At 66.8% G+C, this 56,574-nt stretch carries 49 protein-coding genes (2 of these 49 running past the window's edge); 18 read left to right on the forward strand and 31 right to left on the reverse strand.

The window, feature by feature from the left end; genetic code table 11:
- From ACSE4D_RS04310 to ACSE4D_RS04320, 3 genes are all read left to right on the forward strand, one after another.
- Positions 1-481 carry the 3' portion of an endonuclease gene (locus tag ACSE4D_RS04310; RefSeq protein WP_135537322.1) on the forward strand. 158 nt of this gene lie to the left of the window's left edge, so the window shows 481 of its 639 coding nt (coding positions 159-639); its start codon lies off the left edge, out of view; it ends in the stop codon at positions 479-481.
- A gap of 52 nt (positions 482-533) precedes the next feature.
- Positions 534-839 (forward strand): hypothetical protein, encoded by a 306-nt coding sequence (locus ACSE4D_RS04315; RefSeq protein ID WP_135537323.1) that lies wholly within the window; start codon positions 534-536, stop codon positions 837-839.
- 243 nt (positions 840-1,082) lie between these two features.
- Positions 1,083-1,880, forward strand: coding sequence for a YidC/Oxa1 family membrane protein insertase (locus ACSE4D_RS04320; RefSeq protein ID WP_135537324.1), 798 nt, complete (start codon positions 1,083-1,085; stop codon positions 1,878-1,880).
- A 164-nt stretch (positions 1,881-2,044) separates the two neighbouring features.
- On the opposite strand, the gene ACSE4D_RS04325 is transcribed toward ACSE4D_RS04320, so the two are convergent.
- From ACSE4D_RS04325 to ACSE4D_RS04335, 3 genes are all read right to left on the reverse strand, one after another.
- A complete protein-coding gene (locus ACSE4D_RS04325) occupies positions 2,045-4,594 on the reverse strand; it encodes an ATP-dependent Clp protease ATP-binding subunit (protein WP_425119313.1) in 2,550 nt (849 codons plus the stop codon).
- A 216-nt stretch (positions 4,595-4,810) separates the two neighbouring features.
- On the reverse strand, positions 4,811-5,608 hold the full coding sequence (locus ACSE4D_RS04330) for a DUF3152 domain-containing protein (RefSeq protein ID WP_135537326.1): 798 nt from the start codon (positions 5,606-5,608) through the stop codon (positions 4,811-4,813).
- Between the two features lie 157 nt (positions 5,609-5,765).
- Complete coding sequence (locus ACSE4D_RS04335; RefSeq protein ID WP_425119312.1) at positions 5,766-6,434, reverse strand: VOC family protein; 669 nt, start codon at positions 6,432-6,434, stop codon at positions 5,766-5,768.
- 482 nt (positions 6,435-6,916) lie between these two features.
- On the opposite strand from ACSE4D_RS04335, the gene ACSE4D_RS04340 reads away from it, so the two are divergent.
- From ACSE4D_RS04340 to ACSE4D_RS04365, 6 genes are read left to right on the forward strand one after another with little or no spacing between them, the layout of a single operon-like run.
- Complete coding sequence (locus ACSE4D_RS04340; RefSeq protein WP_135810894.1) at positions 6,917-8,626, forward strand: TIGR04028 family ABC transporter substrate-binding protein; 1,710 nt, start codon at positions 6,917-6,919, stop codon at positions 8,624-8,626.
- Complete coding sequence (locus tag ACSE4D_RS04345; RefSeq protein WP_135810895.1) at positions 8,623-9,720, forward strand: ABC transporter permease; 1,098 nt, start codon at positions 8,623-8,625, stop codon at positions 9,718-9,720. Before ACSE4D_RS04340 ends, ACSE4D_RS04345 begins: the two co-directional genes overlap by 4 nt.
- Positions 9,717-10,589 carry an ABC transporter permease gene (locus ACSE4D_RS04350; RefSeq protein ID WP_425119311.1) on the forward strand — a complete coding sequence of 291 codons (873 nt, stop codon included), beginning with the start codon at positions 9,717-9,719 and terminating at the stop codon, positions 10,587-10,589. The genes ACSE4D_RS04345 and ACSE4D_RS04350 overlap by 4 nt, the downstream gene beginning before the upstream one ends.
- Positions 10,586-12,280, forward strand: a complete 1,695-nt coding sequence (locus ACSE4D_RS04355) for a dipeptide ABC transporter ATP-binding protein (RefSeq protein ID WP_436326691.1) — start codon at positions 10,586-10,588, stop codon at positions 12,278-12,280. The genes ACSE4D_RS04350 and ACSE4D_RS04355 overlap by 4 nt, the downstream gene beginning before the upstream one ends.
- A 5-nt stretch (positions 12,281-12,285) precedes the next feature.
- Positions 12,286-13,338, forward strand: a complete 1,053-nt coding sequence (locus ACSE4D_RS04360; RefSeq protein ID WP_436326692.1) for a putative FMN-dependent luciferase-like monooxygenase — start codon at positions 12,286-12,288, stop codon at positions 13,336-13,338.
- A gap of 1 nt (position 13,339) precedes the next feature.
- A complete protein-coding gene (locus ACSE4D_RS04365; RefSeq protein ID WP_436326693.1) occupies positions 13,340-14,695 on the forward strand; it encodes an alkylhydroperoxidase domain protein in 1,356 nt (451 codons plus the stop codon).
- Here ACSE4D_RS04365 and ACSE4D_RS04370 read toward each other — a convergent pair.
- Positions 14,649-15,332: a class I SAM-dependent methyltransferase gene (locus ACSE4D_RS04370; RefSeq protein ID WP_426936577.1), complete on the reverse strand. Its 684-nt coding sequence runs from the start codon at positions 15,330-15,332 to the stop codon at positions 14,649-14,651. The two genes, ACSE4D_RS04365 and ACSE4D_RS04370, sit on opposite strands and share 47 nt — an antisense overlap.
- Positions 15,332-16,297, reverse strand: a complete 966-nt coding sequence (locus ACSE4D_RS04375; protein WP_426936578.1) for an NAD(P)/FAD-dependent oxidoreductase — start codon at positions 16,295-16,297, stop codon at positions 15,332-15,334. Before ACSE4D_RS04375 ends, ACSE4D_RS04370 begins: the two co-directional genes overlap by 1 nt.
- A 113-nt stretch (positions 16,298-16,410) precedes the next feature.
- Between ACSE4D_RS04375 and ACSE4D_RS04380 the strand changes: the two genes are divergently transcribed.
- Positions 16,411-17,007 carry a helix-turn-helix domain-containing protein gene (locus tag ACSE4D_RS04380; protein WP_426936579.1) on the forward strand — a complete coding sequence of 199 codons (597 nt, stop codon included), beginning with the start codon at positions 16,411-16,413 and terminating at the stop codon, positions 17,005-17,007.
- A 35-nt stretch (positions 17,008-17,042) separates the two neighbouring features.
- Here the strand turns inward: ACSE4D_RS04380 and ACSE4D_RS04385 are convergent, their stop codons facing one another.
- The 6 genes from ACSE4D_RS04385 to ACSE4D_RS04410 form a co-directional block, all read right to left on the reverse strand.
- Complete coding sequence (locus ACSE4D_RS04385) at positions 17,043-17,462, reverse strand: DUF779 domain-containing protein (RefSeq protein ID WP_135537334.1); 420 nt, start codon at positions 17,460-17,462, stop codon at positions 17,043-17,045.
- Complete coding sequence (gene exaC, locus ACSE4D_RS04390) at positions 17,462-18,985, reverse strand: acetaldehyde dehydrogenase ExaC (protein WP_436326694.1); 1,524 nt, start codon at positions 18,983-18,985, stop codon at positions 17,462-17,464. Before exaC ends, ACSE4D_RS04385 begins: the two co-directional genes overlap by 1 nt.
- Positions 18,986-19,177: 192 nt before the next feature.
- Positions 19,178-19,804 (reverse strand): M23 family metallopeptidase, encoded by a 627-nt coding sequence (locus ACSE4D_RS04395; protein ID WP_436326695.1) that lies wholly within the window; start codon positions 19,802-19,804, stop codon positions 19,178-19,180.
- Positions 19,801-20,370 carry a GNAT family N-acetyltransferase gene (locus ACSE4D_RS04400; RefSeq protein WP_135537336.1) on the reverse strand — a complete coding sequence of 190 codons (570 nt, stop codon included), beginning with the start codon at positions 20,368-20,370 and terminating at the stop codon, positions 19,801-19,803. Before ACSE4D_RS04400 ends, ACSE4D_RS04395 begins: the two co-directional genes overlap by 4 nt.
- Positions 20,367-20,594 (reverse strand): GNAT family N-acetyltransferase, encoded by a 228-nt coding sequence (locus tag ACSE4D_RS04405; RefSeq protein ID WP_240689533.1) that lies wholly within the window; start codon positions 20,592-20,594, stop codon positions 20,367-20,369. The genes ACSE4D_RS04400 and ACSE4D_RS04405 overlap by 4 nt, the downstream gene beginning before the upstream one ends.
- A complete protein-coding gene (locus ACSE4D_RS04410) occupies positions 20,564-20,734 on the reverse strand; it encodes a hypothetical protein (protein WP_240689534.1) in 171 nt (56 codons plus the stop codon). Before ACSE4D_RS04410 ends, ACSE4D_RS04405 begins: the two co-directional genes overlap by 31 nt.
- A 58-nt stretch (positions 20,735-20,792) precedes the next feature.
- Between ACSE4D_RS04410 and ACSE4D_RS04415 the strand changes: the two genes are divergently transcribed.
- The gene (locus tag ACSE4D_RS04415) at positions 20,793-21,002 is read left to right on the forward strand and encodes a hypothetical protein (RefSeq protein ID WP_135537337.1); all 210 of its coding nucleotides are present in this window, start codon (positions 20,793-20,795) and stop codon (positions 21,000-21,002) included.
- Positions 21,003-21,004: 2 nt separating this feature from the next.
- Here ACSE4D_RS04415 and ACSE4D_RS04420 read toward each other — a convergent pair whose 3' ends face one another.
- Complete coding sequence (locus ACSE4D_RS04420) at positions 21,005-22,075, reverse strand: AI-2E family transporter (protein ID WP_135537338.1); 1,071 nt, start codon at positions 22,073-22,075, stop codon at positions 21,005-21,007.
- A gap of 94 nt (positions 22,076-22,169) precedes the next feature.
- On the opposite strand from ACSE4D_RS04420, the gene ACSE4D_RS04425 reads away from it, so the two are divergent.
- Together ACSE4D_RS04425 and ACSE4D_RS04430 are read left to right on the forward strand one after the other, a co-directional pair.
- Positions 22,170-24,863, forward strand: coding sequence for a M3 family metallopeptidase (locus tag ACSE4D_RS04425; protein WP_135537339.1), 2,694 nt, complete (start codon positions 22,170-22,172; stop codon positions 24,861-24,863).
- Positions 24,844-25,638, forward strand: a complete 795-nt coding sequence (locus ACSE4D_RS04430; RefSeq protein ID WP_436326696.1) for a queuosine precursor transporter — start codon at positions 24,844-24,846, stop codon at positions 25,636-25,638. The genes ACSE4D_RS04425 and ACSE4D_RS04430 overlap by 20 nt, the downstream gene beginning before the upstream one ends.
- A 198-nt stretch (positions 25,639-25,836) precedes the next feature.
- Here ACSE4D_RS04430 and tgt read toward each other — a convergent pair whose 3' ends face one another.
- Positions 25,837-27,090, reverse strand: coding sequence for a tRNA guanosine(34) transglycosylase Tgt (gene tgt / locus ACSE4D_RS04435; RefSeq protein ID WP_436326697.1), 1,254 nt, complete (start codon positions 27,088-27,090; stop codon positions 25,837-25,839).
- Between the two features lie 21 nt (positions 27,091-27,111).
- Between tgt and mmuM the strand changes: the two genes are divergently transcribed.
- Entirely contained in the window at positions 27,112-28,215 is a 1,104-nt protein-coding gene (gene mmuM / locus ACSE4D_RS04440; protein ID WP_135537340.1) for a homocysteine S-methyltransferase, read from the forward strand.
- 131 nt (positions 28,216-28,346) lie between these two features.
- Here the strand turns inward: mmuM and ACSE4D_RS04445 are convergent, their stop codons facing one another.
- Entirely contained in the window at positions 28,347-29,741 is a 1,395-nt protein-coding gene (locus tag ACSE4D_RS04445; protein ID WP_240689536.1) for an FAD-binding oxidoreductase, read from the reverse strand.
- A gap of 74 nt (positions 29,742-29,815) precedes the next feature.
- A complete protein-coding gene (locus ACSE4D_RS04450) occupies positions 29,816-30,877 on the reverse strand; it encodes an aminotransferase class I/II-fold pyridoxal phosphate-dependent enzyme (protein WP_135537342.1) in 1,062 nt (353 codons plus the stop codon).
- 214 nt (positions 30,878-31,091) lie between these two features.
- Between ACSE4D_RS04450 and ACSE4D_RS04455 the strand changes: the two genes are divergently transcribed.
- On the forward strand, positions 31,092-32,567 hold the full coding sequence (locus tag ACSE4D_RS04455) for a malate:quinone oxidoreductase (protein ID WP_425119302.1): 1,476 nt from the start codon (positions 31,092-31,094) through the stop codon (positions 32,565-32,567).
- A gap of 103 nt (positions 32,568-32,670) precedes the next feature.
- Here the strand turns inward: ACSE4D_RS04455 and ACSE4D_RS04460 are convergent, their stop codons facing one another.
- From ACSE4D_RS04460 to ACSE4D_RS04470, 3 genes are all read right to left on the reverse strand, one after another.
- A complete protein-coding gene (locus ACSE4D_RS04460; RefSeq protein ID WP_135537344.1) occupies positions 32,671-33,495 on the reverse strand; it encodes a bifunctional allantoicase/(S)-ureidoglycine aminohydrolase in 825 nt (274 codons plus the stop codon).
- A gap of 29 nt (positions 33,496-33,524) precedes the next feature.
- The gene (locus tag ACSE4D_RS04465) at positions 33,525-34,832 is read right to left on the reverse strand and encodes a DUF6986 family protein (RefSeq protein WP_425119301.1); all 1,308 of its coding nucleotides are present in this window, start codon (positions 34,830-34,832) and stop codon (positions 33,525-33,527) included.
- 119 nt (positions 34,833-34,951) lie between these two features.
- Complete coding sequence (locus tag ACSE4D_RS04470) at positions 34,952-36,331, reverse strand: NAD-dependent malic enzyme (protein ID WP_425119300.1); 1,380 nt, start codon at positions 36,329-36,331, stop codon at positions 34,952-34,954.
- Positions 36,332-36,493: 162 nt separating this feature from the next.
- On the opposite strand from ACSE4D_RS04470, the gene ACSE4D_RS04475 reads away from it, so the two are divergent.
- Positions 36,494-37,276, forward strand: a complete 783-nt coding sequence (locus ACSE4D_RS04475; protein ID WP_425119299.1) for an IclR family transcriptional regulator — start codon at positions 36,494-36,496, stop codon at positions 37,274-37,276.
- A 148-nt stretch (positions 37,277-37,424) separates the two neighbouring features.
- On the opposite strand, the gene aceE is transcribed toward ACSE4D_RS04475, so the two are convergent.
- From aceE to uraD, 4 genes are all read right to left on the reverse strand, one after another.
- Positions 37,425-40,178: a pyruvate dehydrogenase (acetyl-transferring), homodimeric type gene (gene aceE / locus ACSE4D_RS04480; RefSeq protein ID WP_425119297.1), complete on the reverse strand. Its 2,754-nt coding sequence runs from the start codon at positions 40,176-40,178 to the stop codon at positions 37,425-37,427.
- Positions 40,179-40,293: 115 nt separating this feature from the next.
- Positions 40,294-41,178 (reverse strand): factor-independent urate hydroxylase, encoded by an 885-nt coding sequence (pucL, locus tag ACSE4D_RS04485; RefSeq protein WP_425119296.1) that lies wholly within the window; start codon positions 41,176-41,178, stop codon positions 40,294-40,296.
- A gap of 157 nt (positions 41,179-41,335) precedes the next feature.
- Positions 41,336-41,659, reverse strand: a complete 324-nt coding sequence (gene uraH, locus ACSE4D_RS04490; protein ID WP_425119295.1) for a hydroxyisourate hydrolase — start codon at positions 41,657-41,659, stop codon at positions 41,336-41,338.
- On the reverse strand, positions 41,656-42,150 hold the full coding sequence (gene uraD / locus ACSE4D_RS04495) for a 2-oxo-4-hydroxy-4-carboxy-5-ureidoimidazoline decarboxylase (RefSeq protein WP_135537351.1): 495 nt from the start codon (positions 42,148-42,150) through the stop codon (positions 41,656-41,658). The genes uraH and uraD overlap by 4 nt, the downstream gene beginning before the upstream one ends.
- Before the next feature lie 189 nt (positions 42,151-42,339).
- Between uraD and ACSE4D_RS04500 the strand changes: the two genes are divergently transcribed.
- Entirely contained in the window at positions 42,340-43,551 is a 1,212-nt protein-coding gene (locus tag ACSE4D_RS04500) for a glycerate kinase (protein WP_425119294.1), read from the forward strand.
- Positions 43,552-43,565: 14 nt separating this feature from the next.
- Positions 43,566-44,039 (forward strand): thioredoxin-dependent thiol peroxidase, encoded by a 474-nt coding sequence (gene bcp / locus ACSE4D_RS04505; RefSeq protein WP_135537353.1) that lies wholly within the window; start codon positions 43,566-43,568, stop codon positions 44,037-44,039.
- A 67-nt stretch (positions 44,040-44,106) separates the two neighbouring features.
- Here bcp and ACSE4D_RS04510 read toward each other — a convergent pair whose 3' ends face one another.
- The 9 genes from ACSE4D_RS04510 to ACSE4D_RS04550 all read right to left on the reverse strand — a co-directional run.
- On the reverse strand, positions 44,107-45,096 hold the full coding sequence (locus ACSE4D_RS04510) for a DUF559 domain-containing protein (protein WP_425119293.1): 990 nt from the start codon (positions 45,094-45,096) through the stop codon (positions 44,107-44,109).
- 150 nt (positions 45,097-45,246) lie between these two features.
- Positions 45,247-46,602, reverse strand: a complete 1,356-nt coding sequence (gene allB / locus ACSE4D_RS04515; RefSeq protein WP_426936589.1) for an allantoinase AllB — start codon at positions 46,600-46,602, stop codon at positions 45,247-45,249.
- A 91-nt stretch (positions 46,603-46,693) separates the two neighbouring features.
- Positions 46,694-48,487 (reverse strand): glyoxylate carboligase, encoded by a 1,794-nt coding sequence (gene gcl / locus ACSE4D_RS04520; RefSeq protein WP_426936590.1) that lies wholly within the window; start codon positions 48,485-48,487, stop codon positions 46,694-46,696.
- A 147-nt stretch (positions 48,488-48,634) separates the two neighbouring features.
- Positions 48,635-49,522 carry a 2-hydroxy-3-oxopropionate reductase gene (locus ACSE4D_RS04525; protein ID WP_135537356.1) on the reverse strand — a complete coding sequence of 296 codons (888 nt, stop codon included), beginning with the start codon at positions 49,520-49,522 and terminating at the stop codon, positions 48,635-48,637.
- Positions 49,523-49,552: 30 nt separating this feature from the next.
- A complete protein-coding gene (locus ACSE4D_RS04530; RefSeq protein WP_135537357.1) occupies positions 49,553-50,383 on the reverse strand; it encodes a hydroxypyruvate isomerase family protein in 831 nt (276 codons plus the stop codon).
- Positions 50,384-50,559: 176 nt separating this feature from the next.
- Positions 50,560-51,843: a guanine deaminase gene (gene guaD / locus ACSE4D_RS04535; protein ID WP_436326698.1), complete on the reverse strand. Its 1,284-nt coding sequence runs from the start codon at positions 51,841-51,843 to the stop codon at positions 50,560-50,562.
- A gap of 114 nt (positions 51,844-51,957) precedes the next feature.
- Positions 51,958-52,743, reverse strand: a complete 786-nt coding sequence (xdhC, locus tag ACSE4D_RS04540) for a xanthine dehydrogenase accessory protein XdhC (protein ID WP_426936591.1) — start codon at positions 52,741-52,743, stop codon at positions 51,958-51,960.
- Positions 52,740-55,118: a xanthine dehydrogenase molybdopterin binding subunit gene (gene xdhB / locus ACSE4D_RS04545; protein ID WP_436326699.1), complete on the reverse strand. Its 2,379-nt coding sequence runs from the start codon at positions 55,116-55,118 to the stop codon at positions 52,740-52,742. Before xdhB ends, xdhC begins: the two co-directional genes overlap by 4 nt.
- Positions 55,118-56,574: the 3' portion of a xanthine dehydrogenase small subunit gene (locus tag ACSE4D_RS04550; protein ID WP_426936593.1), read on the reverse strand. Its footprint extends 49 nt past the window's final position; only the last 1,457 of its 1,506 coding nucleotides appear in the window; the start codon falls outside the window, past its right edge; it ends in the stop codon at positions 55,118-55,120. The genes xdhB and ACSE4D_RS04550 overlap by 1 nt, the downstream gene beginning before the upstream one ends.

Raw genomic sequence — 56,574 nt, forward strand, 5'->3', positions numbered from 1 at the left:
CCTCGCGAGCGCGCGCGAACTGTTCTCGGCGAAGTGGAGAACTCCGCAGAGCCTGCACGCGAGCACGTGGCAACAGCGAGTCGATGCGCTCGGGCGCGGCGGTTATCGGCGGTACGACGAGAGCACCGCCACCCGTCTGTCCGAGGCCGCCGGTCTGCTCATCGACCGCTGGGACGGGGACCTGCGGAAGCTGCGCGATGAGGCCGAGGGGCAGCCTCGCCGGATTGCGAAGCTCCTGCAGGAATTCACCGGGATCGGTCCGACCGGGGCGTCCATCTTCCTCCGAGAGGTCCAGCAGGTCTGGCCCTCGGTCAGGCCCGCCTTCGACCCGCTCGTCCGCAAGGGCGCGAAGACGGCCGGTCTGCCTGAGCAGGACGAGAAGCTGGCCGCATTGGTCGACGAAGAGGACCTCGCCGGGTTCGCGGCCGCGCTCGTGCGTCTCGCCCGAGATCCGGACCTCGCCGCCGACGCGCAGGACTGAGACCGCCACGCGGGCTCGCGTGCTAGCATCGACGCACAGGAAAGGGGACGAGATGATGGCGAATATGTGGCTGACTCTGCAGCTGCTCGTCGTCGTGCTGTCTTCCGATCTCGACTCGGTCGTTCCCCAATCCCCCATTCATCTCATCGTTCTGGCTCTCCTCGGCGCGGCCCTGCTGACGCCGATCGCTGCCTGGGCGAGCATCGCTCTGCTGCGCGTGCTGTCGCTGTCGACGCGTCCACCGTCGCTGCCGGACATGCGCAGCAGTGTGCGCGAGTTCCGGATGCCCGAAGAACCCGGCACTCCGGGTACGGCTTTGGCCAGAGCACCGACCGGCGTCGTTCACGCCATCGCCTGAACGACGCTTCCCCCGCGCTGTCGCACGGGACCCGGGTGCCGTTTCGCACGGGGCCAGGGTGTCGTTTCGCACGGGACCCGGGTGCCCTTCGCACGGAACCCGCGTGCCGCCTCGGCGCGGGGAATCTCCCCGACCGACGGTGCATCCGTCCGCGAAGTGTCCTCCTGCCTCGTCACGGTGATGGCCTCATTCGGCCCAACTCACCCGCGCCGCAGTGCGCCCAGTCCCTAGGACACAGCCCAGATGAATATCTATGAATTCCTCCCCATCCGCCTGCTCGTCGAAGCCGCATACACCGTGGTCACCGGCATCAGCTCCTTCCTCGAACCCTTAGCCGGCGGCTTCAGCGCAGCACTGGCCGTCATCGTGCTCACCCTTCTGGTGCGGGCGGTGCTCATCCCCGTCGGAGTCTCCCAGGTCAAAGCCGGGATCACCCGCAAACGGCTCGCACCGAAGATCAGCGAGCTCCAGACGAAGTACAAGAAGCAGCCCGAGCTCAAGCAGCAGAAGCTCATGGAGCTGTACAAGGAGGAGAACGCCTCCCCCTTCGCCGGGTGCCTGCCGGTGCTCGCACAGATGCCCGTGCTCATGGCCGTCTACGGACTATTCATCAACGCGACGATCGGCGGGCACACCAATGAGCTGCTCGGACACACGTTCCTCGGACTGCCCCTGAGCACGAGCTTCGTCAAGCTGCTCGGCGCCGGAGACCTGACCGGTTCGGCGATCACCGTCTACCTCATCCTCGTCGTGCTCATCGGCGTCGTCGCCGGCTTCTCCCGCCACCTGCTCACCCCCGCCGCCCCGGAGACTCCCGCAGCTCCCCCGGCCCGATCAGGCCACGAGTCCCCGGCGATGCCGGACCTGTCGGGAGTGATGAAGACCCTGAGCTTCATGCCCTTCATCACCGCAGTGATCGCGCTCTTCGTCCCCTTGGCTGCCGCTCTCTACCTGGCGACGACGACCACGTGGACGCTGTGCGAACGACTCGTCCTCAACCGTCTCCTCGGCGCAAACGAGGAACAGCCGGTGAAGAGCTGAGAACGTACGTCGGGCTCAGCGGTGCGGTGCAGCGCTTCGTGCTGCACCGCGCATTATGCGGCGCAGTGATTCGCGCGGCAGACGAAGAGCCCGGGGTGAAGGACCTGCGATCCTCCTACCTCGGGCTCTTCGGTTCGACGGTCGGTGCACGACCGCCTCGGCGATCAGGCGGTGATGACCTCCTGTCGGGCCTCGGGCGTGACCGTGAGATCCCCGTCGACGACGGTGGCGCGGATCCGGCCACCGTCGCCAACCGCCTCGGTGACGAGGAGATCGGCGATCCGGTCATCAAGCTCGCGCTGGATCACCCGGCGCAGCGGACGGGCACCGAATTCGGGCTCATACCCGGCGTCGGCGAGCCAGTCGAGAGCCTCGGGCGAGACATCGAGACCGATGCCCTGAGCCTCGAGACGCTGCCGTGAAGCCTCGAGCTGATGGCCCACGATGGCGTGGAGCTGCTCACGATCGAGACGGGAGAACATCACGGTGTCGTCGATGCGGTTGATGAACTCCGGACGCATGAACTCCTTGAGCCGACCCATGACCTTGGCCTTGAGGTCCTTCTCCGCATCCTCGGCGGCACCAGAGGCGAAGCCCAGCGGAGTGCCGGACATGAACTCCGAACCGAGGTTGCTCGTCATGATGATGACGGTGTTGCGGAAGTCGACCGTCCGACCCTGACCGTCGGTCAGCCGTCCGTCGTCGAGGACCTGCAGCAGCAGGTTGAACGCATCCGGGTGGGCCTTCTCGACCTCGTCGAGAAGGATGACCGAGTACGGGCGGCGGCGGACCTGCTCGGTGAGCTGCCCGGCCTCGTCGTAGCCGACGTAGCCGGGAGGGGCACCGACGAGACGGGACACGGTGTGGCGTTCGCCGAACTCACTCATGTCGAAGCGGATCATCGCGGATGCGTCATCGAACAGGGTCTGTGCGAGCGCCTTGGCCAGTTCGGTCTTGCCGACACCGGTGGGGCCGAGGAACAGGAAGCTGCCGATCGGCCGGTTGGGGTCGCTCATCCCGGTCTGGCTGCGGCGGATGGCGCGTGACACCGCGGTCACCGCTTCGTCCTGCCCGACTACACGATCGTGGAGGACGTCCTCCATGTTCGCCAGGCGCACCTTCTGACTCTGCGTCATCCGGGCCGCCGGGATTCCGGTGGCACGGGAGACCACCTGGGCGATCTCCTGGTCGTCGATGATCGCCTCGGCGGCAACGGTCTTCGCGGCGTCGGCACCCGGGTTCTCCGCGGTGTCGATCCGGGCGGCCACCTCGGTGGTCTCATCGCGCAGGCGTCCGGCGCGTTCGTAGTCCTCGACCTCGATCGCGGATTTCTTCTCCGCCTCGAGCTCGGAGAGCTTGAGCTTGAGGGCGTCGATGTCGACACCAGGTCCGCGCTTGAGCGACATCCGGGCACCGGCCTGGTCGATGAGGTCGATGGCCTTGTCCGGAAGGAACCGGTCGGTGATGTAGCGGTTGGAGAGTTCGACGGCGGCCCGGACCGCCTCGTCGGTGTAGGTGACCTCGTGGAATTCGGCGTAGCGGTCCTTGAGTCCGTCGAGGATGGTCACGGCATCGGCGACGCTCGGTTCGCCCACGGTCACCGGCTGGAATCGGCGTTCGAGAGCTGAATCCTTCTCGATCGTGCGGTATTCCTTGAGCGTGGTCGCGCCGATCATGTGCAGATCGCCGCGCGCCAGTCGCGGTTTGAGGATGTTGCCGGCATCCATCGAATTCGCTTCGCCGTTGCCGCCGGCGCCGACGAGGGTGTGGAGTTCATCGACGAAGACGATCATGTCTCCGTCCTCGGCGATCTCATTCAGCGCCCCGGTCAGTCGTTCTTCGAAGTCGCCTCGGTAGCGGGTGCCCGCGAGCATTCCGGGCATGTCGAGGGAGATGATGCGTTTGCCGTGCAGCTGCTTGGGCACATCGCCGGAGTGGATGGCACGTGCGAGGCCTTCGGCGATCGCGGTCTTGCCGACGCCGGCCTCGCCGAGGAGGACGGGGTTGTTCTTCGTCCGGCGGGCGAGGATCTCAATGGTCTGTTCGATCTCGTGGGCACGGCCGATGACCGGGTCGAGGCGGCCTTCGGCGGCGAGCGCCGTGAGGTCGGTGCCGTACTTCTCCAGCACCGATCCCTGCCCGTCCTCACCGTCGGCTTCCTGACCGGGGTGCATGCCTGCGGCCTCGGCTGCTTCGGCTCCTGCCTGCAGGGCCGCCTGGGTGACTCCGGCCTGGGAGAGGATGCGGCCCGCAGGCATCTCCTGGTTGAGCACGAAGGCGAAGAAGATGTGCTCCGGGTCGATGTAGGTCGAGCCGAAGGCGCGGGCCACCTGGTAGGCGTCGAGCAGCGCCCGCTGGGCCGAACCGGTCAGCGTCGGTGTGGATTCCACCTCGGTGTCGGTACTCGCCGGAAGGCGCTCTTCGATGCTGTGAGCGATGGCCTCGGGGTCAGCACCTGCCTGCCGCACGGCGGAGATTCCCGGTTCGGAATCGACCATCGTGCGGAGGATGTGGAGTGCGTCGACCTCGGACTGTCCGTGCCTGCCGGCGAATTCGGCGGCGGCCTCGATGACTTCGTGGCTGCGCTTGCTCAGCAGGCGGTTGATGTCGACGGCTCGCCCGCGGCGGGCTCCGTTCTGTCCCTGGAGGAAGCGGGCGAGGAACTCGTCGAATGAGTCTCCACCCGAACCTGCGGGTCCGAAGAATGTGGCCAAAGCCGACCTCCTCTTTCAGAGTTGAGCGTATACGACTCAATCAACAGGAGATCCGCTGCAGTTATTCCCGCGCGAATCTGAGGTCGCCGTCACACGCCGCCACGGCCCCGATGAGGGGCTGGCGGCCGGGTGGAGCGGACGCGGTCGGACGGTCGGACGGTCGGACGGAGCGGCAGTCGCCTTCACCACGGAGCGGCAGCACAGCCTCAGACGCACTCAGCCTTTCGAGGGCCATCCATTGGGTTCGCAGCCCTGCAGACCTTTGGTCTGCTGCTGCATGAGCGGTGCGGCCTCCCCGGGGCCGGGACAGGACTCGTGACCATGGCCCAGTGCATGTCCGACCTCGTGATTGATGAGGTACTGCCGATACTGGACGATGTCATCGAACTCCTCGGTGGCCGCGACCCAGCGTTTGGCGTTGAGGATGACATTGGGTCCGTTGCGGCACGAGAGTTTGCCCAGGGTGCGCAGTGGCAGGCACATTTCGTCGACGGTGTCGGGGCTGGCGATGGAGATCATCGTGTCCTGCCCCTCGTCGACGAGTTCGATGGAGACATCGTCGATGTCCTGCCAGCCGCGCTCGTCCTGGAGGGTCCTGATGATGAAGTCGCCGGCTTCGTCGACGTCGATGGGCAGGTTGTCTTCGACGCGCAGTGCAACCTTGAAGGTCTTGCCTCCGTCGCGGTTGAGTCCGGTCTCTTCGGCCGGTCGATCCCATTTCCCGCTGCCGTGAGCGTCGATGTCGTCTTCGCTGACTCCTGCCGCGCCGGCGTCATCGACGTTCGCGGTTTCGGTCGGCGCAGGCGACTCCGTCGGGTCGTCGCTCGCCTGGCCGCTTGTCTGGTCACTCGGGCCGGGCGATGCCACGGCAGTCTCGGCTGCCTTCGGGGTCGGCCGGGTCTCCTCGTCTGCGGCGGGCGCACAACCGCTCAAACCGATGAGCAGCGAGACAGCGGCAAGGGAGGTCAGGGCGCGTAGGTGCGAGCGGGAGGCGAGGCGGTTTCGACTGAGCACGCATGCGAGTCTAGCCGCCGCCTCGTCGAGAAACAGGTTGAGTGCCGAAACACGCGTGCACGCGGCAGTGCTTCGGCGCTCATCCCGTGTCTCGACGCCCGGCTTGAGTTTCGACGCCCGGCTTGTGTCTCGGCGCTCCGCTTGTGTTTCGGCGAAATCAGAACTCGAGGACACCGCCGGGGCCGCGCAGCTTCGCCCGCAGGCGGCACTCTGGTCCTTCAAGAACTTCGGCGTCGCCGGCTCCGAGCACCTCGAGCACCTGCCGGGCCGCCTCGGGTTCCGGGGATTCCACATGGAACTCGAGGAGTTCGAGGGTGGGCAGGGCCGCCTCGGCGGGGTGAACCGACTCGGCCCAGTCGATGAGGAACGGCTGCGCACCTGCGTGCGGGAGCGGGGAGCGGGTGGTCAGTCGCCATTCGAGGCGGTCGCCGTCAGCGGTGTCGCGGGCCATGTCCTTGACCTCGCCGAAGTCGATTCCGGCGGAGTTCGCGGCCGCGATCTTTGCGAGGAAGGCCCGCGGGTGGATGGCCCAGGTCTGCAGGGTCAGCCCCGTGGACAGGTGCGCGTCGAGCGGGAGCGTCCCATCAGCGGGCGGTTCCTGCTGCGGGTCGGGCCCGAGGATCTCGAGGTAGGTGCGGGCACCGTCCGGCCAGTGCGCGGGGGCGAGACCGAGCAGGAAGTTCGCGGTCCCCATCCCCGTGTGCGAACCGCCGGAGACAGCACGCAGACCGGTGGCTTCCTCGACGGCGGCGACCCCGGCTTCCAGGTCGGGAACCGTGATGATGAGGTGGTCGAGTTCAGCGGGAATGGTGTTCGGAACGTCCATGATCCACCCGGACCTTTCAAATGAGTGCGTAGACCCTCAGTCTCCCCCGCTTCGACGTCGAGGGCAATGCCGAAGAGGGCGCGGGCCGTGCGAATCGTCGCCGGGGCACCCTTAGGGCCAGCCACCAAGCGAGCAGCATCCCGGGCCTCGGGTGCGTACCACCCACGAGCTCCGGACGCGCAACATCCTCGGCGTGCCTCATTCGGACCCGAACCTCGAATTGCTCAACATCTTCTCGAGGGTCGGGTGCGACGATGACCTGATGGTCGAAATCCGAATTGCTCAACATGTCTCAATATGAAGCCCCGGATTGACCGCGATCAGTACGATGCGCTTAACTCGAACCATGCACTTCCACCTCGGGACCCGCTCCGGACATCGCCTCTGCCTGCATTCCATGGCACCGGCAACGTCCGCATATTGTTGAACTATCACACTGACGTTTCGCAATTCCATCTCTCCGGCCCGAAGGACCTCATTCCATGACGGACGACCGTCCCGCCACCTCGACGCGCCACGCTCAGCGTCACCTCGACCGCCGATCGCTCCTCGGACTCGGTCTCGGTTTCGGCACACTGCTCACCCTCAGCGCCTGCACACCACGGGACGCCGGTTCCCTCGCGGACGGCGAACCCGTGCGCGGTGGGGTGCTCACCTACTTCGAACCGCAGACCTGGACGCTGCTCTACCCGCCGTCGGTCGGCTTCTATCCCAACGGCGGAATCATGAACAACATCTCCGCCCGCCTGCTGTGGCAGGACCCGGAGACGCTCGACCTGCACCCCTGGCTGGCCACCGAGCTGCCGGAGATCGACGCCGAGGCCAGGACCTACACCTTCACCATCCGTGAGGGAGTGACCTACTCGGACGGTTCGCCGCTGACTCCGGCGAACGTCGCGAGGAACTTCGACCTCTTCGGCCGTGGCGACGAGTCACGCACCCTGCCGGTGTCCGAACAGATCTCGAACTACGAACGCAGCGAAGTCCTTGATGACCACCGAGTGCGATTCCATTTCTCCGCCCCGTCCCCCGGCTTCGCCCAGGCGACCTCGACGATGAACGCAGGACTGCTCGCCGACTCCACCCTCACCCTCGACGCCGAAGGCTTCGGCCCCGGCGGAGCCACGCAGATCCACACCTGCGGCCCCTTCCACATCACCGCCGAGACGATCGGCACGAAGCTGTCTGTCCGCGCCCGGGAGGACTACGACTGGGCGCCCCCGCACCTGGACCATCAGGGCCGAGCCCACCTCGACGGCATCGACTACCTCGTCAACAACGAATACTCGGTGCGCATCGGAGCCGTGCTCTCCGGGCAGGCCGACGGCGTCCGCGACGTCCAGGCACCGGACGAGTCACGCGTGACCGAGCAGGGACTGCGCCTCTTCGCGAAAGCGACGAACGGGATCAACAACAGCATCAACTTCCGCTTCCGCCACGATCTGCTCGCCGATGTCGACGTCCGGCGGGCGCTCATCGCCGCCATCGACCGCCAGGAGATCGTCGACAAGCTCTTCACCCCGAACTACCCGCTGGCCACCGGGCTGCTGGCCAAGGGCGCGATGGGCTACACGGATCAGTCGGGTTCCTGGGAATACGACCCGGACAGAGCCAACCGACTCCTCGATGAGGCCGGGTGGAGCGAACGCAACGGGCAGGGCTACCGCGTCAAGGACGGGCAGCCGCTGGCCCTGACGGTGAATATCGCACTGCCGCAGCCGCGTTCGAACGAAGTCCAGACCCTCATCCAACAGCAGCTGCGTCGCGTCGGCGTGCGCCTGTCGATCAACCCCGGCGACCAATCGAAGCAGACTCTCGACGCCCTCGACCTCGATACCGTGCAGATCTACCACTCGATGGTTGCCCGTGCCGACTTCGACAACCTGCGCTCGAACTACTCCTCGGTCAACCGCGATGTCTTCCTCAACGGCGCCGACCGCACGGATGCCGCCGACGGTTCGATCGATGCGAAGGTCGACGAACTCCTCGAAGCCCTGGCCTCCGAGCCCGATCATGAGAAACGTCAGCAGGCCGCCGAGGCGGTCCAGAACTACCTCGTCGAGCAGGCCTACGTGCTGCCGTTCTTCGAGGAGCCGCAGGTCTTCGCCTTCCGCCGCCGCGTCCACGGCTTCACCACCGAACCCGTGGGCCGGCCCGACTTCTACAGCACCTGGCTGGCAGGAGAGAAATGATCCTCGACACCCGCTATCTCATCGTCCGCCTGGGCCAAGCGGTCCTGGTCCTCCTCCTCGCGTTCACCGCGGCGTTCATCCTGCTCAGCCTCATCCCCGGCGACGGCGTCACCGCCCGCTTCGCCGATCCCACGTTGGGCCTCTCCCCTGAACAGATCGCCGAGATCCGAGAGGCCACCGGCGCCGACGACTCGTGGTTCGGACGCTATATCACCAGCCTGACCGGATTCCTCACCGGCAACTTCGGCTATTCGGTCCAGACCGGCGCGGCCGTATCGACGATCATCTCCGCGGCCCTGCCCTCGACCGCGGTGCTCGCGATCTCCGGGTTCGTCACCGCCCTCGTCCTCGCCGTACTCATCGCCGTCTTCGCGACCTACGGCCCGGCCACCGGGCCGCTGTCGCGAGTGCGTCGGGTTCTCGACTCGGTGCCCAGTCTCTTCATCTCGATCCCCGTGTTCTGGCTCGGAATCCTGCTCAGCCAGGTCTTCTCCTTCCAGCTCGGAATCGTCTCGGTCGTCGATGCCGGCCCCGCCGAAGCGCTCGTGCTGCCGACCCTGACGGTGGCGGTCCCGCTCTCGGCTCCGATCGCCCAGGTGCTCATCCGCTCCATCACCGAGGTGCAGGCCTCCGGGTTCGTCAAGGTCACCACCGCGAAGGGCGCCTCCGAGCTGTGGCTCCTCGTCCACACCGTCGCCCGCAATGCGGTGCTGCCGGGACTGACGATCATCGGGCTCGTCTTCGGCGAGCTCGTCGCCGGTGCCGTGGTCACCGAAACCGTCTTCGGCCGCAACGGCATCGGACTCATCACCGCCCAGGCGGTGACCCACCGCGACAATCCGATTCTGCTGGCCGTCGTCGTCATCGCCACCTTCGGCTACGTCATCATCAACCTCATCGTCGACCTCCTCTATCCCATCATCGACGTCCGGCTGCGCTCGAAACGCAGCGTCGCCTCGGTGAGCAGGAGCCTGCGCAGTCACGACGGGCCCACACGACGGGCCCTGACGGCAACCGCGGCGAGCGTCGGCGTCGACCTCGACTGGGATGCCGATCCCGCGCCCTCCGGCGAGACGAAGGAGAAGAACGCATGAGCATCACCGATGTCTTCACTCGTGGTCAGGGTGCCGGCCCACACCGTGCCCGCGTGCACGGAGCTCGGACGCGTCCCGGGATTCCCCCGGCCACCGTCGTCTCGGCGCTGGTCCTGCTCATCGCCATCGCCTGGGCCCTCGTCCCCGGCCTGTTCACCCACTACGATCCGAACGACGGCGGGGACACTCCGGCACTGCTGGCACCGAGCCTCGAGCACTGGTTCGGCACCGACCAGACCGGTCGCGATGCCTTCACCCGCGTCGTCTACGGCGCCTCCCAATCCCTGCTGGCTGCTCTCGTGGCGGTCGGTGTCGGATTGGTCCTCGGTACGACGATCGGGCTCATCGCCGGCACCAGACGCGGCTGGCTCGATGATGTGCTCATGCGCCTCGTCGATGTGCTGCTGTCGATTCCCGCGATCCTGCTCAGCCTCTCGATCGTCGTCGTCCTCGGCTTCGGCACGATCAACGCGGCCATCGCCGTCGGCGTCACGGCGATCGCCCAATTCGCCCGTCTCGCCCGCTCCCAGGCGGTGCAGATCAACACGAGCGACTTCGTGGCCGCGGCCTACGGCTCCGGCGGCACATTCTTCTCCGTCCTCGTCCGCCACATCCTCCCGAATTCGATCTCTCCGGTGCTGTCGCTGGCGGTGCTGCAGATCGGATCCGCGATCCTCCAGATCTCAACACTCGGGTTCCTCGGCTACGGCACCCCGCCGCCGACCCCCGAATGGGGCCTCATCATCGCCGAGGGCCGCAATTTCGTGGCCACCGCATGGTGGCTGACCGTGCTGCCCGGCATCGTGGTCATGGCCATCGTGCTCGCCACCCATCAGATCGGCAACACCCTGCGAAAGGTGACATCATGACCGGGTCTTCGCTGCTGCGCATCGACGGGCTCTCCGTCGACTACACCCACCGAGGCGGCCCTTCCGTCCCGGCCGTGAGCGAGCTCGATCTCGTGGTCCGCCCCGGCTCGATGACGGCCGTGGTCGGCGAATCCGGTTCGGGGAAGTCGACGACGGCCAACGCCGTCATCGGCCTGCTCCCGTCCTCGGCGCGGGTCACGGCCGGGCGGATCCGCCTCGGCGATCTCGATCTGCTGTCGTTGGGCGCTGCCGGGTGGCGGGGTGTGCGCGGGACGCAGATCGGCTACGTCCCGCAGGACCCTGGGTCCTCGCTCAACCCGCTGCAGACCATCGGGAAGTCCGTCGCCGAGGCGCTGCGCATCCACCGTCGTGCGAACCGGGCAGAGGCCCGCGCCCAGGTCATCGAGCTGCTGGCACGGGTCGGCATCGACCGGCCGGAGAAACGGGCCGACCAGTTCCCGCATGAACTCTCCGGCGGGATGCGGCAACGGGTGCTCATCGCCGCGGCCATCGCACTGCGCCCGCGCCTGCTCATCGCCGACGAACCGACTTCGGCGCTCGATGTGACCGTGCAGAAGCAGGTCCTCGACCTTCTCGACCAGCTGCGGGCCGAGACCGGGATGGGCGTCCTCTTCATCACCCACGACCTCGCCGTCGCCGGGGAGCGAGCCGACGAACTCGCCGTCATGCACGGCGGGCTCATCGTCGAGTCGGGCCCGGCCGGTCGGGTCTTCTCCCACCCCTCCACCGAGTACGCCTCCCGCCTCATCACCGATGCCCCAGCCCTGCAGACGAAGGCCCGCCCTGCCCTCGCCGAGGCGGCCGCGCGGTCTGCACACCCGTTCGTCTCCGTCGAATCACTCACCCACGTCTTCGACCGCACCGGGGATCAGGTCTCCGGTGTCGAAGACGTGGACTTCACGGTGGCCCGCGGCACCACCCACGGCATCGTCGGCGAATCGGGTTCGGGCAAGACGACCACGGGCAAGGCCCTGGCCGGTTTCCTCACACCCCAGTCCGGGCAGCTGCGCATCGGCGACTTCGACGCCGCCGAGTTCGGGCGGGGCCGTCCCTCCCGGCAGCGGCGGCGAGAGTTCCGGCGCACCGTCCAGCTCGTGCATCAGAACCCGTTCTCCGCGCTCGATCCCAAGCATTCGATCCGCTCGACCCTGACAGAGCCTCTGCGCAACTTCCGCCTCGGCGATCGCACCTCCCGGCCCCGGCTCGTCGCCGAGGCGATGGACCGGGTGGCGCTGCCGGCTGACTTCCTCGACCGCCGTCCCGCCGAACTCTCCGGCGGGCAGCTGCAGCGGGTCGCGATCGCCCGTGCCCTCATCGTCGAACCCGAGCTCGTCGTCTTCGATGAAGCGGTTTCGGCTCTCGATGTCACCGTGCAGGCACAGATCCTCACCCTGCTCGACGATCTGCAGAGCCAGCTCGACCTCACCTACGTCTTCATCTCCCACGACCTCGCCGTCATCCGTCAGATCGCTGATACGGTATCCGTGATGTCGCGCGGGCATCTCATGGAGACCGGCCCGACCGAGGAGATCTTCGCCCGCCCGCGCACGTCCTACACGCGGAGTCTGCTCGACGCGATCCCCCGTCCCGCGACACTGTCGTCGGACTCACCACCCGCGGACGATCGACCGCTCACCCCGACCCTGCTCACCACGGCAGCAGAAAGCTGAGACCCATGACCAGTCACCCCACCGACCATCAGGCGACGGGCCCGAAGCTCGGATTCTTCACCCGCCTGCTCGAGGACGCCCCGGCCGCGCAACGCTACCGCTTCGCCCTCGAGCAGATCGAGACGGCCGAGGACTTCGGCTTCCATTCCGCCTGGGTCGCTCAACACCACTTCTCCGCGACCGAAGGCGGCCTCCCCTCCCCGCTCGTCTTCCTCTCCCACGCAGCCGCCCGAACCCGTCGGATCCGACTGGGCACCGCGATCATCACCTTGCCGATGGAGAATGCGGTCCGTGTGGCCGAAGACGCCGCCGTCCTCGACGAACTCTCGGTCGGACGGCTCGAGATCGGCCTGGGGTCGGGCGGAAATCCGAAGTCCTTCCCCGCCTTCGGCACGAGCTTCGAGGAACGTCGGGAGACGTTCGCCGACAATCTCGCGACCCTGCGCACCCTGTTCGCCGGCGGGCCGCTTCCCACCGCACACCGGCTCTACCCCGCCTCGAGTGCCGACCGGGCGAATCTCGACCGGCGACTGTGGCAGGCGACCTTCTCTTCGGGCGGGGCCGGGGCGGCCGGTGCCGCCGGGGACGGGCTTATGCTCTCGCGGACGCAGCCGCGCCCGCAGGACGATCCCGGGGCCCGCCTCGACGAGGTGCAGCTGCCCGTCATCGACACCTATCTCTCCCAGCTGCCCGACGGGGTCGAACCGCGCATCCTCGCCTCCCGCACTGCTGTGGTCGCCGATGCCGCAGACCTGCCGCGGCTGCGAGAGATCACTGAACCGGCGCTGCGGGCCGAGGCCGACCGCCTCGTCGGCTATGGCACCTCAGGGCTGAGCCTCGACGAGCTCCTCGAGGCCACCGACACCTTCCTCGGCACGCCCGAGCAGGTGAGCGAACGGCTCCACCGTGACCGCGTTCTCGACCGGGCCACGGACGTCAGTTTCCAGGTGCATTCGGTGCCGGCGACGAATGAGACCGCTCTGCGATCGATCGAACTGCTCGCCACCGAGGTGGCCCCCGCCCTGGGGTTCGCCGTGACCAAGGAGCGGGTGCACTGAGATGGCCGACATCATCAACCTCCTCGCGGGGATCGCCGCGGACGATCCTCTCGATGCCCTCCGTGACCACCGGGCCCAGGCCAAGGAGAACGCACAGCTGAGCTTCGAAGCGCTGCTCGAACCGGCTGATCCGGCCGAAGTGAGCTACCGCGACCGCTACGCGGTCGCTGCCTTCACTGCAGGCCTGCTCGGGGCTCCGCGCGCCGAGGAGTTCTACCGTGATCTGCTCCGCGATGAAGACGAGTCCGCGTCGTGGGCGGTCGCCGAACTCCTCGACGATGCGACCGCGACTGCGGGTGCGGCTGCGGGGCCCGGCCCGGACGACGAGTCCGATTCGGCTGCGATGTCCGGCGTGCACGGACCGTACGGCATCTACGAATCCTCGGCTCTGGCACAGGAGAGCGTCCCGGGTCCGTGGCTCGCCGCGCGAGAGGCGACGGCGGACCGTCTCGGCGAGAAGCTTGTGGCCGGACTCGAATTCGCTCATCTGCTCGTGCTCCATCCGCGCGATTGCCGTCCCGGGCATCTCGCGCTCCTGCTCGAGGCGGGATGGGACGAGGACGGCATCGTCACCCTCGCCCAGCTCGTGTCGTTCCTCAATTTCCAGATCCGCATCAGCACCGGTCTGGCAGCACTGACCAGTGCGACTCCGACGCCGGACGTTCCCGCACCTCGGACTCCGGGCTCGTCGGACGACACCTCCACCTCGGCACAGGTGGAGCGGGCACTGAGCCACGTCGGGGACCGGGTGAAGACCCATCCGACTCTCAAACGGCCCGAGCTGTTCCAGCAGGCCGGGCTCGGCTGGGTGCCGTGGATCGCCCCCGTCGCCGAGGCGGATCTCACCGATGCCCAACGTGATGCCCTTGTCGAGGCGGGACGGGCGAAGAACCCCTATTTCCGTCTCCTCGCCCGCGATCCGGCAGCGTTGAAAGCGCGCACGCTGACCGATTTCGACATCTTCTTCAACACCACTGACGGTGTGGGTCGGGCCGAACGCGAACTCGCGGCCACTGCGGCCTCGCGGCTCAACGGCTGCCTCTTCTGCGCCTCGATCCACGCGGATCGGGCCACCGAGGAATCGGGCCGATGGGATCTCGTGCAGCGGCTGCTCGATGAGGGCATCGGTACGACGTCCCGCCTCGGCGATCCGGTGTGGGATGCCGTCGTCGATGCCTCGGTTGCGCTCACACTGACCCCGCAGTCCTTCGGACCCGATCACGTTGCCACGCTGCGTCAGGCCGGGCTCGACGACGCGGACATCATCGATGTCCTCGGCTGCGCGGCGTTCTTCAACTGGGCGAATCGCCTCATGCTCTCGCTCGGTGAGCCGGAGCTGCTGAAGCCGGGGAAGTGAGACGGACGACGACATCGTCGACGGTGGTCGGGTGACCGCTGGGGCCGAGGATCGTCCGTCGGGATTCCTCGGCGGTCATGACCGTCCATTCGTCAGGGTCGAAGCGGGCCGTGATGGAGGCGGCGGTCGCTGAGGCCTCGACCGGCGGCGCGGTATGCCCGTGCTCGTCGTGGTTGTGGTTCTTCGGACTCTGGCCGTGGTCGTGATGGAGGTGGCCGACGATGAGCAGGGTTCCGCCCGGTGCCACCCAGGACGCGATCCGGTCGTAGAACTCCCGCTGCGGAATCGCCGGGTGCGCGTAGTGGGTGGTGACGAGGTCGAACCGGGTCTCCGGCTGCCAAGCGGACAGGTCTGCCCGGACCCAGCGGATGTGGCGCTCCAGTCCGAGGGCCGCAGCCCGGTCCTGAGCCGTGTCCAAGGCCGTGTCGGAGATGTCCGCGCCGGTGACATTCCACCCCTGGCTCGCGAGCCAGAGCGCTTCCGTGCCGGCTCCGCAACCTGCGTCGAGCGCGGTTCCCGGTTCGAGTTCGCTGACTTGGTCGATCAGGTGCGGATTCGGGTCCCCGGAGCTCATCATCGCCCCGCGCTCTCCGCTCCAGGTGCCTTCCCAGTAGTCCTTGTCGAATGAGTGCGTCATCAGCCGACCCTTCCTGCTCGGCGAGCCTCCAGCTGCTCCACGGCCAAGTCGAGGTCCTCGTTGATGAGAATGGAGTTGATGTGCTGGGCGGCGAGCGCTCCTGCGGCCGCGGCTCCACTGACCTGAGCGCCGATGTCGGTGGCGTTGCCGGCCGCCCAGACTCCGGGCATCGCGGTCTGTCCGAAGGCGTCGGTCTCGATGAACGCGCCGGCCGGGTGCGAGGTGGGTTCGAGGCCGATGCCGGAGAACAGCTCTGATCGGGCGACCATCGGCGTGGCCACGACGGCGGCATCGACGGCGACGACATTCCCGTCGTCGAGACGCACGCCAGTGAGGCGGTCCTCGACGATCTCGAGACTGTCGATGCCGCCGTCGATGACGGGAATGTCGAGAGCCTCGAGTTTCGTCTGCTCGTCCTCGGTCAGCCTGTGGTCGCCGGCGAAGAGCATGACATTCGCACTCCACTGTCGGAACAGGAACGCCTTGTGGACTGCCATCGGATCGGTGACCAACACTCCGATGCGGCTGTCGCGGACCTCCCAGCCGTGGCAGTACGGGCAATGGAGCACTCCGTGTCCCCACTGTTCGCGCACCCCGGGGATCGCGGGCAGCTCGTCGACCAGCCCGGTCGCGATGAGCAGGGTCCTGCTCCTGATCGGACCGGCTCCGCGCAGAGTGAGTGTGAACCCGGTGTCATCACGCGTGACGCCGATGACCTCGTCATCGACGATCTCCCCGCCGTATCCGCGGACCTCCTCACGTCCCCGCGCCAGCAGCCGGTCGGGGCGGATGCCTTCGTGGCCGAGCAGCCCGTGGACCGCTTCTGCCGGTGCGTTGCGGGGCTGTCCCGCATCGACGAGTGTCACCGCCCGACGTGCGCGGACCAGGGTCAGTGCGGCGCTCAGTCCTGCCGCTCCTGCTCCAATGATGACGACGTCTCGGAGCGCGTCGGTGTCTTCTGCCATGATCTCGTCCTCCCGATCGTTCCGGGACCGCCGCTCTGGCGCCCGGATGTTCCGATCATGACGAGACCTGAGCGGTATTGCAATTGGATTTTCCGAATGGCAAACTCAGGGTCATGGATGATCCGATGAATCGCACTCTCGATGCCGTGGGGCCACGGCTGAAGCAGCTGCGTCAGCGCCGCGACATCACGTTGAGTGACCTTGCCGCCGAGACGGGAATCTCGATCAGCACACTGTCTCGGCTCGAAGCCGGCCACCGACGCCCCACGCTCGAACAGCTGCTGCCCCTGGCACGCGCCTTCGGAGCCACTCTCGACGAACTCGTCGACGCCCCGCCGACCGGCGACCCGCGCGTGAATATGCGCCCGATCCCTACCCGCGACGGGCGGACGATCCTTCCGCTGACACGACGGGCGGGAGGCATCCAGGCCTACAAGTTCATCCTCCCTGCCGGATCAGACGATGCCGAGCCCGAGCTGCGCACCCATGAGGGCTACGACTGGGCGTTCGTCCTCAACGGTCGGCTCCGGCTCGTCCTCGGAGAGCACGACCTCATTCTCGAGCCCGGGGAGGCCGCAGAGTTCGACACCCGCACCCCGCACTGGTTCGGAGCCACCAGCTCAGGGCCGGTCGAGTTCCTCAGCCTCGTCGGCAAGCAGGGCGAACGCGCCCACGTCAGGGCGGCTCCGAAGCGGGCCGACTCCGTGTAGCGTGGGCGCCCGCCCGCTTGCTCCCGAGTCTCAGCTCAGGCGACGTCCATGAGCGTCGAGCGGATGATGAAGCGGTTGCCCGTCGGTGATTCGACGCTGAAGCCGCCTCCTCGTCCCGGCACCACATCGATGGTCAGATGCGTGTGCTTCCAGTACTCGAACTGCTCGGTCGACATCCAGAAGTCCAGTCCGGCCTTCTCGGAATCTTCGATGGGCAATTCGAAGTGGCCCAGCAGCACGTCGGCCTCCGACGTGAGGAAGTCCCCTTCGGGGAAGCACATCGGCGACGATCCGTCACAGCATCCGCCGGACTGATGGAACATGAGCTGCCCGTGCTTGTCGACGAGGCCGGCGAGCAGGTCGACGGCGGCTTGAGTCATCGCCACTCGCGATCTCCCTTCGCCTTCGATCGTCGGTGTCGATTCGAGAACGGCTGTTTCGGCTGTATCACTCATCAGAAGAATCCTTGTGCGCTTTCGGAGTAGCTGACCAGCAGGTTCTTCGTCTGCTGGTAGTGGTCGAGCATCATCTTGTGGTTCTCGCGGCCGATGCCCGAGGACTTGTATCCGCCGAAGGCCGCGTGGGCCGGGTAGGCGTGGAAGTTGTTCACCCACACACGGCCGGCTTGGATGTCACGTCCGGCCCGGTAGGCGGTGTTGCCGGTACGCGACCAGACTCCGGCACCGAGGCCGTAGAGGGTGTCATTGGCGATCGAGATCGCATCGTCGTAGTCGGAGAACGAAGTCAGGGCGACGACCGGACCGAAGATCTCCTCCTGGAAGACACGCATCGTGTTCGTGCCTTTGAAGATCGTCGGCTGGATGTAGAAGCCGCCGGCGAGGTCTCCGTCGAGTTCGGCCTTGTCGCCGCCGATGAGCACCTCGGCGCCTTCGTCTCGGCCGATCTTGAGGTAGGACATGATCTTCTCGAACTGGTCGTTCGAGGCCTGTGCACCGACCTGGGTGTCGGTGTCGAGCGGATTGCCCTGCTTGATGGCGCGTACGCGTTCGACGCCGGCGGCCACGAAGTCGTCGAAGATCGAGTCCTGGACGAGCGCACGGGATGGGCAGGTGCAGACCTCTCCCTGGTTGAGCGCGAACATCGCGAATCCTTCGAGGGCTTTGTCCCGGTAGCTGTCATCGGCGTCCATGACGTCGTCGAAGAAGATGTTCGGTGACTTGCCGCCGAGCTCCAGGGTCACCGGGATGATGTTCTGCGAGGCGTACTGCATGATCAGTCGACCGGTCGTCGTCTCACCGGTGAACGCGACCTTGCGAATGCGCTTGTTCGACGCCAGGGGCTTTCCGGCCTCGACTCCGAAGCCGTTGATGATGTTGAGGACTCCGGCCGGCAGCAGGTCACCGATGAGTTCGGCGAGGACGAGGATCGACGCCGGAGTCTGCTCCGCAGGTTTGAGGACGACGCAGTTGCCGGCGGCGAGCGCCGGGGCCAGCTTCCAGGTCGCCATGAGCAGGGGGAAGTTCCAGGGGATGATCTGTCCGACGACGCCGAGGGGTTCCTGGAAGTGGTAGGCGACGGTGTCGTCGTCGATCTGCGAGATTCCGCCCTCCTGCGCCCTGATCGCCGAGGCGAAATAGCGGAAGTGGTCGACGGCCAGCGGCAGGTCCGCGGCCAGCGGTTCGCGGATGCCCTTGCCGTTGTCCCAGGTCTCGGCGACGGCGAGCATCTCGAGGTTGTTCTCGATCCGGTCGGCGATCTTGAGAAGGATGTTCGCCCGCTCCGTGGTCGAGGTCTTGCCCCAGGCTGGGGCCGCCGCCCAGGCTGCGTCGAGGGCGGTCTCGACATCGTCTACCGTGGAGCTGGGGATCTCTGTGAACACCTGTCCGGTGACGGGGGTGATGTTCTCGAAGTAGTTGCCGTCCTTCGGCGGCACCCACTCTCCGCCGATGTAGTTCTCATAGCGCGATTTGAACGTGATGAGAGAACCGTCGGTTCCGGGTGCTGAGTAGACTGCCATGACACTCCTTCGTGTGAGTCCATCCGCTCGGATTCCTCTGTCACGCCCGATGCACTGACCGGCGTCCACCGAGACGATGGATAACGTCCTCTCACCATAGGCCGGACTGTCCGACGGGACAATAGGTCGGCGGTTCTCGGCAGAGAGTTCGTCCGCAGGCAGAACGGTGCTCTGCACGTGTCTCCTCGCGCCTCAGACCGCGATGATCGAACCGTTTGAGGGCAGGGACCCTCTGAACGAAATTCGCCGAGCGGCGGCCCGCTCGATATCGGGGCCGTCGAGCGCTTGAACGTGCAGATGAGGTTCCGTGCTGTTGCCCGAGTTTCCGCAGCGGCCGATCTCCTGACCGGCCTGCACATCCTGACCCGGTCGAACCCGAGCACTGCCCCGCTGCAGATGGCACAGAGCCACGATTCCACCGGAGCTCTTGATCATCACATGGTTTCCGGCCAGCGCCCGCCACCCCGCTTCGGCACGCCTGCGCTGAGTCAGCGCATAGCCGAGTGAGGGCAGGCCCCGATAGGCAGGATGATCGAATTCGGAATCGTGGACGGTCAGCACCGTCCCATCGGTCGGGGCGAGCACGGAACGGCCGAAGCCTGTGAAATTCTCTGGAGGCTCAGACCGCACCAGCGATCCGAGAGTGAAGACCGCCGACCTCCCTGCGTCGTCGACCGGTACGAAGTCGATGCTGAAGGAGGTCGCGAACATCGTTGTACCATGACTCGGCACGCGATCGGCCGGGCTGTTCTGTACCAGCCAACGACCGGTGAAGGGGAACTCCAGGTCGAGACTTGCCGCTTCCATCGGATCCGTCATCGTCCGCGTCCAGTTCGCCGAATGGCAGCATAGAGAACCATATCCCTGCGCTCCCTGCCGATCATCTGATGGCCTGCCAGCACGCCTTCTCGCACGTAACCGGCGTGTTCTGCCGTTCGCAGTGACGAGACATTCCACGGTTCTATGAAGAGTGTGACTCTGTACAGACCAGGAATCGTCCACGCGAATTCGGTCAGCAGTGCCAGCGCCTCGCTCGCAAGTCCCTGTTTCCTCTGCGAAGGAACGATCGCATACCCTGCAGTCGCGCGCCCTTCCCCCAGCTCCTTCAGCCACAAGCCGCAATGACCGACAGCGTCGTCATCCGTCCGTCTGGCTATCGTGAATGAGAAACCGGTTCCCTCGCGATTCCTCTTCTGCTGGCGACTCAGCCACGCCTTCGCCTGCTGCTCCGTCGCGCAGCTCGGCAGCGATCCCGTCAGAGGCACATAGGGATCGGTCGAGAGTTCACGCGCCATTGCACTGTCTCGCGCTTCCACCGCTCGCAGGCGAACTCGACCACGAGCAGGAGACGTCGCCGGCCAGGGCGGAATTGCGGAGCTCGTCATATCAGCGGCTTGACCATGATCAGGCAGGGCGTGCTTTCGCCCCACAGGTCGGTCTCCTCGAGCGAAATGAATCCCGCCGTCTCGTAGAAGTGCCGGGTTCGCGCATAGTTCGCATCGCTGTGCGAAAACCCGAGAGTCTTCACTTGCAGCAATTTCACCCCACGCTTCCGGGCATCGGCACTGATCGCCCGCATCATCGCCGTCCCGACCCCCGCACCGTCCATGTCTCCATGGTGCGTGCCTCGTCGATGTATTCTGCATTCGATTCGGGCCTGCCGAACCATTCCGGCACGGTCGCAAGCAGACGCTCCACATCCTCGGGGACCGCTTCGTCGCGGTGTGCCGCCCATCGTGTCTGAGCCATGATCCCCATCTTAGGTGCGACACAGAACCGTCAACTCTGCGTTGTTAGACTCACGTCCATGAGTGAGCCCCAAAGCCCCGTCCTCCGTCTGATCCCGTATCTCGCGGCGATCACCGCGGCCGTCTTCATCACACTGCCGCGTCTCGGCGGCGACGGGGATCTGCTCATCAACCTCGTCTTCGGGGCCGTGGCGTATTTCGCCGCGTACTACATCGTCAAGCTCATCATCCACGTCATCGTCACCCGCATCGACGATGATCCTTCCTGACCCTACTTCTTCGCCTGCGCGGGCACGACGACCTTGCGGATGACGATGAGCGCCGAGGCGGCCACCGGCACCGCGACGACCGCACCGAGCACACCGCCGAGGGTTCCGCCGGCGATCGCTGCGATGATGACGAGCGCTCCGGGCACGTCGACAGCGGCCTTCATGATGCGCGGGCTGAGCAGATAGGCCTCGACCTGCATGTAGACGAGGTAGTAGATGCCTGCGGCGATGCCGAGCCCCGGCGAGACCATGAGGCACGATGCCGTGATGATGATCGCACCCGCGATTGGGCCGACGAGCGGAATGAGCGAGGCGAGGAACGCGATGAAGGCGAGCAGCGCCGGCAGGGGCGCGCCGATGATGGACAGGAAGATCGCCGAGCACACACCGTTGACGATTCCCAGGGACAGCTGGCCGAGGACGTAGCGTCCGATGGAGCGGGTGACCTCCTCGGTGACGGATTCGACCGTCGGCCGCGAGGAGGCCGCAACCAGGGAGAACATTGCGGATTTGATCGTCGGCATCGTCACGGCGAAGTAGATGGTGAGGATGACGACGATGATCACGCCGGTGAGGAAACTGAGGATCCCCGCCCCGATCGACACGACACCGCCGCCGACGGAGAGCACATTCTTCGGATCCGAGACCCATGCGCCGATGTTCGCAAACACCGCATCGATGTCGATCGCACCGGTGAACTGCTTTTCGAGTTCCGTCACCCACCCCGTCGCCGCGAGGTTCGCCACGATCCCGGGCAGATCCGCGATGAACGTCTGGATCTGACTGATCACGGCCGGGGCGATTAGCAGCGCCACCCCGACGACGATGAGGATGAAGGCTGCGACGACGATGAGGACCGCCAGCGAGCGCGGCACCTTGCGTGCGACGAACCACTGCACGATCGGGTCGAGTCCGAGGGCGAGGAACAGTGCCAGACCGACGTAGATGAGCAGGGTTGCCACGGACTGCAGCGCCGTCATCAGCGCGATCGCCAGTCCCACACCCAGAGCGCCGGTGAAGCCGACCCGGAATGCGTTGTTGAGTGTCAGGGATTTGCCCTGCCCAGTGCCCATGACCTCAAGTGTAACCAGCGATCATGCGCCGGTCGGCACTCTCACGTTAGGATCGGCTGGAGACCCCAACCGTAGAGAAAGTGGTATGTCGAGAATGAACGCAGAACCGAACAGCATCGATGTCTGGGAGGCGTTCCTCGACCCGCAGGGCGACTATTCGCTGCCCGACTTCACCGCGGTGACCCCGGAGGCCCTGTTGACCGCGGTTCACACGGCGACCGATTTCGCCCGCGCCGAGGTGGCCGCCATCATCGCTGATGAAGCGGAGTCCACGTTCTTCTCCACCACCGTGAGGTTCGAGTCCGCGTCCGTGCCGATGACCCGCATCGCCTCCGTGGCCGCGGCCGTCGAGTCGAATCATCTGCGTCCTGAACTCACCGACGCCATCGCCGAGGTGTGGGAGGTCCTGTCCGCGACCCGCACCGAGATCCTGCTCGACGTCGACCTCTTCCACCGGATCGAACAGGTCTCGGTCACCGACCTCAACCCCGAGGACAAACGGCAGCAGGAGCTCACCGTCGAACTCTTCGTCCGGGCCGGTGCCCGCCTCGGCGAGGAGGGCCGGGAGCAGATGGCCACGATCGCGGCGGAACTGACCACGCTGGAGAACTCCTTCTCCCGCGCCCTGCAGCTCGATACACGGGAACTGGCCGTCCACCTCGGCGAGGTCGAAGCCCTGGCCGGGATGAACGAGGACCAGATCGCGGCAGCGGCGACTCGCGCGAACGAGCGCGGGGTCGACGGCTACCTGCTGCCGCTGAACAACTTCACGCAGCAGATCGTGCTCGAATCCCTCAACACGGCGCAGACCCGTCGGCACGTGCTGAACAATTCGATGGCCCGCGGGTCCCGCGGCGGCGACGGGGACACCCGCACCCAGGTCGCTGACACCACGGCGCTGCGCGCCCTGCAGGCGCACCTGCTCGGATACCCCTCGTATTCGTCGTTCGCCATCGACAATCAGACCGCAGGCAACCCCGATGCCGCCGCGGACATCGTCTCTTCCCTCATCAATGCCGCGAATGCCCAACTCGATGAGGAGCTCGCGCAGGTCAAGGACCGCTACGGCCTCGAAGCCGTCGCAGCCGAGGACGTCAAGCACTATCTGGCGAAGTTCCGGGCCGATGAATTCGGCATCGACCCCGACGAAGTGGCTAAGTACTTCGAGTTCGACACCGTGCTCACCGAAGGAGTCTTCCGCGCCGCGACCGGTCTCTACGGCATCACCTTCGCCCCTTATGACGGAGTCCGTGCCTGGCACGAGGATGTCCGCGCCTTCGAAGTCACCGATACCACCGAACGCCCCCTGGGCCTGGTGCTCATCGACCCGTATGCCCGAGATACGAAGCGCGGCGGCGCCTGGATGGACCAGCTGGTTCCGGCCTCCCGCCTGACGGGGCTGCTGCCGGTCGTCACTCTCTCGCTCAACCTCGCCAAGCCGGGACAGGGACGGCCCACCCTGCTCAACCCGACCGAGCTGACGACCTTCTTCCACGAATTCGGCCATGTCCTCCACGGACTGTTCGCGAACTCGACATACCCGTCGACGGCGGGTACCGCGGTACCGCGCGACTATGTCGAGTTCCCCTCCCAGCTCAACGAGATGTGGCGCTTCCACCCGCAGGTCCTCCCCCACTTCGCCAAGCACGTCGACACGGGTGAGCCGATGCCGGCCGAACTCGTCGACGCCCTCATCGCCAGTGAGAAGTTCGGGCAGGGCTTCGACACGATCGAATACCTCGCCGCGGCCATGCTCGACCTGTCCTGGCATTCGCTCGAAGCCGGCGAGCACATCACCGATGTGCTGTCCTTCGAATCCGAAGTGCTTGCCGCTGCCGGGTTCTCCCCGCTCGTTCCGCCGCGCTACCGGTCGACGTACTTCGGGCACATCTTCGCCTCCGGTTATGCATCCGGCTACTACTCCTACCTCTACTCCGAGGTCATCGCCGCCTGGGTGAGCGAATGGTTCGACGAGCAGGGCGGGCTCAGCCGCGAGGCCGGCGATGCCTTCCGCGAGGCCATTCTCGCTCCCGGCTATTCGGTCGACCCGATGTCGGCGATCGAACGCTTCTTCGGCACCCGCCCCGATGTCGGCCCGCTCCTGCGCCGCCGCGGACTCGCCGAACCCGTGACCGAGGCCGAGGCAGAGACCGAGGTTGAGGCTGAAGGTACTGAAGCGGATGCGAACGCGGAGGCCGGCGCGGGAACGGGTGCGAGCCTCGGCGCGGAATCGGTGGGTGAGTCGGACCCCGCCGAGGAGGTCACTGCCGAGTCCGGGCCCGGAGCCGCCTCGTCGAGCGGGGAGACGAAGATCCACCCCAACCATGAGGCGGTCGCGGCCGATCTCGTCGCCGCGGGCATCGAACCGCGCATCGAAATCTTCACCGAATCGACGCCGACCGCGGCGACCGCAGCCGAAGCTCTGGGTATCGAGGTCGGGGCGATCGCGAACAGCCTCATCTTCTCCGCGGCCGGTTCCCCGGTGCTCATCATGGCCTCGGGAGCCCACCGCGTCGACACCGCGCATGTGGCGTCACTCATCGGAGTCGACTCGCTCGACCGGGCGAGCAAGGAACTCGTCCGTGAGGCGACCGGTCACGTCATCGGCGGTGTCGCCCCCTGCGGTCATCCGGGCCCGATTCCCACTTTCGTCGATGTCACGCTCAAGGATTATCCTGTTCTCTGGGCCGGCGCGGGGACGCCGAATTCGATGATGCCCCTGACGTATGAGCAGCTGCTCACCGTCACGGGAGGGAAGGAAATCACCGTTGTCGCAGAAGAGTCCTGAGGCGGAGTCTGGGCGCTCGGCGTCGGAGTCCGAACGTTCCGAAGCGGAGTCTGGGCAGCCGGGTCGAGCAGTCGACTCGGCGGACACCGACACCACCTCCGCTGCACGCTTCGCAGCTTTCGCTTCCTCTCGGGGCCGCTACTATGCGGTCTTCCTCGCCGTGTTCTGCGCGGTGCTCATCATCTCGAACATCTCGGCCACGAAGGTCATCGGCTTCGGTCCGATCGTCACCGACGGCGGCGCTTTCCTCTTCCCCATCGCGTACATCCTCGGCGATGTGATCAGCGAGGTGTACGGCTTCAAAGCCGCCCGCAAGGCTGTGATCACCGGATTCGGCCTGCAGATCCTCGCGACCTTCGTGTTCTGGCTCGTACTCATCTCCCCACCGGGGCCCGGCTATGAGAATCAGGAAGCCTTCGCCGCGGTGCTCGGCTTCTACCCGCGCATCGTCGCGGCCTCGCTCGTCGGGTACTTCGTCGGCCAGCTGCTCAATTCGTGGGTGCTCGTGGCCGTGAAGAAGCGGATGGGCGAGTCGAAGCTGTGGGTGCGGCTGCTGACCTCGACGGGTGTCGGCGAGTTCGTCGATACGCTGCTGTTCTGCGTCATCGCCTTCGCCGGAGTCATCCCGGGCCTCGACTTCCTCAACTACATCATCGTCGGCTTCGTCTACAAGGTCGCCGTTGAGATCATCTTCCTGCCCGTCACCTACCGGGTCATCAAACTCGTCAAACGCCACGAACCCAGTTACGAGCTCGACCCCGCCGACGCTCACTGAGGCGTCACCCGCCGCATTCCGGCCGGCGCTCACTGAGGCGTCGTCCGCCGCATTCCGGCCCGCGCCCGTCGCGTTCTGGCTGGCACCCGAGGCTCAGGTCACGCGAAAGTCGAAAAAGTCGTCGCCAGCGGCGTTGTTTTCGAGTTTCGCGTGACCTGAGACGCTGAAGCCCTGCTGGCCACGGCTGCCGGACCCAAGCTACTTCGAGTAATAGCGGCCGAGGACCTCGGACTCGAGTTCGTCGAAGCGGCCATCGATCATCGCCTGCCGGATGTCGGCGACGAGTGAGACGACGAAGTGCTCGTTGTGGATCGTGCACAGCGTGGAGAAGAGCATCTCCTTCGCCTTGTACAGGTGGCGCAGGTAGGCTCGTGAGTAGTTCTGACACGTGTAGCACGAGCAGTCGGGGTCGAGCGGGCCGAAGTCTCTGCGGTACTTCGCCCCGGTGAGGTTGTACCGCCCATCGCGGGTGTAGATCGCAGCGTTGCGGGCCACGCGGGAGGGTGAGACGCAGTCGAAGGTGTCGGCACCGGTCTTGATCGCTTCGAACAGGTCATCGGGTTCGGAGATGCCCAGCAGATGCCGAGGCTTGTTCTCCGGCAGCTCCTCGCACACCCACCGGATGATGATGCCGAGGTTCTCCTTCTCCAGTGCCCCGCCGATGCCGAAACCGTCGAAGTCCATGGCCCCCAGGTCCCTGGCGGCCTTGCGCCGCAGGTCTTCGTACTGCGCACCCTGGAGCACCCCGAAGAGCGCCTGATAGGGCCGGTGCGAACGCTCCTCGGTGAGCCGGAAGTGCTCGTCGATGCAGCGGATCGCCCACTGTCGAGTCCGTTCGAGCGATTCCTCCTGGTAGCCGCGGGTGTTGACGAGCGTGGTCAGCTCGTCGAAGGCGAACATGATGTCGGCACCGAGCTCGTGCTGCACCCGCATCGAGATCTCCGGCGTGAAGCGGTGCATCGACCCGTCGAGATGCGATTTGAACGTCACCCCGTCATCGTCGACGTTCGACAGCCTTTCCTTGCCCACGGCCACGAGTTCGTCGTTCTGCACCCCCGTCGACTCCATCGAGATGACCTTCTTGAACCCCGAACCGAGGCTCATCACCTGGAATCCGCCGGAGTCGGTGAACGTCGGCCCCGGCCAGTTCATGAACTTGCCGAGTCCTCCGGCCTCGTCGATGAGGTCCGAACCGGGCTGCAGATACAGGTGATAGGCGTTGGCGAGCACCGCCTGCCCGCCGAGCTCGGCGACCTCGTCTGGGCGGACGGCCTTGACCGTGGCCTTCGTGCCGACCGGAATGAAGGCGGGAGTCTGAATGTCTCCGTGCGGAGTGCGGAGGAGCCCGGTGCGTCCACCCGTGTCCATGCGGGTACCCACCTCGAAGCCGAACTGCGAACGGTCGTTGATGGGCGCAGTCTCGGATGCTGCCGGAGATTCGTCTGTAGTCACCGGACAAGCTTAACTAAGTCCATGACCTTTCCGCAGATACGCACCCACGCCGAGGCGACCGCCCCCATCGTCATCGACGGCGGGTTGGGCACCGCGGCCGAGGACCGCGGCATCGACCTCGACCACGACCTGTGGTCAGCCGAACTCATCCGCAGGAACCCCGACGCCCTCGCCGAGGTGCACGCCGCCTTCGCCGCATCCGGTGCCCGGATCCTCACGACCGCGAGCTATCAGGCGACGCCGCTCGGCTTCGAGCGGGCAGGAATCGGTGCGGCCGAGGGCCGTCGGATCGTCACCGAGAGCGTGCGGATCGCCCGAGCTGCGGCGACCGCAGCCGCAGGCATCGAATCGGAGGGCACAGGCACAGCCGCCGCGACGCCGCACAGGGTGCCGGCCGCAGCGAACGCGAACGCAGGCGAGGCATCGGCTGCAGCCACGAGTGCCGGACCTGCACACATACTCATCGCAGGCTCCGTCGGGCCATATGGTGCCGCGCTGGGCGACGGCGGCGAGTACACCGGTGCCTACCGTCTCAACTCCGAGGAGTACGCGTCCTTTCACCGTCCGCGCATCGAAGCCCTCGCCGAGGCGGGTGCGGACCTGCTCGCCATCGAGACCCAGCCGCGTCTCGACGAGATCCGCGCGATCATGAACCTGGCCGAAGAGGTGGGTCTTCCTGCGTGGGTGAGTGTGACCCTACAGGCAGGCACGGACACGACTCCGCACGACTGCCCCACCCTGCCCGACGGATCGAGCTTGGCCGAACTCGCTGAGGCAGCGTCCGTCTCGGTGGCGGTGAAAGCGATCGGGGTCAACTGTGTGCGTCCTTCGATCGTCGCCCCGGCACTCGCGGAACTCGCGCGGCACACGCAGCTGCCGCTCGTCGCCTACCCGAACTCGGGCGAAACCTATGATGCAGCGGCACTGGCCTGGGCCGGTGAGCGCACGGAGGCGGGAACCAACTCGTCGCCAGTGGCGGGGGTCGAGACGTGGCCGGTCGCGGAGTGGGCCCGACTCGGGGCGCAGATCATCGGCGGCTGCTGCCGGGTTCGGCCCGCCGATATCGCGGTGCTGAGCGGCGGTCTGGAACCCACTGGCTGCCAAGGGCCGACCGGCGACCGGTGATCGACCGGAAACCGACCAGCCACCGGAGACCGACCAGCGATCGGCCGGGACCGATAGGAGACCGGTGATCGACCGGCGACTCAGCCCTGAACAGCGGCCGAGACGTCCTCGACGATCCGGCCCCTGAAGTCTCAGCCGAGCATCTTGCCCGGGTTGAGGATCCCCAGCGGATCCACGGCGGTCTTGATCCCATCCTGCAGGGAGCGCGCCCCCGCATCGAGCTCACGGACCAGCCAGTCCCGTTTGAGGTACCCGACCCCGTGCTCGCCGGTGATCGTCCCACCGAGGTCGAGCCCGAGCTGCATGATCTCAGCGAACGTCTCCTTCGCCTCGGCCACGCTCGCCTCATCCGAGGCATCGAAGAGCACGCTCGGGTGCATGTTCCCGTCACCGGCATGACCGGCCGTGGACACCTCGACCGTGTGCCTGGCATCGATCTCGGCCAGACGTGCGAAGAACTCGCCGAGGCGGGACCGCGGCACGCACACATCGTCGATGAGTTCGCCCCCACCGATCGTCGACACGTACTTCTCCAGCGCTGGCGACACGGCCCGACGTGCGGCGACGAAGAGCTCGGAGTCGGCGGGGTCGTCGGAGAAGAAGACCTCGCTGGCCCCCTGCTCCTCGGCGATGGTCTGGAACGATTCGAGTTCTGCCACTCCGGAGGCCCCTGGAGCGTCGGACTGCACGAGCAGCAGCGCACCCGCCTCATCGGGCAGACCGAAGTCCCCATAGGCGTTGACCATCGCCACCGTCGCCCCGTCCATGAGTTCGAGCATCGAGGGTGCGGCGCCGGAGGCCATGTACGCAGACACCGTTCGGCCTGCCGATTCCATGTCCGGGAAGATGCCGACCCCGGTCACCGGCAGCGCCAGCAGCGGTTTGAGCCCCAAGGTGATCTCCACGATGACGCCCAGAGTGCCCTCGGAGCCGATGAACAGGGCAGCCAGGTCGAGGCCGGCCACGCCCTTGGCCGTCTGACGGCCCAGCTTCGTCACCGTGCCATCGGCGAGCACCACGGTCAGCGCCCGCACATAGTCCTTCGTCACCCCGTATTTCACACAGCACATGCCCCCGGCGTTCGTGGCAACATTGCCGCCGATCGTCGAAATCGCCACCGACCCCGGATCCGGAGGGTAGGACAATCCGTGCTCGGCCAGGGCATGCTTGAGATCCTGGTTGATGACACCGGGCTGGACCCGGCAGGTCTGATCGACCTCATCGATGTCGAGAATCGCATCGAGCTTGGCGACATTGAGCAGAATCGCCCCATCGACGGCGTTCGCCGCTCCGGACAGGCCCGTCCGCGCGCCCTGCGTGACGACGGGGACCCGATGCTCCGCAGCGAAACGCATCACCGCCGCCACGTCATCGATGTTCGCGGCCCTGACCAGAGCCAGCGCAGCACCGGCCGGACAGAACAAGGCCTTGTCCGACGAGTAGGAGTCGATGACGTCGCGGTCGGTCACAAGCGCATCCGGACTGAGCACAGAGGCGAGCTCCGGCAGCGGCGCTTGCGTGTTCACAATCGGGCCCCCGTTCTCAGTCGAATCCCCGCTCCCGGTCGAATCCGCACTCACGGTCGAGTTCGCACTCGTCGTCATAGAGCGGCAGCGACCTTGAGCACGCGTTCGAGAGCCTCATCGGGTCCGATGCTCACCCGCACACCGCCCTGCAGACGACGCACGGCTACGGCCTGTTCAGCGCAGGCGCCTTCGAACGCGACTGCCGCCTCGGGGTCGAGGGCGATCCACACATAGTTGCCCTGTGCCTCGGGGACCGTGAGACCCAGCTTGCGCAGCTCATCGGCGAACCGGTCGCGCACCGTCGCAACCTGCTTGGCCCGCACGGCCACCTCGTCGATCCGAGCCAGAGATTCCCGAGCCGCGGCCTGGGCACCGGCGGTGACGGAGAATGGGGCGATGACCTGGCGCAGCGCCGAGGCGATCTCGGCATCGGCGATACCGAAGCCCACCCGCAGACCGGCCAGCCCATGGGCCTTGGAGAAGGTTCGGGCGAGGACGAGATTCGGATGCTTCCGCCGCGCCGCCAGACCATCGGCCGCCTCGCTGGCGAATTCGAGGTACGCCTCGTCGAGAACGACGATGACGTCCTCGGGCACCTCGGTGAGGAACCCTTCGAGTTCGGCATCGGTGATCGTCGGACCCGTCGGGTTGTTCGGCGAGCACAGCAGCACGAGCCGGGTCGTGTCATCGATGGCCGCGGCCATCGCACCGAAGTCGTGGCGACCGTCGTCGAGGAGGTCGACGGGGCGCTTCTGCGCACCGCGGGCGGCCGCGAGGATCGGGTACATCTCGAACGACGGCCACGGGTAGACCACGGACGTGCCGTCCTCGAGCGTGATGTTCGTCAACGCTGACAGGACTTCGGAGGCACCGGCGCCGGGGACCACCTCAGCGGGTTCGACCCCGAGGTGGGAGGCGATATCGGCCACGAGCGCGGCCGACGTGGGGTCGGGATAGTTCCCCGGAATCGCCGAGGCGGAGGCGACGGCGTCGAGGACGCCTGGCAGCGGCGGCAGGTGGTTCTCGTTCGAGGACAGTTTGTACGGAGTCAGGCCCGGGGAATTGACGGGAGGCTTGCCGGGGGCATACGGAGGGAACTCGGCCAGCGCGTCACGGAGAAGGAAACGTTTGGACATGTGCCCATATTTGCACACCTTGTGGCACGCGACACAGACTGTCTTGCCAAAGTGTCCGATCGGTCGGATCTGCACGGTTTTCGCGGACACCCATCCGCTGTGAGAATGCTCTCCCACCGCGGGCCCCGGTCGGCCCTGGTTACGGCACTGCGGCATCCGAAGAGTACGCTGAGAGACAACTACAAGCAGTCAGTGACGAGGAATGAGAGTCCAAATGCCCTCACCGCAGGAAAAGGTCGACGTCGTCTTGATCGGCGGCGGCATCATGAGCGCCACGCTCGGTGCCATGCTGACCGAACTTCAGCCCGACTGGGACATCCGTGTCTACGAGAAGCTCGACTATGTGGCCACGGAGAGCTCGGACCCCTGGAACAACGCCGGCACCGGCCACGCCGCACTCTGCGAACTCAACTACACCCCCGAGGACTCCAATGGTCATATCGACCTGGAAAAGGCCTCGAACATCAACCAGCAGTTCCATCACTCGCGCCAGTACTGGTCCCACCTCGTCGACACCGGTGTGCTCACTGATCCGAAGTCCTTCATCAACCCCATCGCCCACGTCAGCTACGGACGCGGCGACAAGGGACGCGACTACATCAAGAACCGCTACGAGCAGATGGTGCGCAACCCGCTGTTCGCGGATATGGAGTACACCGAGGATCCGGCCACCCAGGCCGAATGGCTGCCGCTGATGTTCGAGGGCCGCGGCCCCGGACAGGTCAACGGCACCTCGCGCATCCAGCAGGGCACCGATGTCGACTTCGGCGCTCTGTCGAGTCAGCTGCTCAGCTACGTCGCCGACAAGGGCGCGACCGTGCGCACCAGCCACCAGGTCACCGACCTCGACCGTTCCTCCGACGGCTGGACGATCACCGTCAAGGATCTGCTCTCGCATGAGACCCATCAAGTGGGCGCGAAGTTCGTCTTCGTCGGTGCCGGCGGCGGAGCCCTGCCGCTGCTGCAGAAGTCCGGCATCCCCGAGGGACGCGGCTACGGCGGCTTCCCGGTCTCCGGCTACTTCCTGCGCACCGCGAACCAGGATCTCGTCGCCCGCCACCAGGCGAAGGTGTACGGCCAGGCCGCTCAGGATGCTCCCCCGATGTCCGTGCCGCACCTCGACACCCGTGTCGTCGACGGCAAGGACTACCTCATGTTCGGCCCCTACGCCGGCTTCTCGCCGAAGTTCCTCAAGAAGGGCCGTTTCACCGATCTGCCGTTCTCCGTGCGCGGAAACAACATCGCCACGATGCTCAATGTCGCCAAGGACAACACGGACCTCGTCACGTATCTCCTCGGTGAGCTCGCCGCGACGAAGAAGGCCCGCTTCGAGGCCCTGCACAACTTCATCCCCTCCGTCGACCCCAGCGACTGGGAGCTCATCCAGGCCGGTCAGCGCGTGCAGGTGATGAAGAAGGATCCGAAGAAGGGCGGTGTCCTTCAGTTCGGCACCGAACTCATCTCGTCCGCCGACGGTTCGCTGGCGACTCTGCTCGGTGCTTCACCGGGTGCGTCGACGGCCGTGCCGATCATGATCGAGCTGCTCAAGACCTGCTTCCCGCGTGAGTACGCGGGCTGGGAGAAGAACTTCAAGGACATGATCCCCTCGCTCGGCCGCGACCTCGCCGACGACGAGACGCTGCTCAAGGAACTCTCCGAGTACACCTCGCGGACCCTGCAGCTCATCTGAGTCGGTTCGTTCCAAGACTCAACTGCGCGCCGCCGAAACAGCGGAAACGACAACTGCTTGCCGGAATCACTTCCGGCAAGCAGTTGTCGTTTTCACGCTCGGTTCAGAGTTCGACCTGACGGTTGACGTCCTTGTAGAGCAGGTAGCGGAACCGCCCCGGTCCCCCGGCGTAGCAGGCCTGCGGGCAGAAGGCGCGCATGGAGATGAAGTCGCCTTCCTGCACCTCGACCCAGTCGCCGTTGAGACGGTAGACGGCCTTGCCTTCGAGCACGTAGAGCCCGTGCTCCATCTCGTGCGTCTCCGCGAACGGAATGACCGCACCGGCCTCGAAGGTGACGATGTTGACGTGCATGTCGTAGGCGAGATCCTCCGGATCGAGCGGACGCGTCGTCCGCCACCGGCCGTCGGTGCCGGGCATCGGCGAGGGCTCGACTTCGGCCTCGTTTCCGAACTTCGCCTCCGGGGTCAGCCCGGCCACGGGCTGATAGCGTTTGCGCACCCAATGGAAACGGGCCGCCTCGGTGCCGGTGGACTTCGCGGACCACGTCGAACCGGCCGGCAGGAACGCGAACCCTCCGGGGGTCAGAGTGTGGGCCTGCCCCTCGTGGGTGACCTCGAGCTGGCCGGCCATGACGAAGAGGAATCCTTCGACCTCGGGCTGCGGTTCCGGCTTCTCGGAGCCGCCGCCGGGGGTGACTTCGAGGATCGTCTGCGAGAACGTCACCGCTCCCCCGGCCACGGGTTTGCTCAGCACCCAGGACCGTGTCCCGGTCCATTCGGGAAGATTCGAGGTGACGATATCGCGCAGCACTCCGCGCGGGATGACCGTATAGGCCTCGGTGACCAGGGCGCGGTCGGTGAGCAGATCCGACTGCGGAGGGTGGCCTCCGGTCGGAGCCCAATAGGTGTAGGGATCGGTCGTCGTCATGGGCGGGGTCTCCTTCGGTCGGTGTGTTCTCAGTCCAGGGATCCGGTGCGGGCGAGCTGCCCGAGTTCGGCAAGGCTGAGGTTCGTGCGGGAGGTCACGAAATCCTCGGTGTGGGCACCGCAGACGAGTCCGCGGTCGAGGTAGCGGGCGAGCGCCTTCGCGGTCGCCGGTTCGTCGAGGACGGTCGAGTCCGCTTTGAACACATAGTTGTACAGGCGCTGGGCGGCCTTCGCTCCGCCTTCGCGGTAGAAGGCGAAGGTCGCGAGGAACCGGGTCGGCAGCTGATGCGGGTGGAGGTCCCAGCCCTGGTAGATTCCGCGCTTGAGATGGCGGCGCACGAGGCTGGCGTGCAGTGCCCACCCGTGGTGGACCTCGGCGGGTTCGCCCAGCGGGAGGATGTTCGTCGAACCGTCGGAGAGGTGGACCCCGGTGCCGGCGACGGCGAGCATCATCTGGTTCTTCGCGAAGTCCGCGACCGGGTGGTCCATGGCCTGGTAGGCCGCGGCCACACCCAGCGACGCAGAATAGTCGTACGTGCCGTAGTGCAGAGAGGTGACCCGACCCGCCCCCACATGCAGGGCCGGGGCCAGCGGCACGGTGCCATCGGCGCCGAGGATGAGCTGCGGGGTCTCGACCTGGATCTCGAAGGTCAGTGTGCCCTCGGCCAGGCCGTGTTCGGCTTCGAGGCTGCGGCAGGCGATCACCATGGCGCGCACCTGGTCGATCGTGGTGACCTTCGGCAGAGTGAGGACGAGGTTGTCCGGCAGCTGCCCGCCGGCCCTGACGAGTTCGGAGAGGAAGAGGTCGAGGGTGCGCAGCCCGCGGGCTCGTGTGTCCTCCTCCATGCACTTGAAGCGGATGCCCACGAACGCCGGTGCCCCGGTCTCGCTGCGCCCGGCCACCGCGTCGCGGGCGGCCTGGATCACCCACCGGTCTTCGCTCTCATCGCCCTGATCGCCGAACCCGTCTTCGAAGTCCAGGCGCAGGTCCTCGATCGGTTCGCGCTCGAGCTTCGCGGTGACCGCCTCGGCGAGCATTTCGGCTTCCCGGGCGACCTGGTGGAGGCTGGGCATCTGCCCGGCGGGGCCGGGGCCGGCTTCCTTGCGGGCGGCGGTGATGACGCGTTCGGCCAGTTGGAGCATGCCACCGTGGGCCTCGACGCATTCGAGCGCCTGCTGGCCCCACTGGTACGGCAGGTCCGGTGTCGTTCGGTCCCCGGGCACGTAGACGGTGTGCACGGGCTGGCGCACATCCCGTTCGCCCGGATAGCTCCGCTTCAGGAGCTCATCCGTGTCCCCCAGCAGTGAGTCGATATCAGCCAGTGTTGATCGTTCCACTTTCACATTCTCTTTCTCTGCACAGGATTCAACGGCGGGGCGGCGATGCCGGGCCTGTGTTCATTGTCTCTCATTCCCCGCACCTGGGCACGGCGACTCTCGGAGCGGCCGCGCTCCGTTCAGGACGAAACCGCCGCGACCGCCTCGGCAACCTTCGCCGCGACCTCGGGGTCGAAGACCGAGGGGACGACGTAGCCGGGGTGGAGTTCGTCCTCGGGGATGCACGAGGCGATGGCGTCGGCGGCCGCGACCATGATGTTCTCGTCGATGTCGGTCGCCTCGGCGTCGAGCAGGCCGCGGAAGATGCCGGGGAAGGCGAGCACATTGTTGATCTGGTTCGGGTAGTCGCTGCGTCCGGTGGCGACGACGGCTGCGTACTTCAGCGCCTCGGCGGGGTCGACCTCCGGGTCGGGGTTGGCCATGGCGAAGACGAGGGCGTCGGAGCTCATCGCCTGGATGTCGGAGCCGTCGAGGACGTTCGGGGCGGAGACGCCGATGAACACATCCGCGCCGACGACGGCCTCCTTGAGGGATCCGTCGAAGCCTTCGGGGTTCGTGTTCGCCTGCAGCCACTTCTTGTGCTCGGTGTCGACGGTCGAGTGCGGGCCGATCGCGCCGCCTCGTCCGCAGGCGATGATGTTCGTGGCCCCCGCGACCTGGAGGAGTCGGATGATCGCGTTACCGGCCGCCCCGACGCCGGAGATGACGATGCGCAGGTCCTCGATCCTCTTGCCCACGACCTTGAGTGCGTTCTTCAGTGCGGCCAGGGTGACGACGCCGGTGCCGTGCTGATCATCGTGGAAGACCGGGATGTCGAGCTCTTCGCGCAGTCGGGCCTCGATCTCGAAGCAGCGCGGGGCGGCGATGTCCTCGAGGTTGATGCCGCCGTAGGCCGGGGCGATGGCCTTGCAGATCGCGATGATCTCCTCGGTGTCCTTCGTGTCGAGGGCCACCGGCCAGGCATCGACGCCGGCGAACTGCTTGAACAGCACGGCCTTGCCCTCCATCACGGGCATGGCCGCTTCGGGGCCGATGTCGCCGAGTCCGAGCACCGCGGTGCCGTCGGTGACGACGGCGACGGTGTTGCGTTTGATCGTCAGCCGCCGGGCATCGTCCTTGTTCTTCGCGATCGCCTGGCACACGCGGGCCACGCCCGGGGTGTAGGCGCGGGAGAGATCATCGCGGTTGCGCAGGGGCACCTTCGAGGCGGATTCGAGTTTGCCGCCGAGGTGGAGCAGGAAGGTCCGGTCCGAGACCTTGTGGACCTCGACCCCGGGCAGCTTCTCCAGCGCGTCGGAGACCTCACCGGCATGGGCGACGTCGCGGGTGTCGGCGCTGACGTCGATGGTCACCGTGTGCGGGGTGGATTCGACGACGTCGAGCGCCGTGACCCCCGCACCGGTGGCCGCGGCTGCGGCCACGAGGTCGGACGTCGACGACTCTCCGACGGTCGTGCCGACGCGCAGGGTGATGGAGTATCCGGGACTGGTTGCGGCCATGGGCAATATCCTCTCTGATATTGATTTTCCGTATTACGGACATTATCTTCTACCTAGTGGAAATTCTAGAGGTTATTCACCGATTCGGAAAGTTTCTTCCATTTCGGGATTAGACTGAACCCAGTTTCACAGCCGAAACATCCCCCGGAAGAAGGATGATCGATGAGCAGCAAGGACACTCCTGCAATCCGCCAGACCAAGGGCGGTGTGCAGTCCGTCGAGCGTGCGTTCGGTCTGCTCGAATGCATCGCGAACTCCGCGGGCTCGGCGACGCTGAGCCATATCGCAGCCGACGTCAACCTGCCCTTGCCCACAATCCACCGTCTGCTGAACACGCTGGTCAACCTCGGCGTGGTCCGGCAGCTGCCCAATCGCGGCTATGCGCTGGGTCCGGGGCTCGTGCGGCTGGGCAACCTCGCCGGCTCCCAGCTCGGGGCCATCGCCCGCCCCTACCTGCGCGACCTCGTCGCCGAACTCGGTGAGTCGGCGAATGTCGCGACGATGGACGGGGACATGGTCGTCTACGTCGATCAGGTCGCCTCCGAACGTCAGATGCGCATGTTCACCGAGGTGGGACGCCGGGCGCATATGCACGACACGGGCGTCGGCAAGGCGATCCTCGCGGGTCTCGACTCCGAGCAGGTCCGCCACATCGTCACGACCGCGGGCATGCCCACACCCACGGAGTTCAGCATCGGTTCGGTCTCCGAGCTCGAGGCCGAGCTCGAGCGCATCCGCGAACGCGGCTATGCCATCGATGAGCAGGAGCAGGAGCTCGGGGTGCGGTGCTTCGCAATGGCGATCCCCGATTCCCCCGCACCGCTGGCGATCTCGGTGTCAGGGCCGGTCAGCCGCGTCGACAAGAGCTTCGCCGACCGCGCCGTTCCGCTTCTGCGGGCCGCCGCCGACCGCATCTCCGCGGAGATGCAGGGCACCGACCGGTAGTCGGCGCCACCAGTCGTCTCCGCCGAAACACGGGCGTTGGACCGAGACCCGGGTGTACACCCGTGCTTCGATCCAGCGCCCGTGTTTCGGTGCCGAAGCCCAGGGGCTTGCCCTGGGGATTGCCCAGAGCATGCCCAGGGCCGGGGTCTTAGGAATCGCCGCCGGCGGTTCCCGAGGTCCCGGCGTTGACGTCGGTGAGTCGGTAGCGTCGGGCCGCCTCGGCGGGGGTGCCGGGATCGACCTCCCCGCGTTCGGCCAAGAGCTGCAGGGTTCGGACCACCATCGAATGGGCGTCGATCTTGAAGTGCCGGCGGGCCGCCGCCCGAGTGTCGGAGAAGCCGAAGCCGTCGGCACCGAGTGTCGCGAAGTCGTGCGACAGGAACGGCCGGATGAGGTCCGGCTGGGTCGAATCGAAATCGCTTGTGGCCACGATCGGTCCGGCCTCGGCCCCGAGGCGCTGGCGCACATACGGCACACGCGGTTCCGCCTCGACCTCGTGCAGCTTCGCCGCCTCCACTTCGAGGGCGTCCCGGCGCAGCTGCGCCCACGAGGTCACCGACCACACGGCCGCATCGACGCCCCAGTCCGCGGCGAGCAGCTCGCGGGCCTCAAGCGCCCAAGGCACGGCCACGCCGGAGGCGAGCAGCTGCGCTTGCGGGCGGGACCCCGGTTCCGCCTCGGCGCCGGATCCGGCTTCCGCGATCCGGTGGATGCCGCGCAGGATGCCCTCGACGTCGACATCATCGGGTTCGGGCGGCTGGAGCATCGGTTCGTTGTACACGGTGAGGTAGTACATGACATTGCGCACATCCTCGCCGAGGTCGTGCTCGCCGTACATGCGATGCAGCCCATCACGGACGATGTGGCCGATCTCGTACCCGTAGGCCGGATCGTAGACACGTACGGCCGGGTTCGTGGCCGCCAGCACCGGCGAATGCCCATCGGCGTGCTGGAGCCCCTCCCCGGTCAGGGTGGTGCGTCCGGCAGTGGCGCCGATGATGAACCCGCGGGTCATCTGGTCACCGGCGGCCCAGAATGCATCGCCGGTGCGCTGGAAGCCGAACATCGAGTAGAACACATAGATCGGGATCATCGGTTCGCCGTGAGTGGAGTAAGCGGTGCCGGCGGCGGTGAATCCGGCGGCGGCACCGGCCTCGTTGATGCCCACGTGGAGCAGCTGACCCGAGGTCGCCTCCTTGTAAGAGAGGAAGAGCTCACGATCGACGGCGAGGTAGTTCTGCCCGTTCGGGTTGTAGATCTTCGCGGTCGGGAAGAACGCGTCGATGCCGAATGTCCGGGCCTCATCGGGGATGATCGGCACGATCCGCTCGCCGAGTCCCTTCTCCCGCATGAGGTCCTTGAGCAGTCTGACGAAGGCCATGGTCGTCGCAGCCTGCTGCTGGCCCGACCCCTTCTTCGTCTGTGCGAACGCCTTGTCGCTGACCGCAGGCAGGGTCACCTTGCTGTTCTCCGGCTTCCGCGCCGGCAGGAACCCGCCGAGCTCGCGGCGCCGCTCAAGCAGGTACTGGATCTCCTCCGTTTCGGTGCCCGGATGGTAGTAGGGCACCGCGTAGGGGTCGTCGTCGATGACCTTGTCGGAGATCGGGATGTCCATCCGATCGCGGAAGGCCTTGACGTCGGCGGCGGTGAACTTCTTCATCTGGTGCGTGGCGTTGCGGGATTCGAAGCTCGTACCCAGCCCGTAGCCCTTGACCGTCTGGACGAGGATGACCGTGGGCCGGCCCGTGGTGTTCACCGCCCGCTGATAGGCGGCGAAGACCTTGTGGTAATCGTGGCCGCCGCGCTTGAGGTTCCAGATGTCGTCATCGCTCAGGTGCTCGACGAGGCCCTTGGTCACCGGGGAGCGGCCGAAGAAGTTGTCGCGGATGAATCCACCGGATTCGGCTTTGAAGGTCTGGTAGTCCCCGTCGAGGGTCTCGTTCATGATCCGCACGAGTTCGCCGGTGCGGTCGGCGGCCAGGAGGTCGTCCCATTCTCGACCCCACAGGACCTTGATGACGTCCCAGCCGGCGCCGGTGAATGTCGCTTCGAGCTCCTGGACGATCTTGCCGTTGCCGCGCACGGGCCCGTCGAGGCGCTGGAGGTTGCAGTTGATGACGAAGGTGAGGTTGTCGAGCCCCTCATTCGCGGCCAGCTGCAGGGCCCCGCGCGATTCGGGTTCGTCCATCTCCCCATCACCGAGGAACGCCCACACCCGCTGATCGGTGGTGTCCTTGATCCCCCGGTGGTGCAGGTAGCGGTTCATCTGCGCCTGATAGATCGCGTTGATCGGACCCAGCCCCATCGACACGGTCGGGAACTGCCAGAATTCGGGCATCAGCCGCGGGTGCGGGTAGGAGCTCAGCCCGTGCGGAGCACGTGAGACCTCCTGCCGGAACCCGTCGAGATCGGCCTCGCCGAGGCGGCCCTCGAGGAACGCACGCGCGTACATTCCCGGTGAGGCGTGGCCCTGGAAGAAGACCTGGTCGCCGCCGCCGGGATGGTCCTGGCCGCGGAAGAAGTTGTTGAATCCGATCTCGTAGAGGGTTGCGGCTCCGGCGTAGGTGGAGATGTGTCCACCCACGGAGATCTCGGGCCGCTGCGCGCGGTGGACGAGCATGGCCGCGTTCCAGCGCAGCCACTTCCGGTAGCGGCGTTCGATCCGCTCATCGCCGGGATAGGTCGGTTCCTGATCGGCGGGGATCGTATTCACGTAGTCGGTGGTGGTGACCTTGGGCTGGGCGACGGAATTCGTGGCTGCGCGACGGCGCAGCGCCTCCATGATCTCGCCGGCGCGCAGGGTTCCGCGCACGTTGACGAGTCCCTCCCAGGACTCGAGCCATTCATCGACCTCTTCGTCGGTGGTGCTCCTCAGACTCGCCGAGGTGGTGTCCTGTGTCATTTCGGGGTTTCCTTCTCACGGGGTCCGGGCTCCCGGAGCCGTGTCCCGGCCGGGAGCCCGGAGACTGAAAGACCTGCTGCAGCGGCTCTGCTGACTCAGCAGGTGGTGCGCCGGGTCAGCAGAAGCCGGCGATCTGTGCCCACGCGTCCTTGTTCTCGTCGACGCCTTCGCGGGTGAACGTGGCTTCGATGAGGCCGTAGGGACGGTCGGCGACGATGAAGACCTCGTTCGGGTTCTCGAGCCCGAACCGTTCGATGTCGTAGAGGAAGTGGTGCTTGTTCGGGCAGGAGAAGCGGATCTCGTCGATCTGCGGCACGGCCTCGATGACCTTCTCACCCATCTGGTAGAGGGTGTGCTGCAGAGCGTGGGAGAAGTGGTCGGTGAAGGAGTCGAGGATGATCTCCTTGACCTGCTTGTACACGGCCTCGAAATCGAGATCGGTGGAGTTGTAGATCCACCGGGTGGCGATGTCGGTGGCGAGGATCCGGTCCTCGGTCTCCGGCAGGGTCGTGTACTTGTCCTTCGGGTAGCCGACGAAGCCCGATTCGGTCGTCTTGAGCACGGTGAGTCCGTTGAAGCCGGAGATCAGTGTGTCCTTGTCGCCGTCACGGGTGAACACGGCGGTGCGCACCTCGGGGGCGGACTTGAAGAACGAGTGATTGTGATCGTTGATCCGGCTCCAGCCGTACTCCTCGGCTTCCCAGCGTCCGCCGGTGACCCAGTCGAAGCTCGAGGTGAAGTGGTCGGCCAGACCCATGATGAACTGTTCGGGCGAACTCACGCCCAGTTCCTTGGCCTTCGCGAAGACCGTGTTCTTCTGCGTATCGGTGGCGACGACGTGTTCGTTGTTGCCTTCGGTGTGCGCGGTCTCGAAGTCACCCCACAGCTGTGAGGTGACATTGAGATCGCGGAGTTCGTGGCGTTCGGAGTCGCGGTAGACCCGCATCAGTCGGTTCTCCGCCTTGCCGTACTGGTTCGATGTCAGTCGGACCTTGCTCATCTTGGTATTCCTCCAGTTCGTCGGCATGCGGGCATGCGCATACCGTGACCATTCGATTGACGAGGCCTGCCGGCGAGTTTCCGGTCGGCTTCGGCGGTTTGTTGAGGATCTGATCCTGCAGGGGGCCTGCTTCCCCTGATGTCGCTGTGGGGGCGGCTCAGCTGCCGCGGTAGGTGCTGTAGGCGAAGGGGCTCAGCAGCAGCGGGATGTGGTAGTGAGCCTGCCCGGCCTGGACGGTGAAGTCGATCGTCACCACGGGGTGGAAGTGGTCGATGTCCCGGGCGGCGAAGTAGGCGCCGGTGCCGAAGACGATCCGGTAGTCACCGGGTTCGAGGTGGTCGGGGCCGAAGTCGGAGACGCGCCCGTTGTCGTCGGTGCGGGCCGAAACGATCTCTTCGTCGCCCGCGTAGAGGGTGACTTCGAGGTCTGCGGCAGGAGTGCCGACGGTCGAGTCGAGGGCGTGGGCGGTGATGAAGCTCATGCGAGGATTCCTTCGAGTCTCAGGGCGGCGATCTGGATCAGCTGTTCGCCGACTTCGGCGGTTTCGTCCGCATCGGTGTTGTCCATGCGCCGCTGCAGCTCGGACAGGACCTCTGCGGGTGTGCGCCCGGCGGCACGGATGAGGAACACTCGGTCGAAGCGTTCCTCGTAGGCGGCGTTTCCGGCGGCCAGCTGCGATTGCACCTCATCGTCGAGGGTGCCGAGTCCGGCCTGTTCACGACTCGAGTGGGCCGCCTCGGCGCTCTGTCCCTTCGCTTTCTCCCCGATGCGGGGGTGGTGGGACATGGCGGCGTCGATCTCGTCGGTGCGCAGCGGGGCGGCGTCATTGCGTGCCGACTCCAGCGCGGAGTCGAGGTCGGGGAACGGCCGTGCGGCGATGACCGCGTCGATCCACCGGTCGACGTCGAGGCAGGGGCGCAGAACATTCCGGGCCTCGTCGGCTGGGAGTCGATTGAACTCGGCCAGGTCCACGGTGACCTCCTTGACGTGCACTGACGGGTTTTCACGGTTCGGAATACCATTTCCGAACAACTGGTTCGAGTGTGCTGGGCCTGCGCGGCAATGTCAAATTGCTCACACCATTTTGTGGAAACTTTATTCCGAATCGTGGATAATGGCATGAGGACGATCCCGCTCCCGACGATGAGGTTGAATGAGGGAATGAGCGACACATCTTCGACACACAGCACCTCGGCACCGGCCGCACGAACAGCTGCGGCCGCGTACCCGAGGATCGTCTGCGCCCCTGATTCCTTCAAAGGCTCGGCATCCGCGCCGGCGGCCGCGGCCGCTTTGGCCCGCGGCGCCCGCACGGCCTTCCCGCACGCCGCCGTGACCGAGCTGCCCTTCGCCGACGGAGGGGAGGGCACTCTCGATGCGCTGCTCGCGGTCTGGGGAACCCCGCGACGCACCGTGGACACGGTCGACGCCCTGGGCAGGGCCGCCTCGGCGGCGTTCGGCATTTCCCCCGACGGCACGACTGCAGTCATCGAGGCCGCGCAGGCCAACGGACTGCCCCAGGTCTCGGACGTGCCGCTGCAGCCCGAGCGCGCCGACACGTTCGGGGTCGGCCTCATCGCCCGGGCCGTGCTCGATCTCGGCGTCGAGGAGATCCTGCTGTGCATCGGCGGTTCGGCGAGCACCGACGGCGGAGTCGGCATCGCCGCGGCCCTCGGCGCCCGCTTCGTCGATGCCGGCGGCGCTTCCGTCACTCCCGGCGGCGGAGGGCTGGCCGCGGTCGCCGCCGTCGACACCACGGATCTCGACCCGCGCGCCCGCACGGTGCGCTGGCGCATCGCCGTCGACGTCGACAATCCGCTGACCGGACCCCGCGGAGCCGCCGCGGTCTTCGGCCCGCAGAAGGGCGCCGACGCGGAGTCCGTGACCGTGCTCGATACGGGGCTCGGCCACCTCGCCGAGGTGCTCGCCGCCTCCCCCACCGAGGCCGAGGCACTGGCTGCGACGCCGGGGTTCGGGGCCGCCGGCGGTATCCCATTGGTGCTCACGACGCTGTTCGGCGCCGAGGTGGTGCCCGGCTCCACCATGGTCGCCGAGACCGTGGGACTGGCCGCGGCCCTGGCCGAGGCCGACATCGTCCTCACCGGAGAGGGATCGTTCGACTCGCAGTCCCTGGGCGGGAAGGTCGTCGCGGCCGTGCGGCACCACGCCCCCGCCTCGGCGCGGGTGATCGTCATCGCCGGACGCGTCGGGCTCTCGCCCGCGCAGTGCCGGGAGGCAGGGATCACGGCCGCTCTGTCGATCGCACCGGGCCCGGCCGATCTGACCACCCTGTCCGAGCGCGCCGAAGCGCTCATCGAGGACACGGCCGCGCATGCGTGCGCACTCGTGGCCGCTGGAAGCACCACTCAATGACGAAAGGATTCACCATGATCACTCAGACTCAGCTTGCCGTCGGGGACATCGCTCCCGACTTCTGCCTCACCGACGCCGAGGGGCGGACCGTGTCGAAGGAGGACTACGCCGGCCGCCGCGTCATCCTCTACTTCTACCCGAAGGCTGCCTCGCCGGGCTGCACGACCGAGGCCTGCGATTTCCGGGACAATCTCTCCGCGCTCGCGGCCGCCGGGTTCGAGGTCCTCGGCATCTCGCCCGATGATACGGAGTCGCTCAAGGAATTCGCCGCCGAGGAGGGGCTGACGTTCTCTCTGCTCTCCGATGAGGGCGCTGCCGTCGCGAAGGCCTACGGCAGCTACGGGCAGAAGACGATCGGCGAGCACACCTTCCAGGGCACGCAGCGTTCAACCTTCGTCATCGGCGCCGACGGCACCCTCACCCACGCCGAATACAATGTCGACGCGCGCGGCCACGTCGCCCGCCTCCGCACCCAACTCGGTGCCTAATTGCTACCCGACGGCGGCCCAGCAACCTCGCGCCAGGTTGCTGGGCCGCCGTCGGGTGCTTCCGCGATCATCCGGTGCGCAACCGTGAGGCGAGCACGCCGAGGATCCGCTCGAAGGGCGCGGTGCGGAAGAGTTCGCCGAAGGTCAGACGGATGACCTTGTAGCCTCGGGCTTCGAGAGCGGCCTCCCGTGCCTTCTCTGCGGCGATGCTCGCGCGGGGAGTCCGGCCGTTCATCGTGTACTTCTCAACGCCGTCGATCTCGACGATGAGTTTGGCGTCCCGATGGCAGAAGTCGACGCGGGCAAAGACCTCGCCGTGGTCACCGAAGAATTCGACCTGCGGTTCGAAGCCGGCGACCCCGTGTTCGAAGAACCGCACGGCGGCGATGGACTCCGACGGTGCCTCCCTGCGCCCGTCGGTCAAGTTCAGCGCGCAGAGGACGGCAGCGTCGCCGCGGGATTCCGGGCACTCCTCGAGGACGGCCTCCAACCGCAGCCGGCTTGTCAGACGTCGGCGGATCGCCTCGTCGAGCATCGGCACGGACACATCAGGGTCGTAGTCGCGGGCGACATCGATGAGCGTGCGCTCCACCGTCGTCACCGCGTAGATGCCGACCATCTTCCGATGCGCCGAGGGGATCTCCCGGTTGCGGACGTAGAGGTGACGGTACTTGCGGCTGACGTTCGGTCGGAACACCTCCACCCGCGTCTGTGCAGGGTAGGCAATCGGCAGACCGTGGACGAGGGCGGCCGAGAGGTGGGAGAAGACCTCGCGACCCTTCGTCACTCGCCAGCGCCCGGATGCAGTGTGGATCTGTTCGGCACGGGTGCGGATGAGGACCCGCAAGGGTTCGATCTCATCGCGCATATCGTCTCGGTGGGCGAACTCCTCGAAGTCCTCCTCACTCAGTGCCGCCCAGATGGCTTCATGCCGTGCGTCTTCGCAGGACCCGGTCGCCACATACCGCCCACGGGCGATGCGTCTCAGACAGCAGCGCACAGCGCGTCTGACTTCGTCCTTGGAAAACCCCAGCCGATACAGCTTCGCGGTCGTCATACACAAGTACATGACACCAAACTGCATCATTCGACTCCGAACGGCAATAGGCGAAGGCAATCTGTGGATAACTTCTTCCCCGGACTACCCGACGGCGGCCCAGCAATCTCGCGCGAGGTTGCTGGGCCGCCGTCGGGTAGTAAGGGAGGGTCAGCGGGCGGTGAGGAGGTGGCCGGTCGGGGTTTCGAAGTCGACCGGGGCTCCCCGCAGCAGCGTCTGCACCACGCGACCGCGGACGGCGCGGGAGTCGTACGCGCTGATCTGGTTGCGGTGGTAGAGATCCGTGGCATGCACGGTCCACTCCTCGTCGGGGGCGAATACGGCGAAGTCCGCGTCATTGCCCTCAGCGATCGCACCCTTGTTCGCCACCCGGGCCACGGCCGCCGGTGCCGCGGACATCCAGCGGACCACCTCGGCGAGGTCGATGCCGCGCTTGGCCGCCTCGGTCCACACCAGCGAGAGCCCCAGCTGCAGCGAGGAGATTCCGCCCCAGGCCGCACCGAAGTCACCGGTGTCGAGCAGTTTGAGTTCGGCCGTCGACGGCGAATGATCGGAGACGATGCAGTCGATCGTGCCGTCGATGAGTCCCCGCCACAGCGCCTCCCGATTCGACTCCTCACGGATCGGCGGGCAGCACTTGTGCGTCGTCGCTCCGTCGGGGATCTCCTCGGCGGTGAAGACGAGATAGTGCGGGCAGGTTTCGACGGTGAGCTTGATGCCTTCCGCCTTGGCCGCAGCGATCTGGTCGAGCGAATCCGCCGAGGACAGGTGGAGGATGTGCGCCCTCGCCCCGGTCGCCCGCGCCGCGTCGATGACGCGGGCGATCGCGACGTTCTCGGCCTCGCGCGGACGCGTGGCGAGGAAATCAGCGAACTTCGGACCCGAGTTCTTCGGCACTTCAGCCATGACCGCATGGTCTTCGGCGTGGACGATGAGCATCCCGTCGAAAGCGGCGATCTCGGCCATGTCGGCGGCCATCTCATCCGGCTCCAGCGGAGGGAATTCCTCGACCCCGGAGTCCTCGAGGAAGCACTTGAACCCATAGACCCCGGCCTCGTGCAGAGGACGCAGATCCGCGGTGTTGCCGGGGATCGCCCCGCCCCAGAAGCCGACATCGACGAAGGCCTTGGGGCCGGCGACCTCGCGTTTGGCGTCGAGCGCGGCGACGCTGACCGTCGGCGGCAGCGAGTTCAGCGGCATGTCGACGATTGTCGTCACTCCCCCGGCCGCGGCCGCGCGGGTGGCGCTGGCGAAGCCCTCCCACTCGGCACGACCGGGATCGTTGACGTGGACGTGGGAGTCGACGAGCCCGGGCAGCAGCACCTGATCGGCTCCGACCTCGATGATCGTCGCCCCCGCCGAGGCGGCCGTATCCAGATCCTGGCCACCGCGGGCGATCGCGGCGATCGTTCCATCCGCGACACCGATCTTCACGGAGTCGGTGCCGTCGGGCAGCAGGGCCCTCTCGGCGTGGATGATCAGATCGAAGTTGGCGTCATTGCTCAATGTTCCTCCTCAGTCGCCCGACCCGGGCGGCCGGTGTATGCGGGTTCGGTATACCGTTCTAGCCTACTCGTCCCGGGCGTTTCGGCCCAGCCTATTTCGCTGCGGCCAGTTCTCCCATCGGTGTCAGCGCCGTCGGAGCGTCCGCCGGGGTCTGTGCCAGGGTCTCGAACTCGTTGATCGCATCGAGCGCGGCTCCCATCGAGATGTTCGTGATGCGTTCGAGGATGACCTCGACGACCACGGGCACCTGATGTTCGTCCATGAGTTCCTTGGCCACGCGCAGTCCTTCGCCGATGAGCTCGGGGTCTTCGACCCGCAGCGCCTTGCAACCGAGCCCCTGCGCCACGGCCACATGGTCGACTCCGTACCCCGCCGAGCCGGACCCGGCGGAGTTGATGTTCTCGAACGCCAGCGACACCTCGTAGTCCATCTCGAATCCGCGCTGAGACTGGCGGATGAGCCCGAGGTAGGAGTTGTTGACGACGACGTGGACGTAGGGGATCTTGTGCTGCGCGCCGACAGCGAGTTCTTCGAGCATGAACTGGAAGTCGTAGTCACCGGACAGGGCGACGACGGTTTCGCCCGGCTTGCCCCTGGCCACGCCGAGAGCCGCGGGCCCGGTCCAGCCGAGGGGGCCGGCCTGTCCGGCGTTGATCCAGTGCCTCGGCCGGTAGACGTGGAGCATCTGGGCTCCGGCGATCTGGCTCAGCCCGATCGTCGATACATAGGTGACGTCCTTGCCGAACGCCTGGTTCATCTCCTGGTAGACCCGCTGCGGCTTGATCGGCACCTCGGTGAAGTTCGTCTTCCGGTGCTCGGTCGACTTCCGTGCCGTGCACTCACCGGCCCAGCCGGTGAAGTCCGGCAGAGAGCCGGCCCGGTCGCGAGCGGCCGCAATGAGTGCCTCGAGGGCCGCTCCGGCGTCCGAAACCACCCCGTAGTCGGGCGAGAACACGCGCCCGATCTGCGTCGGTTCGATGTCGATGTGGACGAACTTCCGCCCCTTCCGGTAGACGCCGAGGTCACCGGTGTGCCGGTTGGCCCAGCGGTTGCCGATGCCGATGACGAGGTCCGATTCGAGGAAGGAGGCGTTGCCGTAGCGCACGTGCGTCTGGATGCCGACCATCCCGGCCTGCAGCACATGGTCATCGGGGATGGTGCCCCAGCCCATGAGGGTCGGTGAGACCGGAATCGAGGTGAGTTCGGCGAATTCGACGAGCCGATCGGACGCATCGGCGTTGATGATTCCGCCGCCGGCGATGATGAGCGGATGCTCCGCCTCGGCGATGAGGTCGAGGATCTTCTCCGCCTGCGCCGAGGTGGCCTCCGGCTTTGCGGGCGCCAGCGGTTCGTAGGTGTCGATGTCGAAGTCGATCTCGGTCTGCTGCACGTCGATGGGCAGGTCGATGAGCACGGGCCCGGGTCGGGCCGAGCGCATGATCTGGAACGCAGATTGGAAGGCTCCGGGGACCTGCCCGGCTTCGAGTACGGTCTTGGCCATCTTCGTCACCGGTTTCGCGATCGAGGCGATGTCGACGGCTTGGAAGTCCTCCTTGTCGAGCACGGCGACCGGGGCCTGGCCGGTGATGCACAGGATCGGCTGGGAATCGGCGGCCGCGGCGTAGAGGCCGGTGATCATATCGGTGCCGGCCGGCCCCGAGGTGCCGAGGCAGACGCCGATGTTGCCCGGTGCCGAACGGGTGTAGCCGTCGGCCATGTGGGAGGCCCCTTCGACGTGACGGGCCAGGGTGTGGCGGATGCCGCCATGGGCCTTCATCGCCGAGTACAGCGGATTGATCGCGGCTCCCGGCAGGCCGAAGGTCTCCGTCGCGCCTTCCTTTTCGAGGATGAGCACAACGGCGTCGACTGCGCGCATACGTGTCATTGTTCGTCCTTTGTTCATGAACCGACGACGACACTGTCGCCGGCTCGGTTCGTGGTGGGGCGGGGCCGTCGGTGTCGTTGGGCCGACGGCCCCGCCCGGCTGGTGTGGCCTCGCGACGGGCTGATCACCCTCGCCGAGGCGGCCGTTTCAGTTCTCGTTCTTCCCGGAGAGCTGTTCGACGACGGTGAAGAGACCCGAGTGGTCGAGTCCTCCGTTGCCCTGCTGCACGGTCGAGGCGACGAGCTGGGCGACGGCGGACCCGAGCGGGATGGCGACTCCGGCCTCTCGCGCGGCGGCGGTGACGATGCCCATGTCCTTGTGGTGGAGTGCCAGGCGGAACCCGGGACCGAACTCACGATCGAGCATCTTCTGCCCCTTCTGTTCGAGCACCTTGGATCCGGCCAGTCCCCCGCCGAGGACCTGCAGCGCCGGGGTGGTCTCGACGCCGTAGGCTTCGAGGAAGACGACGGCTTCGGCCAGCAGGCCGATGTTGCCGGCGACGATGAGCTGGTTGGCGGCCTTGACGGTCTGACCGGCGCCCGAGGGGCCGACGAGCACGATGGTCTTGCCGACGGCGTCGAAGACATCGGCCACGGAGTCGAAGTCGGCTCTGTCTCCGCCGACCATGATCGACAGAACGCCGTCGACGGCGCCGGGCTCTCCGCCGGAGACGGGAGCGTCGAGCGGTTTGAGTCCGGTTTCCTTCGCCTGCTCGGCGAGTTGCTTGGCCACGTCGGGGCGGATGGTGGAGAAGTCGATCCAGGTGGCGCCGGGCTCGGCGTGGGCGAGGATGCCGTCGTCGCCGGTGAGCACGGCTTCGACGTCGGGTGAGTCCGGGACCATGGTGATGATGACATCGGCACCGGTTACCGCCTCGGCGATGGTGGCTGCGGCGGTTCCTCCCGCCTCGGCGAGGGAATCGGCTTTGGCCGGGGTGCGGTTGAAGCCGCGGACGTCGAAGCCGGCGGCGACGAGGTTCTTGGCCATGGGCAGGCCCATGATGCCGAGTCCGATGAATGCGATTGTCTTGCTCATGGGGTTTCCTTCGTGTGGAGTTCGGGGTTCTCAGGCGGACTGGGCGGCGTGGGCCAGCCAGTCGAAGGCGGTGGCACGGTCCTGCTTGTATTCGAGCGCGACCGAGCCGGTGTAGCCGAGCGCATAGGCACGGTTGATCCAGTCGCGCAGCGGCAACGATCCGGTGCCCGGTGCTCCGCGCCCCTCAGCGTCGGCGATCTGGATGTGGCCGAAGTCGGCGGCCGCGGCTTCGATGACGGCGGCCACATCGTCGCCATTGACGCTCATGTGGAAGAAGTCGGCGAGCACGGCGATGTTCGATGGTCCGTCGGCGCGGACGGCGGCGACCACCTCGGCGGCGTCGGCGAAGCGCTTGAGCGGGTAGGCCTCGGCCCCGGAGACGGGTTCGACGAGGACGGTGCCGCCGATCGCGGCGACCGCGTTCGCGGCCAGGGAGAGGTTGGCGACGGCCGTGGCGTCCTGGCCGGCGGCGTCCTGGCCTTCGGTGCGCAGTCCGTAGAGGGCGTTGAAGGCGCGGCAGCCGGTGCGGCGGCCGATCTCAACGACGATGTCGACGTTCGCGGCGAAGTCCTCCTCGGCGCCGATGACGGAGACCATGCCTCGGTCACCGGCGGCCATATTCCCTGCCCAGAAGTTCAGCCCGGCGAGTTCGACTCCGGCGGTCTCGAGCGAGGCGATGAACTCATCGACCTCCGCCGAGGTGGGGCGCGGGTTGCCGTCGAAGGGCCACCAGAATTCGACGCGGTCGAAGCCGGCGTCCTTCGCGGCCTGGGCGCGTTCGAGGACGGGCAGTTCGGTGAGCAGGGTGGAGCAGTTGAGGATGTAGCTGTCGGGAGCGGTGAAGTCGAAGGCCTGGGTCATGGAGCTCTCCTTTGAGGATCTCTTTTTTCCGTATTGCGGAAGTTCATTTCCATTCAGTGAAATAAGCATAGGCAGTTGGCGAAGCCCACGTCAAGACCCCTCCCCAAAACAACCCGACGGCGGCCCAGCAACTTGGCGCGAGGTTGCTGGGCCGCCGTCGGGTAGTAAGGGGAGGGTCAGTTTTTGGTGAGGTGGCCGTCGATCCAGACTTCGGCGATGTCAGCGGGAGTGCCCATGGCAAAGATCGTCGCCAAGGCGTCTCCGTCGTCGGCGGCATGCCGGATGCCGACGTCGAGGGGCTCGCCGGCGGCCGGGCGGACGAGCACGGCGTCGAAGCGCTTGCCTACGGACAGATCCCCGACCTCGTCGAGTTCGAGCGCCTCGGCGCCGGCCGCCGTGGCCAGGTGCAGCAGGTGCGCGGAATTCAGTGCCACTCCCCCGGACGGGTCGAGCTGCTGCATGAAGTACGACTGCACCCCTTCCTTGAGCAGGTTGAAACCGGTGCCCGCACCCACATCGGATCCCAAGGCGACCCGGACTCCGGCCTCGAGGTGGCGGCGCAGGGGGAAGAAGCCGCTGGCCAGCGCCGAGTTCGACGTCGGGCAGTGTGCAGCGACGGCCCCGACCTCGGCCATGCGCTCGAGCTCCCGGTCCTGCGGGTGGACATTGTGGGCGAGCACGGTGCGCCGCCCGAGCAGTCCCGCCCGGTCGTAGGTGTCGAGGTAGTCCCGCGATTCGGGGTGGATCGCCGCCACCCCGGAGACCTCGTCGAGGTTCTCGTTGAGGTGCGAGGTCACCCAGATGCCGGGATTGTCGGCCACGAGCTGACCGCCCGCGGCGAGGAGTTCGGGACCGGCGGAGAACGAGAACCGTGGGGTCACCGCATAGCGCAGCCGCCCCTTCCCGTGCCAGGCGTCGATGAGCGCCTGCCCTTCGGCCACCGATCGGTCGACGTCGGTGAGCAGGGACTCCGGCAGATTCCGGTCGCTGGTGACCAGGCCCGATGTCACCCGCAGTCCGGCCCGCGCGGCGGCAGAGAAGAAGATGTCCATGGCCCCGGCGAAGTGCGAACCGAAGACCATCGCCGAGGTGGTCCCCGCCGCGATCAGTCCCGTGAGGAACTCTCCGGCCACGGCTTCCGCGTACGCGGGCTCACCGAGTCTCGCCTCTTCGGGCAGGGCGCACTGGTCGAGCCATTCGAGCAGGGGCTTGCCGAGATGACCGATGGCGCGGACCTGCGGCAGGTGGACGTGGGTGTCGATGAGTCCCGGCAGCAGCACGCCGTCTCGCAGGTCGACGACCTCTGCGTCGGGGTGGGCATTTCGGGCGGCGGCGAAGTCGGTGCGGGCGGTGATGAGCCCGTCGTCGACGACGAGGGCGATGTCGGTCTCGGAGCGCAGCTGCCCTCCGGTGAAGGGGTTGTCAGGCGTGTCGAAGACGCGCGCACGATAGATGACCACGATGGTTCTCCTTGAGTCAGGGGGTGGAAGACTGTTTGAGTCAGGGGTTGAAGACAGTGTCGGTCGGCTGCGACGGAGCACAGACGCAGAAGGCGCCCTCAGCTCCTGCCGGCCTCAGCCGATGCGGCCGAGCAGCTCGGCGGCGACGCTCACGGCGATCGTCGCCGGTGCCTTGCCCGGCAGTTCGGGCAGTCCGATGGGGCAGCGGATGGTGTCGACGACCTCGGGCGCGAAGCCCTCGGCGGTGAGGTTCTTGCGGAAGCGCTGCCACTTCGCGCCCGAACCGATGAGTCCGACGGAGCCGAGGTCGCCGCGGGCCAGCGCGGCCGCGCACAGGTGCAGGTCCTCGGCATGGTCGTGGGTCATGATGACCACGTGCGATCCGGCCGGCAGCGTGGTGAGCACTTCCTCCCCGACGACGGCGAACTCGCGGCGCAGCCGCGCCACCGGTGCCTCGAGGGAATCGAGAGCCTCCAACTGCTCGGGCCGCGAATCGGACACGACGAGGTCGATGTCGTGACGGGCGAGGATGCGGGTGAGTTCGAGTCCGATGTTGCCGATGCCGAAGATCCCTACCGAGGCGGGCACGGGCAGCGGTTCGAGCAGCACCGTGACCTCCCCGCCGCAGCATTGCCTGCCGTACTTGGCCGGGGCCTTGTCGTTGAGCCGCAGGGTGAGCATCTCCGGGGCGCGCTGATCCTCGGCGAGCAGTTCGCGGGCACGGGTGAGGGCCGTCATCTCGAGATTGCCGCCGCCGATGGTCCCGAACAGGTCATCGGCGGTGACGATCATCTTCGCTCCCGCCTCGCGTGGGGCGTGCCCGCGCACGGTGGCGAGAGTGACGAGGACGGCCGGCACCCGAGCTCCGCGAAGCTCGGCTGCGGTGTCCATCCAGGTCATGACGGAACTCGTTGTCCTTCCGTCACCGAGGCGGCCGCCCTCGATTCCTCGGCGCGCACGTCCTCGATCGCCCAGAACACTGCCTCAGGGGTGGCCGGGGAGGCCAGTTCCACGCCGCGTCCGGGTCCGCCGAAGGCGCGCACCGCTTCGCGCAGGGCTTCACGCACGGAGAAGGCGAGCATGAGCGGGGGTTCGCCCACGGCCTTCGAACCGTAGACAGCTCCCTCTTCATGGGCTTTGTCCAGCAGGGAGACGTTGAAGACCTCCGGTGCCTCGGAGAAGCTCGGGATCTTGTACGTGCTCGCCGCCTGGGTGGCCAAGCGCCCTCGGCTGGGTCGGTCGGATTCGTCCCAGCGCAGGTCCTCCAGGGTCAGCCAGCCGGCCCCCTGGACGAAGCCGCCTTCGATCTGTCCGAGGTCGATGAGCGGGGACAGAGAATCCCCGACATCGTGGACGATGTCGACGCGGCGCAGCGTGTACGAACCGTCGAAGCGGTTGACCTCGACCTCGGAGACCGCGGCTCCGTAGGCGAAGTACTTGAAGGGTTCGCCGCGCATCTGGCTGAGGTTCCAGTGCAGGCCCTCGGTCCGGTAGAAACCGGAGGCCGAGAGCTGGATGCGCTGGAAGTACGCGGTGTTGATGAGCTCTTCCCAGGTCACGGTCTTCGGCGAGGACAGTGCGGAGACGATTCCGCGGGAGATGTCCACCTCATGGGCGGGAGCGCCGAGGATGCCCGCGGCGACCTGTCGCAGCCGATCGAGGATCTGATCGCAGGCGTTCTTCACCGCCCCGCCGTTGAGGTCGGAGCCCGAGCTCGCCGCCGTCGCGGAGGTATTGGGCACCTTGTCCGTGCGGGTCGGCGCCAGGCGCACCGTCGACAGCGGCACCCCGAGGGTGGTGGCCGCGACCTGCAGCATCTTCTGATGCAGTCCCTGCCCCATCTCGGTGCCGCCGTGGGTGACGAGGACGGATCCGTCCTTGTACACGAGCACGAGCGCACCGCCCTGGTTGAACGCGGTGAGGTTGAACGAGATTCCGAACTTCACCGGGGTGATCGCCAGTCCGCGCTTGATGTGGTCGCTGCCGGCGTTGAAGGCCTCGATCTCGAGTTCGCGGGCCTCGAGTTCGGATTCGTCGATGAGCTGGTCCCAGCAGGCTTCGATCCGCTCGGGATGACGAACCGGCTGATAGTAGGGAGTGTCCTGCCCCTGCGCGTAGAAGTTCCGCCGCCGCAGCTCCCGGGCACTGAGCCCGAGCTGCGGGGCGACCCGGCCGAGGATGTCCTCGAGCACGAGCATGCCCTGGGGTCCGCCGAAACCGCGGAAAGCAGTCTGCGAGGTCTTGTTGCACTTCGCGATGCGACCGGTGACGCGGATGTTCGGCACCCAGTAGGCGTTGTCGATATGGCACATCGCGCGGGTGAGCACGGGTTCGGACAGGTCGAGGCTCCAGCCGCCGTCGGCGGTCAGGCTCGCGTCGAGGGCGAGGATCTTGCCGTCTTCGGTGAACCCGATCTTCCACGAAGAGTGGAATCCGTGCCGTTTTCCGGTCATCGTGATGTCCAGCGTCCGGTTGAGGCGCAGCCGCACCGGCCTCCCTGTGAGGGTGGCTCCGAGAGCGGCGAGCGCGGCATAGCCGTGCGGCTGCATCTCCTTGCCGCCGAAGCCGCCGCCCATGCGCAGGCACTGCACGGTGACTTCGTGGGCGGGGATGCCGAGGACGTGGGAGATGATGTCCTGCGTCTCGGTCGGGTGCTGGGTCGAGGACTGGACGAAGATCTGTCCGTTCTCGTCGACGTGGGCCAGGCAGGCCTGCGTTTCGAGGTAGAAGTGCTCCTGCCCGGCGAATTCGAATTCGCCTTCGAAGACGTGCGCGGCGTCGGCGAAGGCCGCGTCGACCTCGCCCTTGTCGATGTGCAGCGGCTGTCCGTGGTAGCTCTCCGCAGCGATGGCATCACGGACGGTCACCAGCGAGGGCAGTTCGTCGACCTCGGCGGTCACGGCGGCCGCGCCTTCGCGTGCGGCGTCGAGATCGTCGGCGAGCACCCAGGCCAGCGGCTGACCGAAGAACATGATCTCGTCGGTCGGCAGCATCGGCTCATCGTGTTTGACGCCTTGGTCGTTGACTCCCGGAATGTCCGCGGCGGTGATGACCCGAACGACTCCGGGCACCGCATAGGCGGGCTCGACGTCGAGGGAGAGCAGCCGCGCATGCGCGGTCGTCGACTGCACAGGGTAGGCGTGGAGGACTCCGGTCAGCCGACCGACGAGGTCGTCGGTGTAGAGAGCGGAGCCGGTGACATGTCCGAAGGCGCTTTCATGGTGGTGGCGTTCGCCGACGACCGGGTCGGCGGGGCGCTGGGAGAGCTGGCTCATCACTGGACCTCCTGGCTGGTCACTGCCGTGTTTCCGAGCTGTTCGGCATAGAAGCGTTCGAGTGAGGACCGCAGCATCGCGGTGCGGTACTTCGCGCTCGCGCGGTGGTCGTCCATCGGTGTGCCCTCTGCGGTGAGGGTCTCGGTCGCCGCGTGCACGGTCTCGAGGTTCCACGGCCGGCCCTCGAGCATGGCTTCGGTGGCTCGCGCCCGCAGCGGGGTGGCCGCGACTCCGCCGAGCCCGATCCGGGCCTTGGCGATCTGCCCCTGACGCACATCGACGGCGTAGCCGATGGCAACCGAGGAGATGTCGTCGAAGCGACGCTTGGCGATCTTCTGGAACGAGGTCAGCGGCGACAGCGGCAGCGGGATGCGGACGGCGGTGATGAGCTCGTCTGCTTCCCGCACGGTCTGCCGGTAGCCGGTGAAGTAATCGGCCAGGGCCACGCTCCGGTCTCCGCGCACCGAGGTGAGCACGAGTTCGGCGTCGAGGGCGAGCAGCGCCGGCGGGGTGTCGCCGATCGGCGAACCGGTGCCGAGGTTGCCGCCGATCGTCGCCGCATTGCGGATGAGGCGGGAGGCGAACTGCGGGAACAGCTTGCCCAGCAGCGGAATGTCGCCGGCGAGTTCGCGTTCGAGTTCGGACAGGGTGTGGGCCGCGCCGAGTTCGATGTGGTCGGCGCTGCGGCGGATGCCGCGCATCTCGTCGAGCCGGTCGACGGCGAGGACGTTCTCGGCTCGTGCACCTTTGATGTTGACCTCGACGCCCCAGTCGGTGGCCCCGGCCACGACGGTGGTGTCGGGTTCGCTGCTGAGGATCTCGACCGCCTCGGCGAGGGTGGCAGGACGGCGGTAGCGGCCGATCCTGCCGGTCGCGGTGTCGGCGCGCTGATAGTCGGTGGCCACGGCCGCGGGGGCCGGCTGTTCGCGGCGGGCGGCGAGCGCATCGTCAGCGCTCGGCTGCCCGAGGGCGAAGGCGGCGTCGCGGATGGGGCGGTATCCGGTGCAGCGGCAGAGGTTGCCCGACAGAGAGTGGAGGTCGAATCCGTTGGGTCCGCAGTGGTGCTCGGCCTCGGCGGCGTCAGCGTCTGCGGCGTCTGCGGCGCGCTCGGGACGATAGTATTCGGCGGCCATCGAGGAGACGAAGCCAGGGGTGCAGTATCCGCACTGGGATCCGCCGCGTACGGCCATCTCCTCTTGGACGGGGTGGACGGTCTTGCCGTCGACGAGTCCTTCGGCGGTGACGACCTCACCTCCGTCGAGGGCGGCGGCCGGCAGCAGGCACGAGTTCACCGAGGTCCAGCGAGTGGTGCCCTCGGCGTCGGGGCGGGCGATCATGATCGCGCAGGCCCCGCATTCGCCTTCCGCGCAGCCTTCCTTGGCCGCGGTCAGGCCGTGGCCCCGGAGGAAGTCCAGGGCATTGGTGTGTGGTGGTCCGTCGAATTCGCGGGTCTCTC

It is taken from the genome of Brevibacterium sp. FAM 27836 (genome assembly GCF_051351055.1).
In the GTDB taxonomy this organism is placed as follows: domain Bacteria; phylum Actinomycetota; class Actinomycetes; order Actinomycetales; family Brevibacteriaceae; genus Brevibacterium.

What these genes read in the sequence shown, in the direction of transcription:
- ACSE4D_RS04420 (WP_135537338.1), bottom strand. Translation starts at nt 22,075, where the DNA reads ATGGGCACTGGGCAGGGCAAATCCCTGACACTCAACAACGCATTCCGG.
- ACSE4D_RS04525 (WP_135537356.1), bottom strand. Translation starts at nt 49,522, where the DNA reads ATGAGCAAGACAATCGCATTCATCGGACTCGGCATCATGGGCCTGCCC.
- ACSE4D_RS04400 (WP_135537336.1), bottom strand. Translation starts at nt 20,370, where the DNA reads ATGACGAGCTCCGCAATTCCGCCCTGGCCGGCGACGTCTCCTGCTCGT.
- ACSE4D_RS04450 (WP_135537342.1), bottom strand. Translation starts at nt 30,877, where the DNA reads ATGTCCAAACGTTTCCTTCTCCGTGACGCGCTGGCCGAGTTCCCTCCG.
- mmuM (WP_135537340.1), top strand. Translation starts at nt 27,112, where the DNA reads ATGACCTTTCCGCAGATACGCACCCACGCCGAGGCGACCGCCCCCATC.
- ACSE4D_RS04335 (WP_425119312.1), bottom strand. Translation starts at nt 6,434, where the DNA reads ATGGACGTTCCGAACACCATTCCCGCTGAACTCGACCACCTCATCATC.
- ACSE4D_RS04395 (WP_436326695.1), bottom strand. Translation starts at nt 19,804, where the DNA reads ATGACGGATCCGATGGAAGCGGCAAGTCTCGACCTGGAGTTCCCCTTC.
- ACSE4D_RS04355 (WP_436326691.1), top strand. Translation starts at nt 10,586, where the DNA reads ATGACCGGGTCTTCGCTGCTGCGCATCGACGGGCTCTCCGTCGACTAC.
- ACSE4D_RS04405 (WP_240689533.1), bottom strand. Translation starts at nt 20,594, where the DNA reads ATGGACGGTGCGGGGGTCGGGACGGCGATGATGCGGGCGATCAGTGCC.
- ACSE4D_RS04315 (WP_135537323.1), top strand. Translation starts at nt 534, where the DNA reads ATGATGGCGAATATGTGGCTGACTCTGCAGCTGCTCGTCGTCGTGCTG.
- aceE (WP_425119297.1), bottom strand. Translation starts at nt 40,178, where the DNA reads ATGACACAGGACACCACCTCGGCGAGTCTGAGGAGCACCACCGACGAA.
- ACSE4D_RS04345 (WP_135810895.1), top strand. Translation starts at nt 8,623, where the DNA reads ATGATCCTCGACACCCGCTATCTCATCGTCCGCCTGGGCCAAGCGGTC.
- gcl (WP_426936590.1), bottom strand. Translation starts at nt 48,487, where the DNA reads ATGACACGTATGCGCGCAGTCGACGCCGTTGTGCTCATCCTCGAAAAG.
- ACSE4D_RS04530 (WP_135537357.1), bottom strand. Translation starts at nt 50,383, where the DNA reads ATGACCCAGGCCTTCGACTTCACCGCTCCCGACAGCTACATCCTCAAC.
- ACSE4D_RS04410 (WP_240689534.1), bottom strand. Translation starts at nt 20,734, where the DNA reads ATGGCTCAGACACGATGGGCGGCACACCGCGACGAAGCGGTCCCCGAG.
- ACSE4D_RS04340 (WP_135810894.1), top strand. Translation starts at nt 6,917, where the DNA reads ATGACGGACGACCGTCCCGCCACCTCGACGCGCCACGCTCAGCGTCAC.
- ACSE4D_RS04510 (WP_425119293.1), bottom strand. Translation starts at nt 45,096, where the DNA reads ATGACGACCGCGAAGCTGTATCGGCTGGGGTTTTCCAAGGACGAAGTC.
- exaC (WP_436326694.1), bottom strand. Translation starts at nt 18,985, where the DNA reads ATGGCAGTCTACTCAGCACCCGGAACCGACGGTTCTCTCATCACGTTC.
- ACSE4D_RS04425 (WP_135537339.1), top strand. Translation starts at nt 22,170, where the DNA reads ATGAACGCAGAACCGAACAGCATCGATGTCTGGGAGGCGTTCCTCGAC.
- ACSE4D_RS04370 (WP_426936577.1), bottom strand. Translation starts at nt 15,332, where the DNA reads ATGACGCACTCATTCGACAAGGACTACTGGGAAGGCACCTGGAGCGGA.
- ACSE4D_RS04320 (WP_135537324.1), top strand. Translation starts at nt 1,083, where the DNA reads ATGAATATCTATGAATTCCTCCCCATCCGCCTGCTCGTCGAAGCCGCA.
- xdhB (WP_436326699.1), bottom strand. Translation starts at nt 55,118, where the DNA reads ATGAGCCAGCTCTCCCAGCGCCCCGCCGACCCGGTCGTCGGCGAACGC.
- ACSE4D_RS04385 (WP_135537334.1), bottom strand. Translation starts at nt 17,462, where the DNA reads ATGAGTGATACAGCCGAAACAGCCGTTCTCGAATCGACACCGACGATC.
- ACSE4D_RS04455 (WP_425119302.1), top strand. Translation starts at nt 31,092, where the DNA reads ATGCCCTCACCGCAGGAAAAGGTCGACGTCGTCTTGATCGGCGGCGGC.
- ACSE4D_RS04415 (WP_135537337.1), top strand. Translation starts at nt 20,793, where the DNA reads ATGAGTGAGCCCCAAAGCCCCGTCCTCCGTCTGATCCCGTATCTCGCG.
- xdhC (WP_426936591.1), bottom strand. Translation starts at nt 52,743, where the DNA reads ATGACCTGGATGGACACCGCAGCCGAGCTTCGCGGAGCTCGGGTGCCG.
- ACSE4D_RS04380 (WP_426936579.1), top strand. Translation starts at nt 16,411, where the DNA reads ATGGATGATCCGATGAATCGCACTCTCGATGCCGTGGGGCCACGGCTG.
- ACSE4D_RS04360 (WP_436326692.1), top strand. Translation starts at nt 12,286, where the DNA reads ATGACCAGTCACCCCACCGACCATCAGGCGACGGGCCCGAAGCTCGGA.
- ACSE4D_RS04500 (WP_425119294.1), top strand. Translation starts at nt 42,340, where the DNA reads ATGAGCGACACATCTTCGACACACAGCACCTCGGCACCGGCCGCACGA.
- ACSE4D_RS04350 (WP_425119311.1), top strand. Translation starts at nt 9,717, where the DNA reads ATGAGCATCACCGATGTCTTCACTCGTGGTCAGGGTGCCGGCCCACAC.
- ACSE4D_RS04375 (WP_426936578.1), bottom strand. Translation starts at nt 16,297, where the DNA reads ATGGCAGAAGACACCGACGCGCTCCGAGACGTCGTCATCATTGGAGCA.
- ACSE4D_RS04470 (WP_425119300.1), bottom strand. Translation starts at nt 36,331, where the DNA reads ATGGCCGCAACCAGTCCCGGATACTCCATCACCCTGCGCGTCGGCACG.
- ACSE4D_RS04475 (WP_425119299.1), top strand. Translation starts at nt 36,494, where the DNA reads ATGAGCAGCAAGGACACTCCTGCAATCCGCCAGACCAAGGGCGGTGTG.
- ACSE4D_RS04460 (WP_135537344.1), bottom strand. Translation starts at nt 33,495, where the DNA reads ATGACGACGACCGATCCCTACACCTATTGGGCTCCGACCGGAGGCCAC.
- pucL (WP_425119296.1), bottom strand. Translation starts at nt 41,178, where the DNA reads ATGAGCAAGGTCCGACTGACATCGAACCAGTACGGCAAGGCGGAGAAC.
- ACSE4D_RS04365 (WP_436326693.1), top strand. Translation starts at nt 13,340, where the DNA reads ATGGCCGACATCATCAACCTCCTCGCGGGGATCGCCGCGGACGATCCT.
- bcp (WP_135537353.1), top strand. Translation starts at nt 43,566, where the DNA reads ATGATCACTCAGACTCAGCTTGCCGTCGGGGACATCGCTCCCGACTTC.
- uraH (WP_425119295.1), bottom strand. Translation starts at nt 41,659, where the DNA reads ATGAGCTTCATCACCGCCCACGCCCTCGACTCGACCGTCGGCACTCCT.